Below are 57671 nucleotides of genomic sequence, written 5' to 3' on the forward strand. Positions count from 1 at the left end.
ACTCTGGTGAATTGTTTGCAACCTCACGAATTCTTTCAACGTATTCTTTTGCAGATTGAGAAATATTAATTTGATTCTTCCAATTATCACCAAAATAAAATTTAAGATCATTTTCAAGAGTTTCTTTCCTGAATAATGATTTAAAACCAATAGGTTTTATTACAGGATGTTCCTCATAAACCAATCTTTCAATTTCTTCTTCCATAGCCTCATAAACAAAATATAAATCACTAATCAATTTTCTATAAGATTTTTTTTCAACAACTCCTTTTAAAAAACAAGCCACAAAGCCAGTGTTTTCTGCCATAGTATGGGATTTTTTTGTCCCTTCTCTTAGTTGTCCTGCAAGAGCGACTGCCATATATTTTGCTTTAATTTTGTAAGTGTATTTAATCTACAAGGAAAATACATAAAACAGCTAATTTTTGTTACCAGCGGATGTTGTAGAGAATAACTTATAAAGTTCTTTACAAACCAAAAAAAGATTATCTTTCTGTTCTTTTTGCGGTAAATGAGTACCAGTCATCTCCCAGGCTCCGATAGTAGCTACTCTCCATCTCTCCGAGGGAACAATCATACCTCTCATTATTATGCCTAATAATTTTGGAACTCTGTTATTATTATCATTTTCAATTCTTAATTGTAAAAGTATTGCTCTGCATTCAATGAGAGGACTCCAACCAGGGAAATGAAACGCAAAATCAATAGTATCTTGCATAGATTCATTATTGGAATTATCCCAGGGACTAAAGTTTACGCTGGCATCTGGAAAATATTTCCGAAACAAAGTTGCAGTGGTAGCAATTTTATTAGCTATTTCAACATTACTTACATTTGAACTTGCATTCATAAATAGCTAAGTGTTTTTTAGAAAATGACATAATTTCCCTTAACTTGCTTAACAACTTCTTTTTCTTTTAATAAAGATGTTGAAATGCTGATCAATAAAGTATTCTCTATTCACATTTGAATAATAAATTTCTAGCTTTAAAAGAAAATAACTCATCGCAAATTACAATGCGAAGAACTCCAAGAAGTTATCTTTGTTATTAATTCAATGCTATGCCAAAATTTGAAAAATTAAATTTACCTAATGAAGGAGAGATAATAACTTTTAATCAAGGCAAGCCGAATGTTCCTAATAATCCAATTGTTCCATTTATTAGGGGTGATGGAACTGGAGTTGATATATGGCCAGCAACTCAACTTGTTCTTGATGCAGCCATTAAAAAAAGCTATGGAGATGAAAGAAAAATTAATTGGTTTAAAGTTTACGCAGGAGATGAAGCTTGTGAACTTTATGGAACCTATAACTATCTCCCACAAGATACAATTGAAGCAATCAGACACTTCGGTATAGCCATCAAAGGTCCTTTAACGACCCCCATCGGTGGAGGTATTAGATCTCTTAATGTTGCATTAAGACAAATCTTTGATTTATATAGCTGTGTTAGACCATGCAGATATTATTCAGGTACTCCAAGTCCTCACAAAAATCCTCAAAATTTAGACGTTATTGTTTACAGAGAAAATACTGAGGATATCTACATGGGAATTGAATGGGAAGCTGAGGATAATAATTGTCTTGAATTAATTAATCACTTAAATAACGTTGTAATACCAAATAGTAAAAATTTAAAAAATAGGTCAATTCCAAAGGGATCAGGAATTGGAATAAAGCCAGTCAGCAAATCAGGTAGCCAAAGGCATATTAGAAAGGCTATTGAGCATGCAAAAAGATTATCAGGAGATAAAAGGCATGTGACTCTTGTACATAAAGGTAATATCATGAAATATACCGAAGGTGCATTTAGAGATTGGGGATATGAATTAGCAGTAAATGAATTTAGAAAAGATTGCATTACAGAAAGAGAAAGCTGGATTTTAGATAATATTCAAAAAAATCCAGAAATTACAATTGAAAATAATGCGCGAAAAATAGAACCAGGTTTTGACAAGCTTACAAATAACAAAAAAGCATTTATCTGCGAAGAAATTAAAGAAGTTATTGGATCAATATCAAATTCTCATGGAGATGGGAAATGGAGAGAACTTATTCTTGTTGATGATCGGATAGCTGACAGTATATTTCAACAAATTCAAACTCGACCTCAAGAATATTCAATTCTTGCAACATTAAATCTTAATGGTGACTATGTTTCTGATGCAGCTGCTGCAATTGTTGGTGGCCTAGGCATGGCTCCTGGTGCAAATATTGGAGATAATGCAGCAATTTTCGAAGCAACCCATGGTACTGCGCCAAAACATGCAGGATTAAATAAAATTAATCCAGGCTCAGTAATTCTAAGTGGTGTAATGATGCTTGAATATTTTGGTTGGGATGAAGCAGCAAACTTAATTACTAAAGGTTTAAGTATGGCAATAGAGCAAAAAAAAGTTACCTATGATCTAGCACGTTTAATGGAACCCAAGGTAGAACCCTTATCCTGCAGAAGTTTTGCTGAAGAAATTATATCAAATTTCTAATTTTAAAAATTATTTTTATTTTCCAAAACTTTCCATATATTAACTAGTGAATCTTTAGTACCAATATTTCCAGGATGTGTAACGATAGGAAGCTTTTCATCATTTTTTAAATTGCAAGTCACTACAGAAATGCCTGTTAAAATCTGTCCCTCAAGATAAACATAATCTGCATTAAGTCCATCACTAAGAATAATATTTGTTGTTATTCCGCCTTTTGAAATCAAATATCCTATTTCATACTTCAAATTTGCGACTAATTCAGCAATAAATAAAGCAAGTGAATTATAAAAATTAAATTGTTCAGAATAATCTAAGAACATAAATTTTCTTGAAGTAAACAATACAGGAGTTTTTCCATTCTCAAAAGAAAATCTAATTTCTTTCAAAAATTTATTTTTAAACAATTTCTTTCGCTTCTGATTATTCTCTGATGAAGTAATTTTAAAGAATTCAAAAACATCTAATTCAATTGGCTTACAAGTACTTATCTCTAATAAATGTTCTAATTGTATTGTTGAAAGTTCCTCATAAGATCCAACAATTACCAGTCCTGGAAGAAAACTTTTTTCTTTATTTCTTATTCTTAAATTAGAAAAAAATGACTCACACTGAATAACGCTTTTTTTGTCAGAAATTGAACTTATAAAACTTGCTGCAGTTCGAAAAAGGAATTTTTTTTGTTTAGTTAATTTTTTAATTATTAAAGAAAATTTTTTCAGTTGAGAATAATTTTCTACATCTACAATTACATGTTTATTATTCTTCAAGTTCTTTAGTGTTTTAAGAACAATGTTATTTTCTTCATCATTTAGAATTTCGAGATCTGACAAAAAAAGATTTTGAATATCATCTAAATTTATTTGCGATTTACTCTTCTGAAATAACAGATTCTTGACATTACTGGTCTTATATCCAAAAATTTTATCTCTTGCAAAAATTGTTTGATTAATAGGGGTTTTATCAACAAAGTGTGCTCCATTAATTGTTAATCTTTTACCCTCTATAAAAGCTGGAATATGAAAAGTAGCATCAAAAGGACCTAAGCAACTATTTAGGGCACTTGGCTCTAAATAGTTATGTCCTCTAAGAGTAGAATCTCCTCTACTTATAAAAATAATTTCTTCTTCATAAGTTTGAGAAGCTATAACGGTCTTAATATTTTTGCAAATTTCTTCTATTCTTAATTTCGCATCATTTTCCGATAGTGACCTTGTATTAGCCAAAATAAAAAATAAATTAGATTTAGATTCAAAACCTTTAACTAAAGTTGAGCAGTCCCACTTCAGAAGTAATAAGCAATCATGCACAGTTTGAGAGCCTGTTGGATCATCATCTATAACAACAAATTTCATAAGTATTGCATAATTACTTAAGCGATTTTATTTGGATTGAAGCATCAAACCTTTGAATATTGTTTGAAGGAATCATAATTTTTCTAAATCCATCAACAAAAGAATTTCGAGGACTAGTCCAAGGTTCAAGACATATCATTCTTCTTGGGGGATCACTCCAAATAACGCCTAGGTCAAAAGGATATGGATGATTTAAAGTTACCTGTCTTTTAAAAAGATTATCTCGAAAAGCGCTCCTACCATTTGTATACATAAGCAAGTCAACTCCTAAATTAATATTGTTTAATTCATCCAAAGTATTACTTATGATATTTTTTTCTTGATTCTGACAATTAAGTGGATTATCAATAAACTCTAAATTTTTGAAATCTGAAACATTAAAATAAGGATGCAATCCAAAATTTATAGGCATAGCAATGTCTGTTTTGTTGTAAATCGTGATTTCAAATTCTAAACTGTTAATCTTTAAGGTAACGTTTATTCTTAGTTCGAAATCGAAAGGATAATATTTTTTGGTTTTTTTAGATTCATTTAAATATAAGCATAAAGATTTTTCATTTTCATTAAAGGAGTATTGCCATTGCAAATCCCTAGCAAAACCATGTTGCATTAAATGCAAATAATCTTTTCCAAATACTGAACTCGAGGTGCTGAGATTTCCACAAATTGGAAATAAGATTGGAATGCCTCCCCTAATACTTTTTGTCTTATCAATAAATCTTTTTTCATCGAAATAAAGTATATCTTTACCATCCGAAACCCAATTTGTAATAACACCTCCTCTTTCAGGACAAAATTTAATATAGTTTTTTTGATCTAATTGAAAGACAAAAATTCCTTGGTCTTTATTAATTAATTTAATATTCACAATTATTACTTAAAGAGAATCAACCCAATCCAAAATATGCTGATTAACTAATTCAGGTATTTCATCATGAGGACAATGTCCAGCGTCAAGAATGATTTCTTTTGTATTCTTAGGTGTAAATTTTTTATATAGATTTCTTTTTTTTGGAGTATTCATCCAAGGATCTTTGCCTCCCCAGAGCAGTAATAATGGTGAATCGAGTTTTGCAAATAACTTATCCAAAGGCAATCCCTGAGGACCTGAGGGGTTAAATACACTTCTAAAAACATTAAAAGCTCCGTAATCTAGCGAAGGCTTTCTTATCGACTCAACTAAAAAATCATCAACATTTTTCTTATCAACATAAACTTGATTAAGAGTTTTTTTAATATTCTTTGGGTTTCTCATATTCTCAAAAATCAAACGTTGAAGAACAACATTTTTCAAAAATATGCCGGCTACTGTTTCAATTGAAGTTTGCAAAATATTCTTCTTGATAGTTTTTTCTTCACTAAAATATCCTGCAGCATTGAGTAATATCACTCCTGCGTTTAGTTCATTTAATTCTGAACCGGCAGCTAATGCTGCATAACCACCTAATGAATTGCCAACAACAATTGTAGGTTTTTTTATTTTCTCTTTTATATAAGCGATAACTTGATCTTTCCATAAAGATCCTGAGTATTCAACATCTTGAGGCTTAGGACTTTTTCCAAAACCAAGTAGATCCATAGCATGAACTTCGTATTTGTTACTCAAAGTAGGGATATTGAATCTCCAATGATCCGTAGAAGCGCCGAAACCATGAATTAGTAGAATTGCACATTCTTTTAATGTTTGCTCAGGCTTAGCAGAAACAGTATGTATTGGGTAATTTAAAAAATTCCAGTCATAATTTACATCACTATCTATCAGAGCTGATTTTTCCATTTCATTGAAAATCTTATATTAATCGATTCTAATAAACTTATTTCCTAAAGAAGACCCACAGGATCAGCTGCAACATCATCTGAAATTTTATTTCCATCATTTGGGGGCTTATCTTTTAGAACAATTCTCAAGAGAACAGGTGCAAGAAATGTAGTTCCAATAACCATTAATAAAATTGCCGCTTCAAGAGAAGGAGTTAACAATTTAGCGCTTGTTCCTAGCCCTAAGAATATTAAACCAACCTCTCCTCTAGGCATCATACCTAAACCTACAACTAATCTATTAGTAGGTTTATTACTTGAAAAAACCCATCCGGCTGCAATTTTTCCAATAATTGCAACAACCAATAAAAATCCTGCGACTACAAGAGCTGATCTACTTGTTGGATCAAGTGGATTAATAACTGATAAATCCATTCCAGCTCCTACTAATACGAAGAAAATAGTTGCGAATAAAGATACTAAAGGTAAAACGGATTGTTGAATTGCATGATTGTTTTTAGAACTACTAAGAATCAATCCAGCGGCAAAAGCGCCTAAAGCTGCTTCTAATCCAATGGCTGTTGCGACAAAACAACACAACACAAGTATCACAAAAGAGGCTACCACTACTGCTCCAGGAGCTTTTAATCTATCTAATAGCCAATCAAATCCTGGTGCTGCTGTTCGACTTAATGCTATAGCAGCGATAACAAATACAACTGCTGCCGCAACTAATTTAACGATAGGAGCAATTTCTAAAGAACCGCCTGCAGCAAGAGCTACAACAACTGCAAGAATAACAATACCCAAAATATCGTCTAAAACTGCTGCACCAATAACAATCTGTCCTTCTCTAGTTTTCAAATATCCTAATTCACCGAAAACACTTGCTGTAATTCCTATACTTGTTGCTGTCATAGATGCTCCAGCAAAAACTGCTGGAATTAGATCTACTTGAAAAATAAACATTAGGCCGAAAGTTCCGAAAGCAAACGGTAAAATCACTCCAGCCATAGCAACAGTAAAAGCCTGCGCACCTACAGCTACCAATTCTTCTAACTCACTTTCTAATCCTGTTAAAAATAAAAGTGCATATAACCCAAGTGTTGCTACTGCTTGAAGGGATGGAAAACTTTCGAAATAAACATCTGGTACAGCTTCCGGGGGAATTGAAGCTAATGAGCTAATAACATTTACAAGTCCTTCATTTAGTTCAGTTCCTGCTGAGGGCGGTATTAATAAATGGAATCCTGATGCTCCTATTACAACACCTGCAAGAAGCTCACCTACAATAGTTGGTAAACTTAGTCTTACTAAGACTTCTGCTAATGCTCTTGCGGCTAAAAAGATCAATAAAAATCTTATAACTCCTATCAACGTTTCAGCAACTTCTAAATCATGTGCACTTAATTCAGCAACTAAAGAATACATATGAAATGTGAGAAAAATAAACTACCTAATTGGAAGATAGTTTATTGAGGGCCCACTTTAAGAAATATGTAAGAAAAAAGCAAAAATACTCAACAAGTGTGGATCTGAAGTTACAACAAAGAAATTTCCTAAAAAATGGCTATTGTCTGATATATGGCTAATCCAATGAATTCCAACGAACCCTTCGATCTACGTCTGCCTACTCCAGGCTGCTACTTAGATCCTGAGAAAGCTGGCATGGATTCTGATGCTGTTTTTCAAGGTATGACAGCTCATCTTTTCTATACACTTGGAAAATTAGCTACTTCTGCAAGTCCTCATGACTTGTATATGGCTTTAAGTTACGCAGTTAAAGATAGGCTAATGACAAGATATTTAGCCAGTCAAGAAGTCATAAGAAAAAAACCACAAAAAACAGTAGCTTACTTATCAGCAGAATTTTTAATAGGTCCTCAATTAAGTAATAACCTCCTTAATCTTGGCATAACTCAAGAGGCAGAAGATGCTTTAAAGAGATTTGGCATTGAATCATTGTCAACAATTCTTGAAGTAGAAGAAGAACCAGGACTAGGTAATGGTGGACTTGGCAGACTTGCTGCATGTTATATGGAGTCCTTAGCATCTCTACAAGTTCCAGCAGTAGGATATGGTATTAGATATGAATTTGGCATTTTCAATCAGTTAATTAGAGATGGCTGGCAAGTTGAAGTTACTGATAAATGGCTAAAAGGTGGATGGCCCTGGGAACTGCCACAACCTGATGAATCATGTTTTGTTGGATTTGGTGGCAGAACTGAAAGTTATAGAGATGATAAAGGAAACTACAGATCAAGATGGATACCTTCAGAACATGCTATTGGAGTTCCTCATGATGTTCCTGTGTTAGGTTACAGAGTAAATACATGTGACAGATTAAGATTATGGAGAGCTGATGCAACAGAGAGTTTTGACTTTTACGCCTTCAATATTGGTGATTACTATGGTGCAGTAGAAGAAAAAGTTGCGTCTGAAACTCTTTCAAAAGTTCTATATCCTAATGATGGAACTGATGAAGGTAGAAGATTAAGACTTAAACAACAACACTTTTTTGTAAGTTGTTCTCTTCAGGATATGTTGAGAAGCCTTGAAAAAAGATCAATCCCCATAACAGAATTTTCTAAACATTGGACAGTACAACTAAATGATACTCATCCTGCTATTGCAGTAGCTGAATTAATGAGACTACTTATTGACCAATATCAAATAGGTTGGGAAAAAGCTTGGAACATAACAACTTCTTCAGTAGCTTATACCAACCATACGTTACTTCCAGAAGCTTTAGAGAAATGGGATTTAGGTTTGTTTAATGATCTCCTTCCTCGTCATCTAGAAATTATTTATGAAATTAATTGGAGATTTCTTCAACAATTAAGACTGCGTTACCCTGGAGATGACAAAATCCTTCAAAAGCTTTCAATAATTGATGAAGAAGGCTCTAAATCAGTACGAATGGCTCACTTGGCTACAATTGGAGCACATCATATAAATGGGGTAGCAGCTCTTCACTCAGATCTTATAAAAAGACAACTCCTTCCTGAATTTGCAGAACTGTGGCCTGAAAAATTTACAAATGTTACCAATGGAGTTACTCCAAGAAGATGGGTTGCCCTCTCGAATCCATCCTTATCTAATCTTCTAGAGGAAGAAGTTGGTCCTGATTGGATAACAAATATGGAACTTCTGAAAAAATTAGAAGAAAAAAAAGATGATACAAATTTTTTACAAAAATTTGAAGAAACTAAATTAACTGGCAAACGAAAATTATCTAGTTTTATCCATTCCAAAACAGGTATACTTGTCGATCCATCAAGTTTATTTGATGTTCAAGTAAAAAGAATCCATCAATATAAAAGGCAACATTTAAATGCCCTACAAATTATTGCTCAATATTTAAGAATCAAAAATGGTACAAACAAATATGAAGTACCAAGAACAATAATATTTGGGGGTAAAGCTGCGCCGGGTTACTTTATGGCAAAACTAATGATTCGATTCATTAATGGTATTGCTGATGTTGTCAATTCTGATCCTGATATGGATGGTCTACTAAGAGTTGTTTTTTTACCTGACTATAATGTAAAACTTGGTGAAATAGTTTATCCAGCAACCGATCTTTCAGAACAAATTTCAACTGCCGGAAAAGAAGCATCTGGAACTGGAAATATGAAGTTTGCCATGAATGGAGCATTGACTATTGGAACCTTAGATGGAGCTAATGTGGAATTAAGAGATCTTGTGAAAAAAGAAAATTTCTTCCTTTTTGGAAAAACTGAAAGTGAAATTATGGATTTAAAAAATAATAATTACTCGCCCAAAACTTTTATTAATCAATGTCCAGAGCTAACAGAGGTTATACGTTTAATTGAAATTGGTCACTTTAGTAACGGGGATAAAGAATTATTTAAACCTTTATTAAATAGCTTGACTGGATATGACCCATTCTTTGTAATGGCTGACTTCGAAGATTACTTAAATAAACAAGATGAAGTAAGTAAATGCTGGAATAATAAAAAATCTTGGAATAAAATGGCATTATTAAATACAGCAAGATCAGGATATTTTTCATCAGATAGATCTATTAGAGAATATTGCCAATCAATTTGGAAAGTCTCACCAATGCCTGTAGAGATTACTTGCGATGTAGAAGAAATAACTAGTTAATATTTTTCTTATCTGGGAAATCTGGAGTTTGATGAAATAATCTGTTTAGAATTATCCTATCCACATTTAATGGGTCTGGTGCTAATTCATTTGCAATTTCTTTAAATTTTGCTTCAATATTGTTTGAAAGTTTTATATCAAAAATTCTTTCCATTAATGCTTCAATTGAATATAAATAAGCATTAACACTTTCAAGCTCATCTAAAGCATCAGTAATATCTTCAACAGATATATGTTTTCCTTCTAGAGTTATATCTTCACTGGATTGTCTTTCCGTTAGTTGTCTCTCCAATTCGTTAGTAACCTTACTACAAAGGGTTCTGAACGATTGAATTGATGCCCAATTTAATTCTTGTTGCTGCTTAAAGGTAGGAAATTGTCTAATCAGACGATCATGCTCTTTGTAAAATCTCTGACAATCTGGGCATTGACATGGTTCTTCAGCCAAAAGAAAACATAACTCTTTTTATATCATCTCACTATTTGGGCAAAATTGTAGGACCATCCAATAATTCGTCATTTTCATCAAGAGAATCTGGACTATCAGGCAAAGGTATCTCAATACTAGTAACCAAGTTGATGACATCTCTTAGTCTCATAGAATCAGCAAACCATCCCATTGCTTGTTCAGCATCTCCTCTTTTTTCAGCATCATTTGCTTGATCTTCATGAGCTTCTGCCAATAAAGCAAGCCAGCATAAACATCTTGCTTGAACTATTGAAAGATCTAAATCATTAGGTTGGGATTTAGAAATGCGTTCATGCTCTTGTTGAATTAAGAGTTTTAAACGCATATCGTGCAACTTAGCCATAAAAGATTTATTACTAACTATACGCTAGCTAGAGAGTAGCAAGTTTGCACACATACTACATATAGTTTTTTAATTTTACGGGACTGGCGGGAGTCGAACCCACGACCTACGGTTTAGGAAACCGTTGCTCTATCCTGCTGAGCTACAGCCCCAATAGATGATTTTTGGAGTATTAAGCACTATGCTAAATGAAAGCAGGAGAGGCAATCGCAAAAAAGTTTTATTTTGTTTCCAAAATAAAACTTTTTTGAGGAAAGTCCGGGCTCCCACATGGTCAGGCTTGCTGGGTAATTCCCAGTGCGGGTAACCGTGAGGATAGTGCCACAGAAACATACCGCCGAATACTTTATGTATGGCAAGGGTGCAAGGGTGCGGTAAGAGCGCACCAGCAACATTGAGAAGTGTTGGCTAGGTAAACCCCGGCTGGGAGCAAGGCTTAGTAGATTTATGACCATTACACAATCTACTTTTAAGAGCCGCTTGAGACTGTGAAGTAATTCCAGCCCTAGATAGATGATTGCCCATCTTAATTAAGATGAACAGAACCCGGCTTATGACCTGCTTTCTAATTGTTGTGATTTTTCAAATCATATGACTAATATAATTAACGAAAAAAGAATTAATCAAATAACTACTTTTTTAAAGTCTTTAAATATTAAATCAAAAAGATTTTCTGAGATAATTAGAACACAAAATGTTTCAGTAATTCAAGATTTTAATCAAGCATTTATCCATTCCTCAGAAGACAAAATAAGAAATTACGAAAAATTAGAATTCTTCGGAGATGCAGTACTCAGATTAGCTGCTTCTAATTTTATTGAAGAAAAATATCCTCAAATGAGTGTAGGGCAAAGATCAGAGCTAAGAGCACAAATTGTAAGTGATGAATGGTTAACTAAACTAGGTAGGGAAATTGGTATAGAGAAATTAATAATTAAAGGACCTAAAGCTCTTGGTGATGAAAATTCAAAAAATACTATTATTGGTGAAGCTACAGAAGCTTTAATAGGTGCCGTTTACAAGTGCTTTAATTCAATTCAGGAAGTAAATATTTGGTTAGATGATATTTGGGAGAAAGATTCGGAAATATTTTTAAAAGCTCCATATAAATATAAATCGAAGACAGTTTTACAGGAGTGGTGTCAAAGTAAAGGTTTTGATTTGCCAGTTTATAAAATAATTGAATTCTCAAAGAAAAATGGAGATCCTAAAAGGTTTGCTTGCGATATATTTATCGAAGGATTAAAAGAATCTTCTGCATTCGGGAAATCCCATAAACAAGCAGAAACAAATGCAGCCAGAATCTTGCTAGAAAAGTTTATAAATATAGGTAAAATCTAATTTTTATACTATTTCTAAGTTGGTTAGCTGAAAAGTAATGAGTTTATCCCAATTACCTCCTTCAAAAAGAACAGCTGCTCGTTTTTTTGTAACTCTCTGTACAAACCCTTTATATCCTCTGTATATAGAGTTAGTGTCTTTTACAACAACAAAAGAACCAGGAAGAATAGGTTTAGTCGATAATTCCATAAAACACTTAATCTAATACAATATATGATAATTAAAAATGAATGGTTGGTTGTTGGATTAATAACATCATGTCATGGAATTAATGGTCAATTAAAGGTTAAATCTCTCAGTGATTTTGAAGAAAGATTTTTGGAACCGGGAATTAGATGGTTGCAAAAAGAAAATGAACATCCTTCAGAAATTGAACTTACATCTGGTTTCAAACAGCCTGGGAAAGAAACCTTTATCATTAAACTTCAAGGAATAAACACTAGAAATCATGCAGAGCAACTAAAAGAATTTAAAATTCTCGTAAAAACAAATAATCTTCCTAAATTAAAAAAGGACGAATTCCACTTGTTGGAACTTATAAATTTACAAGTAAAGACTTTAGAAAATGATGAATTAAAAATAATTGGAAAAGTTATTAATTTAGAAAATGAAAAAAATAATTTACTTGTTATTAAACTATTGAAAAATCAAAAGAAAGTTTTAATACCATTTGTTAAAGAAATAGTCCCGCTGGTAGATATAAAAAATAATTTTCTGATCATCAATCCTCCAAAGGGACTTTTAGAACTATAAATTTAAAAAGATAAAAATTTGTGAGAAACTAATCATTCCACAGTTACACTTTTAGCTAAATTTCTTGGTTGATCAACGTCAAGTCCTCTATGAGCTGCTATATGGTAACTCAATAATTGTAAAGGCACTATGTTAAATAAAGGTGAAACCCATTCGTTAGAGGAAGGAACTTTCATTAAATAGTCAAAGATTTCAGTCCCATTACATTCAGGAGCGATCCCAATCAAATATGAATCTCTAGCTTTTGCTTCTTGAGCATTACTTATAACTTTATCAAAAACTTCATCCGGGGAGGCAATAGAAATCACAGGTACTTTTTTATCTAACAAAGCTATTGGACCATGTTTCATTTCACCAGCTGGATATCCAGCTGCATGAATATAACTAATTTCTTTGAGTTTTAATGCTCCTTCAAGAGCAATAGGATAATTTATACCTCTTCCTAAAAAGATAACATCTTTAATATTAAAAAAATCATGCGCTAGCTTTTCTGAAGATTTATTATGTTGTTCTAAAAGATCTTCTATTAATGGGGGCAGTTTTATAAGTTCTGTTATTAATTTACCTATTTCTTCTGAGCTTTGACTACCTTTAATTTGCGCAAATTTTATAGCTAATCCATAAAAAGAAAGTAATTGTGCAAAAAAAGTTTTTGTTGCTGCAACTCCCACTTCAATTCCTGCACAAATGTCAATTATGTTTGAAACCTGCCTTCCTATCGAGCTCTCTTTTCTATTTGTTATCGCAATAAGATTAGGTTTAAATTTTTTATCTTCTATAGAAGACCTTCTTTTAATTTCCATATCGATAGCTGCAATTGTATCAGCAGTTTCTCCAGATTGAGTAACTCCAATAGTTAATGTATTAGGCAGGAGTGGAGGTGGTGAATATCGAAATTCGCTTGCATAAAAAACATTTGTAGGAATACCTGAAAATTGCTCTAATAAAAAGCTACCCACCATTGCAGCATGTTTACTTGTACCACAAGCAATAATTTCAATTTTTTCAATTGATTCAAAAAACTTTGTATCAAATGGATAATTAATTTGATATTGGTCCTCTTCTAAATCATGAATTACATAATTTTCCAACCAGTTTTTTGCAGTACCTGGCTGATCATATATCTCTTTTAACATATAGTGTTTAAAATTCATCTTATCCATTATTTGATCTGAGACTTTTAGCGAAACTGGATTTCGATATTGTCTCTCGTTGTTTATGTCATATATTTCTATTCCAAGAGGAGTTAATAAAGCTATTTCTTCATCCTCCATAGGCAAAATAATGTTTGTAAAATTTGCAATAGCTGGAGTATCACTAGCACAAATAAATTCTCCCTCGCCCAAGCCAATAATCAAAGGGGCCTGTCTTCTTGCAACTACCAGAGAGGTTGGAGCCCCAGCCCATAAAACGGCCAAGGCATAAGATCCTTCCAAATCAGATATTACATTTCTCACAGCCACTAATAATGTTGAACCATTATTATCAAGATTCAGTTTACTTAATGTCTTTAATTCTCTTTCAATAAGATGGGGTATTACTTCCGTATCTGTATCAGAATTAAAAATAATACCCTCTTTCTGTAATTTATTTTTTAAATCTTGGAAATTTTCAATAATGCCATTTTGAACAACAGCTATAGTTCCTGAACCATCCATATGAGGATGGGCATTTTTAACCACAGGTTTTCCATGAGTTGCCCATCGAGTATGACCTATACCCACAGTTCCTGGAATATTCTCGCCGTTAAGATTATTTTTTAAGTTCTTAAGTTTTCCCTCTGCTTTGTTACAAATAATAGAATTTGTTTCAGAATTAATAATTGCTATACCTGCAGAATCATACCCTCTATATTCAAGTTTTTCTAAACCATTAATTAATAATGGTAAAGCTTTTTTATACCCAGTTACAGCAACTATTCCACACATAAGGTTACTTTTTTTCAATTATATTGAAAAAAAAAGCGTAATTATTAAAAAATGGACTCTCTTAAAACTGCACTATAAAATTAGTAAGCTAAACCCATACTTCTAGAAGTTTCATCTCCTAAATAAACACGAATACTTAAGAAATCTGTTGGACAGGCTGTTTCGCATCTTTTGCAGCCTACGCAATCTTCTGTCCTAGGAGATGAAGCAATTTGGCCAGCTTTGCAGCCATCCCAAGGAACCATCTCTAAAACATCGAGGGGGCAAGCCCTGACACATTGGGTGCATCCAATGCAAGTGTCGTAAATTTTAACTGCGTGTGACATGTAAAAATTGTCTTTTGAACCTCGTTATATAATACTATTGTCTTACAAAGAAATTAAAAAAATTAAGATATGCTTCACTCTTGTTAACTCTAGGGCATAAAATCATATAGATAATTAGTAAATTTCATAAACTATGTCACAAGAAATCCTCGAAAAAGTCTGTTCTATTGTTTCAGAGCAATTAAGCGTTGAAGCAGGAGAAGTGAAATCAGATTCAAATTTCCAAAATGATTTAGGTGCAGATTCTCTAGATACCGTTGAATTAGTGATGGCTCTAGAAGAAGCATTTGATATTGAAATACCTGATGAAGCAGCTGAAGGAATTGCAACAGTTGGCGATGCTGTAAAATTCATCGAAGAAAAAAAAGGTTAATAGAAGGATGCCAAATTTCCATCGAGTAGTTATTACTGGAATCGGAGCAGTAACTCCAATTGGTAATAACATTGATGAATATTTAGTCGGTCTTCAAACTGGGACTAATGGGGTCTCAGGTATTACTCTCTTTGATCCTGACCAACATCCCTGCAAATTCGCTGCAGAAGTTAAAAATCTTCAATCTGAAAAGTTTATTGAAGCAAAAGAATCCAAAAGATGGGATCGTTTTTCACAGTTTGGAGTTATTGCAGCAAAGCAAGCATTTAATGATTCTGGACTTGAAATTACTGAAGCTAATGCATCAAGAATTGGAGTGATTATTGGTTCTGGTGTTGGAGGCTTACTAACTATGGAAAGTCAAGCTCAAATATTGAGTCATAAAGGACCAAAAAGAGTAAGTCCATTTACAGTCCCAATGATGATTCCAAATATGGCAACTGGATTAGCTGCTATTGCTTTGGGTGCAAAGGGACCAAGTTCCTCTGTTTCAACTGCCTGCGCTGCTGGTTCAAATGCAATTGGTGATTCTTTTAGATTACTCCAACTTGGAAAGGCAGATGCAATGATCTGTGGAGGAGCAGAAGCAAGTATTACGCCTCTTGGAGTAGCTGGTTTTGCCAGCGCCAAAGCTCTTTCCTTTAGAAATGACAGTCCTCAAACTGCTAGCAGACCTTTTGATGCAGAAAGAGATGGATTTGTTATTGGAGAAGGATCTGGAATTCTTGTTTTAGAAACTTTAGAAAATGCACAAAAAAGGGATGCAAGAATCTATGCAGAAATCATTGGATATGGAACGACATGCGATGCTCACCATATTACTGCTCCATCACCAGGCGGAGTTGGAGGAGCAGAAGCTATCAAACTAGCAATTGAGGACAGTTCTATCAGCCTTGACAAAATTGATTACATAAATGCTCATGGAACAAGTACATCAGCTAATGACAAAAATGAAACTTCTGCAATTAAATCTATTTTTAGAGACAGATCTTACCTTATTCCTGTAAGCTCTACTAAGTCGATGACTGGTCATCTCCTGGGAGGTTCTGGAGGTATAGAAGCTGTAGCTTGTATACTTTCTTTGACACATAATTTTATCCCTCCTACAATTAACTACGTCAATCCAGATCCTGATTGTGATCTTGATTATGTACCAAATAACGCAAGAGATGCCCAATTGGGAGTTGCTCTTTCTAATTCTTTCGGCTTTGGTGGTCACAACGTTTGCCTTGCTTTCAGCAAAATGAATTGATGACAACCAATTCTGTATTTCCAAATTATCTTATTTTAAAACAATGGTTGCTGCATCTGTTTCATTAGAATCACTCTGTGTAAATAGTATAAGAATGCTTGCTGTAGATGCAGTAAATAAATCTAATAGTGGACATCCTGGTTTACCAATGGGTTGCGCTCCTATGGGTTATGCACTATGGCAAAATGTACTTAACCACAATCCCAATAATCCAAAATGGTTTAATAGAGATCGTTTTGTATTATCAGCTGGTCATGGATGCATGTTGTTATATTCACTGCTACATCTGACAGGATATAAATCAGTCTCCATAGAGGATATTAAAGAATTTAGACAATGGGGGTCTAAAACTCCTGGACATCCAGAAACATTCGAAACTGAAGGAGTTGAAGTTACAGCTGGGCCTCTAGGAGCAGGAATCTCTAATGCAGTTGGCTTAGCGATAGCTGAAACTCACTTAGCAGCTAAATTCAATAAGCCTGATTGTAATATCGTTGATCATTATACTTACGTCATAATGGGCGATGGCTGTAACCAAGAGGGTATCGCATCAGAAGCTTGCTCATTAGCTGGCCATCTTAAGCTAGGAAAATTAATTGCACTCTATGATGACAATCAAATTACAATTGATGGTCGTACTGATGTTTCTTTCACTGAAGATGTTTTAAAAAGATATGAAGCTTATGGATGGCATGTCCAACATGTGAAAGATGGTAATCATGATGTTAAAGGAATAACCGAAGCTATCGAAAAAGCAAAATCAATTACAGATAAACCCTCAATAATAAAAATTTCTACAACTATAGGTTATGGTTCTCCTAATAAATCAGATACTGCTGGAATTCATGGAGCTGCAGTTGGAGAGGAAGAAGCTTCTCTAACCAGAGAGTATTTAAATTGGGAATATCCTCCATTTGAAATACCAGATGCAGTATATGAACAGTTTAGAAAATCAATTAATAAAGGTGAAGATTTAGAGAAAAAATGGGATTCTAAATTTGAAGAATATCAGAAAAAATATCCTTCGGAAGGAGCTGAGTTAAGAAGAATGTTAAACGGGCAATTACCTGAGAATTGGGACTCAGATCTTCCCTCTTATTCCCCTGATGATAAAGGTTTAGCTACCAGAAAGCATTCACAAATTTGTTTGGGTGCCCTAGGTCCTAACCTACCTGAATTAATTGGTGGATCAGCAGATTTAACTCACTCCAACTATACAGATATCAAAGGAGAAACTGGTTCGTTCCAATCTTATAGCCCTGAAAAAAGATATTTACATTTTGGCGTACGAGAACATGCTATGGCAGCTGTACTTAATGGAATTGCTTATCATAATAGTGGTCTAATACCTTATGGTGGCACCTTCCTTGTTTTCGCCGACTATATGAGAGGTTCAATGAGACTTTCAGCACTTAGCGAATTAGGAGTTATCTATGTATTAACCCATGATTCAATTGGTGTAGGCGAAGATGGTCCAACACATCAACCTATTGAAACCATCCCTTCTCTGCGTGCCATGCCTAACATGCTAGTTTTCAGACCAGGAGATGGGAATGAGACGAGTGGAGCTTATAAGCTTGCTATTCAAAATCGAAAAAGACCTTCTGCCCTTTGTTTAAGTAGGCAAGGTATGCCTAATCAAGAAAACACTTCAATTGAAAAAGTTGCATTAGGAGGATATGTGGTTTCTGATTGCGAAGGTACACCAGATTTAATATTTATTGGAACTGGAAGTGAACTTAACCTTTGTATTGAAGCAAGTAAGGAGATTTCAAACTTAGGTAAAAAAACTAGAGTTGTCTCTATGCCTTGCGTAGAACTTTTCGAAGAACAAGAAGAATCTTACAAAGAAAGTGTTTTACCTTGTAGTGTAACTAAGAGAGTTGTTGTAGAGGCTGCCCATTCATTTGGTTGGCATAAATATACAGGTTTTGAAGGGATCTGTATTACTATGGATAGGTTTGGTGCATCAGCACCTGGTGGCGATTGTATGAAAAATTTTGGATTTACAGTCGAAAACGTCGTTAATAAAACGAAAGAAATTCTATAATCATCATTGATAATTAAACTGAAGAATTACATTCTTCAAGTTTATCTTTTAGCTGATCAAGAGATTCATCAGAAATTTTTGAATTCATCGGGCAATGTTTAGGTCCACACATTGAACAAAATTCAGCTTTTTTAAAGATTTCATCAGGTAGTGTCTCATCGTGGTATTGCTTTGCTCTTTCTGGATCTAATGAAAGTTCGAATTGTTTATTCCAATCAAAGTTATACCTTGCATGACTAAGTTCGTCATCTCTATCACGAGCTCCAGCTCGATGTCTTGCTATATCAGCAGCATGAGCAGCGATCTTATAAGCAATTAATCCTTCGCGTACATCTTCTGCATTTGGTAGACCTAGATGTTCTTTTGGAGTTACATAACATAACATAGAAGTCCCATACCACCCTGCCATCGCCGCTCCAATAGCACTTGATATATGGTCATAACCAGGAGATATATCTGTTACTAGTGGACCAAGTACATAAAAAGGGGCTTCTGAACATTCTTCCATTTGCTTTCTCACATTAAACTCAATTTGGTCCATAGGTACATGACCAGGACCCTCAACCATTACTTGAACATTATGTTCCCATGCTCTTCGAGTAAGCTCGCCTAAGGTCTTCAATTCCGCTAGCTGAGCATCATCAGAAGCATCGTGTAAACATCCAGGTCTTAGAGAATCTCCTAGAGAAAAAGTACAATCATATTTCTTGAAAATCTCACAGATATCATCAAACCTTGTATAGAGAGGATTTTGTTTGAAATGATGTAACATCCATTGAGCTAAAATACCACCCCCTCTACTTACAATTCCAGTGATTCTTCCTTTGACTTTTGGCAAATGCTCTATTAATAATCCAGCATGAATAGTTTGATAATCTACGCCCTGCTGGCAATGCTTTTCAATAATATGAAGAAAATCGTCTTCAGTTAGTCTATCTATTGAGCCATGTACACTTTCTAAAGCCTGATATACAGGAACAGTTCCTATGGGAACAGGAGATGCGTTAATAATTGCTTGCCGCACTTCATCTAAATTTACTCCTCCTGTAGAAAGATCCATAACCGTATCAGCCCCATATTTAACGGCTAGTTTGAGTTTCTCTACTTCTTCATTGATATCACTTGCATTAGGAGAAGCACCAATATTTGCGTTAACTTTGCATCTAGAAGCAATACCTATAGACATGGGTTCAAGATTCAAATGATTAATATTAGCTGGAATGATTAATCTTCCTCTTGCTACTTCTTCCATTATTAAAGAAGGAGGTAGATTCTCATTTTTAGCAACAAAATCCATTTCTTCAGTGATATATCCGTTTCTCGCAAAGTTGATCTGAGTTACATTGTCTTTGCCTAGGCGAGGCTTAATCCAGGAACTTCTCATAATTTATAAATTCTTAAAAGTTTTATCACTAAAGTTTGATCAAAGTTCCACTTCCCTGCATCAGGATTAATGATTCAGGTTCAAAGGGTATGATCTCAGCTAAGTTAAATTTCTTAGCACCCCTAGTATTAATCTTATTAATAGCTCTTTTCTAAAAAATAGTCATCACATATTGCGTAAAATAAATAAAATAATTTTATTTGATTTTTTGATAAGACTTTATCTTTTTTAAAATATTTTCCCTATCCAATCTTCTTCTTAATTCTTTCTCCAAAAGAATTGAAATTCCCATTAAACCAATAGGCAAATAAAAAATTTTCCTAGAATTGTCTCTTAATATCAAGCCAGTAGCAGACATTAGGATCATGAAAGGTGCTACCAAAGACAAAATAATTCTTTTATTAATTTTCATTTATCAACTGTATTAATTATTTCATTGTTTAATTTTACTATGGATTCTGTTATCACTTTAATTCCAACAGCAATAGCTCTTTCATCTGGATCAAATTTGGAACTATGTAGTGGAGCGCATCCACTTGAGCTAGAAACACCAAGCCTAAACATTGAACCAGGGATCTCATTCAAGAACTCAGCGAAATCTTCAGCACCTAACGATGGTTTTTGTAATTCGATAACATTTTCTTGACCCAAAACATGAATTCCGGAATCTCTAAGGACTCTATTAATTTCATAATTATTATTAACTGGTGGAGTGATTTCTCTGAATAATACTTTTGCTTCAGCTCCGCAACTTTTAGCTAAAGAAGAGATATTTTCATTGAGCCAATTACCAATATTCTTAAATAATTTAAGGTTAGTACATCTAACCGTACCAATTAAATTAACTTTTTCTGCAAGAACGTTAAATGCATTGCCACCATTTATTTTGCCAAAAGTTATTACTACAGGATCCAAAGGATCTAACTTCCTTGTTATTGATTCTTGAATTCCTGAAATCACTTTAGATGCCACCCAAATAGCATCAACTCCTTCATGAGGTCGAGCTCCATGGCCTGATTTCCCTTTAATCTCTACCTTGAGTTCTCCAGCGGCTGCAGTTAAACTACCCTCTTTAATCCCAATAGTGCCTACAGATAAATTTGGGTAGACATGAACCCCTAAAATATGGGTTAAACCATCAGTAGCACCGTCCTTAATCATCCATCTAGCTCCACTCGCAATTTCCTCAGCTGGCTGAAAAATTATCCTAGTGCCTAAATTAAGTTTTAAATCCTTAATAATTTTTGCTACCCCCAATCCAATTGATATATGCAAATCGTGACCACACGCATGCATCACACCATCTACTTTTGAAGAAAAACTTAATTTAGTTTCCTCAAATATTGGCAAAGCATCCATATCCACTCTTAAACCTATAATGCCCTTATCTAATGGCCCAAAATCGGCTATAACTCCAGTCCTGCCTATAGATTCTCTGACATTCCAACCAATATTTCTTAAATAACCACTTATCAAAATCGAAGTTTGATTTTCTAGTCCACTTAATTCTGGATGTGCATGGATATGTCTTCTTAAATTAATTAATTCATCATTAAACGAATCAATTTTTTTTAAAAACTGATCTCTATTCATTACTTATTTTAAATCGATAAAGTTCATTAAATCTTTAATTGGTTTTGGAGGCCATCTTCTTATTTTTTTTAACCATTCCTCATCACTATACCTAGGATCTAATTCAGTTACTGCTATCCAATTACTTTCTGCTTTTCCAGATTCACCCTTGTACCAATTCAAGGCTGTTAAAGCTGCCCTAGCATCTGCAAATGTTGGATAACGTCTAATTAATTTTTTTAATTCTTTTTCAGATTCATCAATATTTCCCAACTGGAAATCTGCTAAAGCCATACTTGACCTTGCCATAGCAAATCCAGGATTATATGTAGCAGCTTTTGAAAATAAATCTCTTGCTTTGTCCCATTGTGATGTAGAACCTTCAACATTAGCCAAATTATACAATGCAGAGAAATTCTCACTATCCTGCGAAATAACAAACATATAATCTTTTTTCGCTTCCGACCATAGGCCCAATGCTTCCTCTGCTATACCTCTATTAATGTAAGGATCTATTTCATAAGGATTTAAAATTATTGCTTTATTTTGATCATCTATTGATCCTTCTACATCTCCTATCACAAGTCTTATATTTCCTCTATTACTAAAAGCTGCTGCATCATCAGGATAAGAATCGAGATATTGATTCCATTCTTGTAAAGCGAGATTAAATTTTCCGCCTGAACTTAAATCTAATGCATTTTTAAACAAATCCTCTCTCAAAGATAATGAGAAGCATGGTGCAATATAAAAAATATTGACAAAAACAAAAATTAATAAAAAACAAACCTTAACTTTTTTAAAAGTTATCATTTTTTGAATCAATGTATTTTTTCCCTAAAGCAGTAAGCAATCTCCCTCTAGGAGTTCTTGTAAGAAAACCAATTTGGATTAGATATGGCTCAACTACAAATTCTAACATTGAAGAATCATCACCCAACCCAGATGCTATTGAGTCTAGGCCAGTTGGAATATTATTGTTTTGGTTTAGAAAAGATAAATATTGTCTATCTAAAGAATCCAATCCTTTTGCATCAATTTGGTAAGAATTTAAAGCCTTGTTTATTAAATTCACTGAGATAACATTACTTTTTTTAACAACTTGAGCATAATCTCTGACTCGTCTTAATAATCTCAAAGCAATTCTTGGAGTCCCTCGAGATATCTTTGCTAATTTATAGGATGCCTCATCATTTAACTTAAGGTTTATTAATCGGGAAAAATTAAAAATTATTTTTTTTAATTCTTCATATGTATAAAATTCAATTTTTTGAGATATACCAAATCTATCTCTTAGAGGGGCACTAATTGAGGCTAATTTAGTTGTCGCACCAATCAGAGTGAACCTGGGAAGATTAATTGTTCTGCAACGTGCTCCTCTATTAGCTCCCATAGTTAAATCTAGTCTAAAATCCTCCATTGCAGAATATAACAACTCTTCAGTTAATCTATTTAAGCGATGTATTTCATCGATAAATAAAACTTCACCTTCTTTTAATCCAAGGAGTAAACCTACAATATCTCTAGGTCTTTCAATCGCGGGGGCAGTAGCTATCCTACATTTTGTATTCATTTCATGGGCTATCAAAAAAGCTAGGGTAGTCTTACCTAAACCCGGCTGTCCATATAAAAGAGTATGCTCCAAAGGTTCTTTTCTATAAATTGAAGCATCTATAGCTATTCTTAAAGAAGATTTAAGATTTTCTTGGCCAATAAATTCTTTTAAAGTAGCAGGCCTAGCTAAGTTCAGATTATTTTTTCTTTTTTCTTCTGGAATGATTTTTGAATCAACTAGCCTAAGCTCTTTTTTACGAAGAGAAAAATCATTATCACCTATATTGGAAGAAATTATTGCCATAATGAAAGGTTAATTGCAATTGTTCTGAGTAGAAAGATTTTTTTACAACTAAAATGGCAAAAAATTCAAACAAAGTTAAAAAAAATACTAATAAAAAAAATAATTTTAAACGTCTAGCTGAGAATAAATATGCAAAATTTCAATATGCAATATCTGAGACAATGGAAGCTGGAATTGAACTTTTAGGTACTGAAGTAAAGTCCATTAGAAACGGAAAAGCAAATTTAAGAGATGGGTACTGTTCATTCAGAGATGGTGAGATCTTATTATTAAATGTTCACATTTCACCACACAAAAATGTGGGGTCTTTCTTTAATCATGATCCATTAAGAAATAGAAAGTTACTACTACATAAAAAAGAAATAATAAAACTAAAATCCAATACTGAAAAAAAAGGAATGACTATTGTTCCATTATCTCTTTATCTAAAAGGCTCATGGATAAAACTAACTATTGGGGTAGGGAAAGGGAAAAAATTGCATGACAAACGACAAGATGAAAAACAAAAAAGTATAAAAAAAGAAATCAACTCTGCACTAAAAAGATAAAATCTTATTAAGACTTATTGAAACTATCAATCTAGACTTACTGAACTTGGAGGGGGTGAAGGATCTGGATCTGCAATTAACATATGCTGTAGGACAGTTTCAGGTCTCTCACTATCTCTCCAGCGAATTTTGTAAGCAGGCATTTTTGTACCTCTACTTGTAGTTTGCTCTACTGGTTCAATAACCCATCCTCTTCTAGATCGGCCTTGAGGATTTCTTTTTACTACTGCATCCGCATGTTTGAAACGGAAACCAACACGTTCACCACTCATTTAAAAAATTTCGTATTGGATTAATTTATTTATTTTACTTCATTCAAGGGTAATTTTTCATTTTTATTGGAAGTTATTTCTGGTTTTAACAATGGGAAAGGGATTACATCTCTAATTGATGGACTATTAGTAATTAACATAATAAGTCTATCAATTCCTATGCCTAATCCTCCAGTAGGAGGCATGCCAATCTCTAAAGCATTCAAAAAATCTTCATCTATACAATGAGCCTCATGATCTCCTTGATCTCTAAGAGATTGCTGTAATTGCATTCTTTCTCTTTGATCAACTGGATCTATTAACTCACTAAACGCATTTGCAAGCTCTCGACCAACAATGAATAATTCAAATCTCTGAACCATTTCGTTATTAGCATCATGAGGTCTAGCTAAAGGGGAAATTTCAACAGGATAATCCATAACAAAAGTAGGTTCTATAAGTTCTGACTCTACTTTTTGCTCGAATACCTCATTTAAAAGTCTTCCCATACTATTCACTTTGCTAGAAAATTCAACATTGATACTTTTAGTGGCTTGTTTTGCTTCTTGAAAGTCTCCATTGAAAGAATCAAAATCAAGCCCTGTATATTTTTTGACAATATCTTTCATAGATATTCTTAACCAAGGTTTAGCAAAATTAATTTCATTATTTTGATACTTTATAATTAGAGACCCACATGCATCAGTTACGATATCTTTGATCAGTTCTTCTGTTAAATTCATCATATCGACATAGTTAGAAAAAGCTTGATAAATTTCAACTGAGGTAAATTCTGGATTATGCTTTGTACTTATCCCCTCATTACGAAAGATTCTTCCCAATTCATAAACTTTCTCAAATCCTCCAACAACCATTCTTTTTAAATGTAATTCTGTAGCTATTCTTAGATACAACGGAATATCTAATGTATTGTGATGAGTAATAAATGGTCTTGCTTCAGCACCACCAGCTTCAGATTGCAGAATTGGAGTTTCTATCTCTAAAAAATTTCTATTATCTAGCCATTTTCTTATAAAACTTATACATTTTGCTCTTGTTTTAAATACATTTTTAGATTGAGGATTCACTATTAGATCTAAATAACGTTGTCGATATCTTTTTTCAATATCAGTCAATCCATGCCATTTATCCGGTAAAGGCTGCAATGATTTGGATAACATTTGCCATTTTTCAACTTTAATTGAAAGCTCACCTTTATTAGTTTTTTTTATAGTGCCGTAGATGCCTATCCAATCACCAATATCTACTATTTCCTTAATATCTTCAAAAGAAAGTAATTTTTGGTTTTCTAAATTGCAATTAATAATCCTTTTATCTAGATAAAGCTGAATCTCACCTTCTTGATCACTTATTTTGAAAAAGGCAATTTTACCCATTACCCTTTTTGCCATAACTCTCCCGGCAATAGAGACACTGAAATCTTCTTCTTGACCATTTTCTAAATAATCAAATTTTTGAATAAGAAAATTTGTAGTATGTGAAACACTAAAACTCTCTGCGTAAGAAGTAAATCCTTTGCTAACTAGTAGGTTAGTTTTTTGTAGGCGTGCTTCTCTTATTTCAGACAAAATTTACCTTAATATGTTTGTTTTATTTAATAAAATTATCAGACTATAGCTCAACTTGCCAAAGATGTTGCTGTTTCACCAACTCTTTGAGATGCATAACCAATCCCTCTTACAGTTAATATTAATTCTGGATTTCTTGGATCTGGTTCCAATTTACCCCTTAGTCTAGCTACATATACATCAACAACTCTTAAATCTGCAGCTCTACGAGGGGGATAACCCCATAGCTGTTCTAAAATTTCTGCTCGCGGCACAACTTTACCAGGCTCGTCGAATAATAATTCTAGGAGGCTAAATTCAGTATAAGTCAGGCTAATTCTTTCCCCTGCTCTAGAAACTTGTCTGCGATTAGTATCAACGACTAAACTGCCAAATTTCATAACTCCTTTACCAGATGGAACCTCTTTAGTTTCTGTAACCGATACATTAGGACCCATTCTTCTCAAAATAGTAGCTATCCTAGCCTCTAACTCTTTTGGACTAAATGGTTTAGATAAGTAATCATCAGCCCCTAAATCTAAACCGGCAACTCTCTCTGAAATAGCCTCTAGTGCAGTTAAAAATATTATTGGTACTACTGATTCAGCTCTAATTCTTCTGCAAACAGCAAATCCATCCATTTTTGGAAGCATAACATCAAGAACTATTAGGTCTGGGGAATCCCTGTGAAAAGACTCAATAGCTTCTTCACCGTTAGTGGCTGAATGAACTTGATATCCTGCTAGTTGAAGCCTTGTAACTAATACCTTCAAAACTGCTGGTTCATCATCAACAACTAAAATTCTTGCTTTTGACATAGTTAAAAAAGATTTCTAGATATTTCAAAGCAAAGAATTCTTGCAATGAATATATATTCTAACAATTAAAAATATAACATTAAGAACCCTCAAAGATATATTCCGAATATATTTAAGAATTTTAAGATGTAAATTTTTTTGAGCACTTTATACTAGTTTGCAAAATTTATTACTGTAATTTTCTCCTTGTAATTTTAAACATTCTGAAAAGTTGGGAGCAAATAAAAGGAGCAAAAAAACCTGTAAGAAAAACTTCAGCTAAGATATTATGAAAACTGGGGAGAAAAAGTAGGAAATTACTATCTGAAAAATTTTTAAACAAAATTTGTAAAAAATAAAGACTGCCACATAAAAAACTTCCAAAAGAACAAATTAGACCATACCTAAAATGTCCCAATAAAATATCACTATGTAATTTAATTCTCCCAAATAAAATTCCACATAAAATTAAACCTGGTATTTGAGTAAAATTACTATCTAAAGTTACAGAATCTAAAATTAGACCTAAAAATAAACCAAATATTAGTCCATTTATTGATCCATGAATCATTGACCAAGGCAATAACCAAAATAACGGCCAATATGGTTGAACACCTAAAAATCCAAGCCAATTAGGGTGCCACAAAAAAATAATTGGGATAAAAATAAAGCATATTATTGATAATTTTTTTTTGAAAAATTTATTCATTAAATATTTACTTTTAAAATTTGCACCCAATCAATTAATTGCGGTTTTGCAAAAAGTGATATTTTTGCCGTTTTTTTTGATTTAAGTGTCTTATCTATAGATTCAACAATACCAATAGGAATATTTGGAGGTAATAAACTGCTAGCAGGAGAAGATGAAACGAAATCTCCGACTTTTAGATCAGCATCTTTCGAATAAAGTATTAAGCTAGGATAATCATCTCCTAAACCGACCAGTAAACCATTAATTTGAATTCTATCAACCCAAACGCCTAACTTACTTTCTGGAGATGTTATTAAAGTTACCGAGGAAGTAAATAAAGAAGTATTTTTTACTCTTCCTAATAATCCACCCGGACCAATAACAGTACTGCCAATTTCCACTCCATCTTTTGAACCTTTATTTAATATTATTTGTCTCCACCAACTTCCTGTTTTTCTCGAAATAACTGCCGCTGAAATATTTTCATTATTAGATGATTGTTGAAGAGATAATAGTTCCCGCAGTCTTAAATTATCCTTTTTAAGTAAATTTAACGTTATTAAAGATTCTTGGTCTATGCTCTTAAGAATAATTTCTTTTTGAAATTGACCCGGCCAAAAAGGCTTTGAAATAAAATAATAAATATCCTTATAAAAAGATCCCTTTGATATCCTTACAAAAACTAAAAATACAAAAATTCCAAATAAAACCCAACTTTTCTTTTTATGCCACCAACGACTAGTAGAAATTCGTCGGATATCTAACATAATATTAATCTCTTATGGCGTTCCTTATATAGTCTGGAGTATCAACAACTCTTTTCAGTTTTTTAAAATCATCCAAAACCTCTCCGCAACCATTTACTACACAAAGTAGGGGGTTTTCTGCTATGTGAGTAAAAATTCCCGTTTCATCGCTCAATAAATCATTAATACCTCTTACTAAAGCTCCACCTCCTGCAAGCATAATCCCCCTGTCAACAATATCTGCAGCAAGTTCAGGGGGGGTTCGCTCTAAAGTTCTTTTTACAGCTTCCACTATTTTGCCAAGTGTATCAGCCATGGCTTCTCTGATTTCTCCTGATGTCAAAGTAACTGACCTAGGTAGACCAGATAAAAGATGTAGACCTCTAACCTCTAAAGTAGTTTTATCAAAATCATCATCTGGAAATGCAGATCCAATTTTAATTTTAATATCTTCTGCAGTTCGTTCTCCAACAACTAAATTGTGAACTTTTTTAAGATATAGCGCAATTGATTCATTGATTTCGTCGCCAGCTATTCGAACAGATTCACTTAATACAGTTCCACCCAAACTTAATACTGCAACCTCAGTAGTACCACCACCAATATCAACAATCATAGTTCCAATTGGCTCAGTTACTGGTAATGATGCTCCTATTGCTGCTGCAACAGGTTCATCAATTAAATGAACTTCTCTAGCTCCTGCTAATCCAGCTTCTCTTACTGCTCTTCGCTCAACACTGGTCACTCCACTTGGAATACCTATAACTATTCTTGGGGCTACTATACCCTTGCCTTCATTACATTTTTGAATAAATGTTTTTATCATTTGTTCTGCCGCATCAAAATCTGCGATAACCCCATCTCGTAGTGGCCTTACAGCTCTAATATTGCCAGGTGTTCTTCCAAGCATTAACTTTGCTTCTTTACCAACAGCCAATGGAATCCCTTCTTCTAAATCCATAGCTACCACAGAAGGCTCTTGTAAAACAACACCCTTACCTGACACATGTATAAGAGTATTGGCCGTTCCCAAATCTATGCCAATGTCTCTAGAAAATTTAAATCTGTTAAAAATCACAATAAGAATTCTTTTTTATAAATAATATATCTATTTTTTGTTAAGCTCTCACAATTCCATCGTTTAGTTATGAATAGCACGCAAAACTTTGAGCACAAACTTGAAATATGAGTAGTATTAAAAAAAAAAAAAATTATGGAAATTAACACAATTAACCTAGTGGGTAGGGCTGGCAGAGAACCAGATGTCAGATATTTTGAATCAGGAAGTATAGTAGCGAATTTCACACTTGCTGTTAACCGAAGAAGCAGAGACGAAGAGCCCGACTGGTTTAATTTAGAAATATGGGGCAAACAAGCCCAAATAGCAGCAGATTACGTTAAGAAAGGATCTTTAATTGGAATCACAGGAAGCTTTAAAATTGATAGTTGGAAAGATAAAAATACTGGAGAAGATAGATACAAACCAGTTGTTAGGGTAGATAGATTAAACTTACTAAGCTCCCGAAAAGAATCTGAGAATAACCAATATTCTAATAACAATAATTCTAGTGAAATTCCTTTTTAAGCTCTATTTCTTTGTATAAATCTAATAAGTAATTTTATAAAAAAATACAAGAAAATTAAAATTAAAATTGGCTTCACAACATATTTGATTTGGTTTAAATAAGTTTCAATAATTGAATAATTTTCACCAAATAAATAGCCTGCATAAGTTAGAAGTGCTACCCAAATAAAGCTACCAAACGTAGTCCAAATCAAAAATTTTCTTAATGGCATAAGTTCAATGCCAGCAGGAACTGAAATTAAAGTTCTTATACCTGGAACTAATCGGCCCCAAAAAACTAAAGATACCCCGTATTTCTCAAACCACCTTTTACTTTTAGTTAAATCATTAGAAGAAATTCCTAAGTATTTTCCTTTTTTATCTAGAAAATTGGAAAGTCTTTTCTCATTTACTAATCTACCTAAGTAATACCAAGGCAATGCACCTAGGATTGTTCCAAATAAACCCCAGAAAACTAAAATATAGAAATTTAATTTTTGTTGATAAACGAAAAAGCCTCCTAAGGGCATTATTATTTCTGATGGGATTGGAGGAATTATATTTTCTAAAAACATAGCCAAACAAATAGTAAGGTATGCAATTGCTGAATTCTTTTCAACCGCCAAACTTATATAGTCAGGAATTGAAGTAAGAAAATTTAGAAAAATTAAACTCAAATTTAATATCTATAAAGTTCTGGTTTATAAGGTCCCTCAACTGAGACATTAATATAATCAGCCTGTTCTTTGGTTAATTTTGTTAATTTCGCACCAATTTTATCCAAATGTAATCTAGCTACCATTTCATCTAAATGTTTTGGTAAAACATAAACTTCTTTAGAATATTGCTCTGACTTATTGAAAAGTTCAATTTGAGCTAATACTTGATTAGTAAAAGAATTACTCATAACAAAACTTGGATGTCCAGTCGCACAGCCTAAGTTGACTAATCTACCTTCAGCTAAAAGAATAATTTTGTTTCCACTAGGTAAAGTTATGTGATCAACCTGCGGCTTAATATTTTCCCATGAATAATTTTTTAATGAAGCTACGTCAATCTCATTATCGAAATGACCAATATTACACACAATGGCCTCATTCTTCATCTTGACAAGATTTTCATGAGTTATTACCTGATAGTTACCAGTAGCAGTAACAAATATATCTATATCTTCAACAACGTCGTCTAACGTAACGACGCTGAAACCTTCCATTGCTGCTTGTAGAGCGCAAATGGGATCTACTTCAGCAACTTTTACAATTGCACCAAGTCCTCTTAATGACTGTGCTGAGCCTTTACCTACATCCCCAAAACCCATTACTAAAGCAACTTTACCGGCAATCATCACATCTGTCGCGCGCTTAATACTATCAACTAAGGATTCTCTGCAACCATATAAATTATCAAATTTACTTTTAGTTACTGAATCATTAACGTTAATAGCTGGGAAGGGTAAAGCACTTTGCTTTTGTAGTTGATAAAGTCTTGCTACTCCAGTAGTAGTTTCTTCAGTAACACCAATAATATTACTCTTAATTCTTGAGTAGAATCTACTATCAGTTTGAAGCTTAGACTTAATAGAATTGAATAAAGCAATTTCTTCTTCATTACTAGGTTTATCTAAAACAGACAAATCTTTTTCTGCCTTACTACCAAGTATCAATAATCCAGTTGCGTCGCCTCCATCATCAAGAATCATATTTGGAGATTCTGAACCCCAATCAAGAATATAGTGGGTGTATTGCCAATATTCATCAAGAGTCTCACCTTTTTTTGCGTATACTGAGATTCCTTGATCTGCAATAGCTGCAGCTGCATGATCTTGGGTTGAAAAAATATTACAAGAAGCCCATTTCACTTCTGCACCAAGATCGACAAGAGTTTCTATTAATACTGCTGTCTGTATTGTCATATGAAGACTTCCAGCTATTTTTGCACCTTTTAGTGGCTTTTCAGATTGATATTTATCTCTAAGTGCCATTAATCCAGGCATTTCCGTTTCGGCAATTTTAATTTCTTTACAACCAAAATCTGATAACGATATATCAGAAATTACGTAATTTGGTGTGGAGGTTTTAACTGAATTTGCGATAACCATATCTAGTAAATACTTTCTCTATTAAACTATATATGATTATTGTTTAATTTTGTGTTTATTGAGAACTTAAAAGAGACTTTAAATTTAGGGGGAAAACTCTCACAACAATTAAATCCAGGATCGATTGTTTTATTGCAGGGTCCAATTGGGGCTGGGAAAACTTCATTTATTCAAGGGATTGCTAAAGGCTTATCAATCTCTGAGGACATTACAAGCCCTACATTTGCTTTATCGCATCACTATAACTCCGGCAAGATTCCACTAATTCACCTTGATTTATACAGGTTAGAAAATGTTTCTTCAGCAAAAGAAGTTTTTTTTTTAGAAGAAGAAGAGGCAATACAAAGACAGGCTATTTTAGTTATTGAATGGCCAGAATTAATAGAACCAGTTATTGATAATTTCTGGAAAATAGAAATTAGTTACGCAAAAAATCATGGAAGATACTACGAAATAAGAGATCCCAAAAATTTATTAACCTTCTCATAATATGGCTGTTGCTCGATGGCACCTTCACCAAGACAAGTTAATAATCCACAAACACCTGCGAACTTAATGCAATCTTCTATCTCTATTTGATTTGAAGGATAGCCAGAAGAAATTAATTTTGAAATTAAGCCAGCGAGAAATGCATCGCCTGCACCAGTAGTATCTACAATTTTTTGTGAAGTAGGAGTTTCGGTGATTCCCTGCAATCCATTGATGTACCATGCAACAGGATTTTTTCCATCAGTTATTATTACATCTGGTCTATTAGACAATTGTTGAGATATTAGCAAGGGATTTTCATCCTCAAAAAACAAAGTTGCTTCTTCCTTAGCAAGTTTTAAAACATTTGCATGATTTAAAAATTTCTTAATTAAATTAACTCTTGCGGCTTTACTAATTTCTGATGAAAAACTTGAATGATCCCAAAAGACCTCTCTCCAATTCAAATCAATAACTATTTTGACTTCAAATTTTTTAGCCTGTTCAAGAAGAAAAAAAATAGTCTCTGCTGATATTGGAGATGATAATAAGATCGTTCCTGTAACCAAATATTTTGATTCTAAAAAAGATTTCTCCAAATTTAAAATTTCTTTTTCGATTAATTTCTTACTAAGAACTTCGTCTGCAAAGCATGAATGAGAACTTTCCTCAAAGCCTGAAAAAAAACGATCTCCAAATTGATCTCTATCAACATTAACAACGCGAGTAGATGAATCATTATCTAATTGCAAGAAATCTAAATTAATGTCCAATTCATTAAATTGCGCAATAAATTTTTTTCCATAATCATCACTACCCAAACTTCCTATAAATATTGAATCTATTTTTAATTTTCTTAATGCACAAGCAACATTAGCCGGCGCTCCTCCCAAAAAATCTGTAAATCCTTGATTTGACTTATTTCTGATTCTGTCTATTAAAGCCTCTCCAATACATATGACCTTTTTCTTTTTCATAAAATGAAAGCTTTTTCTTAACTAAGAATAATTTATTAAAAACGAATAATTTTTTTTTGAATTAAAGTTTAATTAAAAGCATATTTCATAGTGACTTTAAATAAATCTGAAACTTGGAATTGGAAAAACTGGGAAATTTCTTGGTCTTTATCAAAAGAATCTACTTCTGAAAAAAATATTAACATTTTATTAGTTCATGGATTTGGGGCATCAAAAAACCACTGGAGACATAATCAAGATTTTCTTGGTAAATTTTCTAACTGCTTCGCAATTGACTTATTAGGATTTGGAAAAAGCAGTCAGCCTAGTGCTTTATTAAATTACGAACCTGATAGAGAAAATTCAATTAAATATTCATTTGACTTATGGGGTAATCAAATATCAACATTTTGTTCAGAGGTAATAAAATCTCCTGTTTACTTAGTAGGAAATTCAATTGGTGGTGTTATTGCATTGAAAGCTGCTGAAATGCTCAAAGATAATTGCAAAGGTGTCATTTTGATTGATTGTGCACAAAGAACTATGGATGATAAACGTTTAAAAAAAAGTGATATCTTAATGAATCTACTGAGACCCGTCCTTAAAACGATAGTCAGACAAAGAGTAATTAGTAATACACTCTTTACAAGAGCTGCTAATCCAAAAGTCATAAAAGAAATACTGAGAAAAGCTTACCCCTCAGGAAAAAATATCGATGAAGAATTAATTGAAATATTGTATCAACCATCTAAAAGGAAAAACTCTAGAGAAGCATTTCGTGGCTTTATTAACTTATTTGATGACTATCTTGCCACAGACCTTTTAGATAAAGTTGATAAACCAATACAATTAATTTGGGGAGAGAAAGATCCCTGGGAATCTCTAAGTGAAGCAAAAGAATGGGAAGAAAAATTTAAGAATATTAAAAGATTAGATATTATTAAGGGTGCTGGCCATTGTCCTCATGATGAAGAACCTCTTGAAACAAATAAGTTAATAATTGAATTTATTCAGGAAACAAAATAAGCTTCTACATTAACACTTAGTCTCCTTAAGCCTCTTAATCCATCTCGTTCTAGGTTTCTTACTCGATCTCTACTTATTCCTAGGACTCTTCCTATACCCGTGAGAGACATTGGCTCATCTCCATCCATGCCATATCTCATTCTTAAAACTCTACATTGTAGATCTGGTAATTGATGCAAAAGAGAATGAAGATCACCTCTCATACAATCCATCTCTATTTGTTCATCTGGTAAATCCTCCCCACCTGCAAGCAAATCTAATAAAACAGTGTCTTCGCCATCGCCAACTTTTGTTTCAAGGCTAACTGGCTGTCCAGCTTTGCACATCAAATCTTTAACATCTGCCTCAGGAAGCTCTACATATTTTGCAAGTTCACTAACTGTTGGAGTTCTAGACATTTCTTGACTTAACTCTCTTTGACCTTTTTTCAACTTATTCAACATTTCAGTTATATGAATTGGAAGTCTTATTGCCCTACTTTTTTCGGCTATTGCTCTAGTGATACCTTGTCTTATCCACCAGTATGCATATGTTGAAAACTTATAACCCCTAGCTGGATCAAATTTTTCCACTCCTCTTACCAGTCCTATCGTTCCTTCTTGAATTAAATCTAATAATTCCATATTTCTTTTAGTATATTTTTTAGCGACACTCACTACCAATCTTAAATTTGCTGCAACCATTCTTTCTTTAGCCCTCTGTCCAGCTCTCAATCTTTTTTTTATAATAGAAGTGGATAAATTTAATTTATTTGATAATTCCTCAATACTAGGCTTATTACCAGTTAATTCATAAATTTCTAATTCCGCTCTTTCAACCTGCATATATTCTTGGACCTGCCTACCAAGAGTAATTTCCTGCTCATGAGATAATAGTGGAACTCTACCTATATCCCTCAAATATGATCTGACTAAGTCGACATCATTACTTGCTTTTAAACTTGATATTGTTGCCAATTTATTCTCAACTAATGCTTCAGAAGACATGAAAGTTAAATATTGTTTTGTAAACAATACCATTAAGAATTGTAAAGTTAAACAAAAAAATCCACAAATTTACAAAAATGAGAATAAATACCTAGTCGATTTTAAATTAACGAAGAGCTTAATAACCATTTTGCGGTAGTTAAATATATAAATACACCTGCAATATCAGTGACGGTTGTAATGAAAGGAGAGGACATTAAGGCTGGATCCAACCTCATCTTGTCAAACAACAATGGAAGAATAGCGCCTGTTGTAGCAGCTAAAGTTGTTATGGATATTAAACTTATTCCTACTGCAGAGGCTATTAAAGGGCCTTCTCCTTGCCACCAAGCGAAAGGGAATACTACCAGCATCATCAAAATACCTAAAAGAGCGCCTGTTATTGCCTCCCTAACAACTGCCTTAATTGCGCCAAGAGACTTCAATTTTTGAGTACTTAAACCTCTAATTACAACTGTTGAACTTTGAGCCCCAACATTTCCCCCAGTACCTATCAGCAGAGGAATAAATGCAGCTAGTAAAACTATTTCTTTTAATATTTGATCATTCATTGCTATAACTTTTGTAGTCAAACCATTTGCCAAAACCAAAATTAACAACCACAAAATTCTTCGTCGGGCTATGGTAAATAAACTACTTTGAAAATAATCATCTTCATCTCCAGGTTGAACTGCCCCTGCTGCATAGATATCTCTTGTTGCTTCTTGCTCTATTACATCAATTAAATCATCAACAGTTACTATCCCAACAAGTCTTTTTTCTTTATCAACAACTGGAAGAGCTAAAAAATCATATCTTTGTATTGCTCTTGCGACCTCTTCTTGATTTGTATTCGTAGAAATATTAACTACTTCTTTAGTCATAACATCTCCAATTGGCTTAGATGGATCAGCAGTCACAAGGTCTCTCAAAGAAAGAATACCCGTTAAATGTCTTTCTTTGTCCGTAACATATAAACTATAAATTGTTTCTGTATATGGAGCTCTTTTCCTGACTAAAGAAAGAGCCTGAGCTGCCGTTTGCATCTCTTTAAGGTCTATGAATTCAGTTGTCATTAATCTTCCAGCAGTTTCAGGCTCATATCCAAGTAATTCAGCTGTAACTTTCCTTTCACCAGGACTTAGAGCAGACAAAAATTTTCGTACAACTTTTGCAGGTAATTCGTCAAATAGTTGAACCCTATCATCAGGAGACATTTTCTCAACGATTTCTAAAACTTCTCCTGAACGAAGTCTGTCTAATAAAGTTTGCTGAACTATTGGATCTAAATATTCATAAACTTCAATAGCCTCATTTTTCTTTAACAATCGAAATGCTAATGCTTGCAATATTAATGGAAGGCTTCCAATAGCATCTGCAATATCAACAGGTTGGGAAGGTTCTAAAAGTAACTTTGCCTCATCATAATTTCCTGCGACAAGCAATTCTTCAAGTTGAATAGTAATATTTTCTCTAGTACTCAAATCTGAAGATAAAGATGTAACCGTTTCAAGATTATTTTCATTCATAAGATATATTCCATATTCAAAGTAACAACACTATTATATGAAATCTAAGTAATTTTTCTACTGATCCAAAACCCGAAATACATTGTGAATAGATTTATAATAATTATAAAATTAAAGAAAATTATAAATTTTATCCAATCACCTTGATTCAAAATTTTGTACAAAAAATATATAAATCCGCTAAAGGATGTAAAGCACGAAAAAAAACCGCTTAATATAATTTTTTCTTTAGATGAACTTAATCTTTTTGCAAAAATAAATCCAAAAAACAATGATCCAATTATTGAAACAAGAAAATTATTATTTAAAAATACTCTTAAAAAAGTAGCTACGTAACAAGCTAAAAGAATATAAATGTATTTTTTTTTCCTCATTTAATAATTTGCATCAAATAATAACCCAAATAAAAGCAAAGAAAGGAAAGTATTATTACCTCGGTATAGTGAAAAAATAAAAGCATGAATTTCCTCTTTTGAAATAGAACAAATAGTTGATATACAAAAGAAGAGAATGTACTAAAACATCCCAAAAATCCTAAATAGAATAACAATAATATTTTGTTATTAATAAAGTCTAACGCTACTAAGATTCCTAAAATAAAAGATGATATGAAATTTACTATTGAAGTATTTTGAATATTAAATCCTATATTAATTTTTAAATTATTTTGTATAAAAATCCTAAGTATTAATCCAAAAGTGCTCCCACATAAAACAATACTAATTGATTCAATATCCAAAATTTACATTTTTATCCAGCCTTTGGTAATTTTATTAGGATCATCTAATAATTTATTAGAAGCTAATTCCACCCTAACCCAAATTTCATTTTCGTTGACTTTCCAATTACGTAAAACTGATAAACTTAAACCCATATCAAGGACTAGTAATTCTTTAGAATTAATTTCAGGAAAAGAATAAAGAGAAGTGTTGGAACTTAATATAATTTCTTTTGTATTATGCAACTTATTATGATTTATACTTTTTTGAATTCCACCAGCAGGTAATGTAATTGGAGCAATTAATGCAAAAGTAATTAAGCAAAAATTCTTAAGAAGATTATTAATCATATATCTAAAGTTGCCATATCTAAATTACTACTATGCGTTTCAATAAATTCTCTTCTTGGTGCAACTTTATCTCCCATTAATATATTAAATATTCTGTCAGCTTCAAGAGCATCTTCAATTTCAACCCTTTTCATCATCCTAGTTTGAGGATTCATAGTTGTATCCCACAATTGTTTTGGCATCATCTCACCTAATCCCTTAAATCTTTGGATATTGTAATTTGCATTTTCTCCAAAACCTGCAATTGTATCCTTTAATTGATTCTCGTTATAACAGTATTTATGATTCTTACCTCTTTCAACCTTGTAGAGAGGAGGACAAGCAATATATATATGACCTCTTTCAACAAGTTCTCTTTGATATCTATAAAAGAATGTCAATAATAAAGTTCTTATATGAGCACCGTCAACATCAGCATCAGTCATAATTACGACTCTGTGATATCTCAAAGAGGTCACATCGAATTCCTCTCCTTTTATTCCTAATCCTAGAGCTGTTATTAATGACTGAATTTCTGTATTTTTGTATATTTTTGAATCGTCAGTTTTTTCGATATTAAGAATTTTACCCCTGAGAGGCAAAATAGCCTGAAAATTTCTATCTCTTCCTTGTTTTGCTGAACCTCCAGCAGAATCTCCCTCAACGATATAAATTTCTGTTTCTGATGGATCTCTAGAACTACAATCAGCTAATTTACCTGGCAAAGTTGAGCTTTCAAGAACACTTTTTCTTCTAACTAATTCTCTAGCCCTTCTTGCAGCTTCTGCTGCATTGAATGATTGAATTGCTTTCTCAAGAACCAAGTCTAAAATTCCAGGATTGAATTCCATAAATTTTGTAAGAGCATCCCCAATAAGAGAGTCAACAATTCCTCTTACTTCAGTATTACCTAATTTAGTTTTTGTTTGTCCTTCAAATTCGGGATCTGGAACTTTAACTGATAAAACTACAGTTAAGCCCTCTCTGATATTTTCGCCAGCTAAATTTTTTTCAATGTCTTTTCTTTTGCCTCTCTTTTTTGCAAGATTATTAAATGTTCTCGTCAAAACTGTTTTTAATCCTTCAATATGAGTACCGCCATCAATAGTTCTAATATTATTTGCAAAACCTAAAATATTATCTGAATATACATCTGAACACCATTGCAAAGCTGCTTCTACATAAACGTTTTCTTTTTGTGAGTCAACATAAATTATCTCAGGATGAATAGACTCCTTTTCTGCATTCATGTATTGAACATATTCTTTAATACCTCCTTGATATAAGTAAATTTCTTCTTTGAAAGAACCATCTGACAATTCATTTCTCTCATCTCTAAAAACAATTTTTACACCGCCATTAAGATAAGCTAGTTCTCTTAATCTAGATGAAAGAAGAGCATATTCGAATTCGATTCCTCCAGAAAAAATCGTTTTATCAGGTTTAAAACAAATAGTGGTTCCTTTTTTAAAAGGTTTTGTAGACTGCCTTTTACTTTGCAATACACTCTGCGATACACCTTTTTCAAATCTTTGATTAAACTCATTACCATCTCTATAAACAGTCACATTAACCCATTCGCTTAAAGCATTAACTACAGATATTCCTACTCCATGCAAGCCGCCTGAAACTTTATAACCACCACTTCCGAATTTACCTCCAGCATGAAGAACAGTCAGTACAGTCTCTAAAGCACTTTTCCCCGTCCTTGGATGAATATCTGTAGGAATACCTCGTCCATTATCAGAGATTAAAGCTGATCCGTCTGATTGAAGAACTATTTCTATGTGATCACAATGTCCTGCAAGTGCTTCATCAACTGAATTATCAACGACCTCATATACTAAATGATGCAAACCTCTAGGACCTGTAGAACCTATATACATACCTGGGCGTTTACGAACTGGCTCTAATCCTTCTAAGACCTGAATCTGTTCCGCACCATATTCATTTGAGATTTTATTAGATCTTTTGTCCTCACTCATTTAATATAAAAAAAAAACATTTATCTTTTCAAATGTTATTTAAAAAGATCTTTTATTAAACTTACCACTGCAATAAGAGAAAGGCTCGAAGTCTATGAAAAATTTAATCACTTATATTATATAGCTAATAAATTTTTCTTCAGAAATTCATATGTCTTCTTATACACCTCATGTAATAGTTTTAATTGGAGCCACAGCAAGTGGAAAAACAGAATTAGCTATTGAAATTGCAGAGTATTTTAAAACTCATATACATAATATCGATTCAAGACAAATTTATAAGTCTATGGATATTGGAACAGCCAAACCATCTGCCAATCAACAAAAAAAAATCAAGCATTTTTTAATAGATATAGAAGAGCCTATTAATCCAATTAATGTAAAACAATTTCAAGAAATTGCTCAAAAATCAATAACAAGAGAAATTCAGCAAAATAATTTACCTTTTCTTGTTGGAGGAAGTGGTTTGTATATGAACTCAATAACTAAAGGTTTTTTTGTGCCAGATATCCCGCCGCAAAATCATTTAAGAAGACAATTGGAAAAACTTGGTGAGAAAGAATGTTGGGAGCTTTTAAAAAGTTGTGATCCAATATCAGCAAAAAAAATCAATTTTGCTGATCAAATTAGAACAATAAGAGCTTTGGAAGTCTTTTACGTAACCGGTCAACCTTTATCATCTCAGAAAGTTCAAAAACCACCTGAATGGAGAATACTAGAGCTTGGATTAAATAGAGATGATTTAAAAGAAAGAATTTCACGAAGAACAAAAAATATGTTTTTATCTGGAATTATTGAAGAAACGAAACATCTTATTTCTCGATATGGATCTGATTTACCAATATTAGAAACCATTGGTTACTGTGAAGCTAAGAATGTTTTAAATAATAATTTACCTATTGAAAAGGCGATTGAATTAACCACTATAAAAACGAACCAATTCGCTAAAAGACAAAAAACATGGTTTCGTAATAAAAATAATCCTATTTGGCTGAATAACAAAAACCTACTAAAAGATGCAATAATTAAAATAGAATCTTTTTTAGGCTAAATTTATGAAAAATAGATTTTTGTTTATCATCCAATCAATTTAAAAACTAAACTGAATGCCACCACGTCCACGCTTTGACCGTCGCGCTCCTGTTAGGGAGCTCCCAAATATTAATGAAAGAATAAAATACCCTCAATTGAGAGTCGTTGATTCAGATGGAAAACAATTAGGTGTTATAGATAGATTGGAAGCATTAGAAATAGCCTCAAAAAGAGAACTTGATTTAGTTTTGGTAAGTGAAAAAGCAAATCCTCCTGTTTGTAGAGTCATGGATTATGGAAAATATAAATTTGAACAAGAAAAGAAAGCAAAAGAAGCAAGAAAAAAATCTCATCAAACAGAAGTTAAAGAAGTAAAAATGAGGTACAAAATTGATAAACATGATTATGACGTACGAATAGGTCAAGCAACTAAATTTTTAAAAGCGGGAGATAAAGTAAAATGCACTGTAATGTTTAGGGGCAGAGAAATTCAACACTCAAATTTAGCTGAAACACTCCTTTTAAAAATGGCAAATGATTTAGAAGAACAATCAGAAGTACAACAAAAACCAAAACGAGAAGGAAGAAATATGATTATGTTTTTAAGCCCAAGAAAAACTCCTCTTATTAAAAAAGATGAAGGTTGAGCAATTATTATCTAAAAGCTATGACGAATGTTAAAGTGTCACTATGAGTAAAAATTAATTTGCAAGGATTTTTCTAAAGTGAGATTCCATATTCAACAAGAAAGTGATATTCCAGCGTCAACACAACTCTATAATCAAATATGCTTTGCTATAGCGGCAAGACATTATCCTCCTGGGCATAGGCTGCCAAGCACTAGGCAACTTGCAATGCAGACTGGACTTCATAGAAATACTATAAGCAAAGTTTACAGACAACTTGAAATGGATGGGGTTGTTGAAGCCATGGCTGGATCAGGTATTTATGTAAGAGATAATCTTACTAAAAGAAACTTTAAAAAATCGGTCTACTCAAAACACAAAATAGATAAACAACCAAATCAAGAAGTAAAGCAGACTATTGATAAATTCATTAATCTTGGCTGCACCTTACAAGAAGCAAGAGAAATATTAACCAATGAAATTGATTGGCGTATTAAATGCGGTGCAAAAATTATTGTAAGTACTCCTAGAGAGGATATAGGAGCGTCTATGTTAATTGCAGAAGACCTCTCCCCAAAAATTAATGTACCAGTAGAAGTTGTTCCTATGGAAGAATTAGAAAAAGTGTTGAGTAATTCAAATAATGGTACTGTTGTCACAAGCCGATATTTTTTACAGCCTCTAGAAAAAGTTGCGAAACAACATGGATTACGAGCCATTGCAGTTGACTTGAGTGACTTTCAAAAGGAATTAAATATTATCAAAGAATTAAATACTGGAAGTTGTGTAGGTATTGTTAGTATTAGTCCTGGTTTATTGCGAGCAGCAGAAGTTATTATACACAGCATACGAGGCGGTGAATTAATTATTATGACGGCAATCTCAGATAATAATAGTAGACTACTTTCACTATTAAAAGCCTCAAACCACATAGTGTGTGATGGGCCTAGTTTATCAGTTGTGGAAAACACATTATTAAAAAATAGGTCTCAGCTCATGAGATTACCGCAAATAATATGTGCTAAAAATTATTTAAGTATCGAAACAATAAATCATTTAAAAAAAGAAATAGGTGTTATTAATTAGGCCATGATGCTAAGAACTTTTAAGTCTGATATAGAAATTATCAAAGAGAGAGATCCTGCTGCTAGAGGAATATTAGAGATTTTTCTTTGCTACCCAGGGTTTCAATCAATAGTTATTCATAGGTTTACTCATAAATTGTGGCACTTAAAAATTCCTCTAATTCCTCGCTTGTTAAGTCATCTCAATCGGTTAGTAACAGGTATTGAAATCCATCCTGGGGCAAAAATTGGTAAACGGGTTTTCATAGATCATGGGATGGGAGTTGTAATTGGGGAAACGGCTGAAATAGGAAATAATTGTCTGCTTTATCAGGGAGTAACATTAGGAGGTACTGGTAAAAGTCATGGGAAAAGGCACCCAACCTTAATGGAAAATGTTGTAGTTGGAGCTGGTGCTAAAGTTCTTGGATCGATCACAGTAGGATCCAATACACGTATTGGTGCTGGTTCAGTAGTTGTACGTAATGTGGGAGGGAACAGTACTGTCGTTGGAGTTCCTGGAAGAGTAGTGCATCAGAGTGGGGTCAAAGTTAATCCATTAGCTCACTCTGCCTTACCAGATACAGAAGCTAATGTGATAAAAAATTTAATGGATAGAATAGACTTACTAGAAAATGAAATTCTGAAATTACAAAAAACTTTGCAGTGTATAGCTAACTCAGAATCTATTGATATTTCTAAACTCGGCGAAGCTCAAAATCTTAAAGACAAAGAAATTATAGACTTTCTTGGAGATGATTAAATAGTGATTTAATTGTTATCCTCTTTGTCAGTTTTAGGTTGAAACATAAACATTGAATAAATGACATTTCGTCTCATATTAGTCATCATTTCTAGAAACATATCATATCCTTCATTTTTGTACTCGATTAAAGGGTCTTTTTGTCCATAACCTCTCAATCCAACTGATTCTCTCAAGGAATCCATGGATTGAAGGTGTTCTCTCCATAAATTATCAATTTGCTGCAAAATAAAAAATCTTTCAGCTTCTCTCATTAATCCTGGACGAATCTTTTCTATTTGTGATTCCTTTAAATCATAAGCTATTCGCAATTGCTCCTGAAGGTAGTTTTTTAATTCTTCTATTGATAGTAACTTGATATCATCAACTTTAAGGTCATCTAATAAATATATAAATTCTTTAACTTTAGCAATTAATTGATCAATATTCCATTCTTCTGGAGGTAGATCAGGATTAATATAGGCCTCTACAATTTCATACATTGTTCTTTCTCCATAACCTATAACTTGCCTCTTTAAGTCAATTCCTTGCAAGACTCTTAGTCTTTCGCTATAAACTGCTTTTCTTTGATTATTCATTACCTCATCATATTCAAAAACTTGTTTTCTAATATCATAATAATATGTTTCTACTTTCTTTTGAGCACTCTCTAAAGACCTAGTAAGCATTCCTGATTCGATAGGCATATCTTCATCAACCCTAAATGCATTCATTAGATTTGCTACCCTATCACCTCCAAAAATCCTTAACAAATTATCTTCTAAAGATAAAAAGAATCTTGTACTTCCAGAATCACCTTGTCTTCCTGCTCTTCCTCTCAGTTGATTATCCACTCTTCTTGATTCATGTCTCTCAGTACCTATGACATGTAAACCTCCTGCCTCTCTTACTTTTTGTTCTTCATGAATCAAAACTTTTTCATATTCGGCTTTTACACGTGCTAAAGATTCTCTCAAAAGCTTGATCATGTTATCTTCGGTTGGTGCTTTTTCTGAAGCCGTAGCTATTCTGTCATCTAACTCCAAAACAGAAAGTTGTCTTTCACCCCAATTCTTAATAAGTTCATTGGATAAAAGAGAGAGATTCTTTTCAACTTCTTCATCCAGTTTGCAAGGAAAAAGATTTGTTGAAGATTCTGGCATGTTCTTTTTAAAATTTGAGCCCGCTTTTGAAGAGAAACCACCCTTAGATTTTGAAATTCTTTGTTTAGGGATAGGTGGCTTATGCTCATCATCTGGCTTTACTAACAAAGGAATGAGAATCTCTTTTAATTTAAGTCTCGCCATATAGTCACTGTTACCGCCGAGAATGATATCTGTTCCCCTTCCAGCCATATTAGTAGCAATAGTAACAGCACCTGCTCTTCCAGCCTGAGCTACAATTTCCGCCTCGCGTTCAACATTCTCTGGCTTAGCGTTTAACAAGTTATGGGGAATTTTTTCTTCAGCTAGAAGTGAACTTAACAACTCACTTTTTTCAACACTTGTTGTACCAACTAAAACAGGTCTACTATCTCTATGAATTTGTGCAGTTTCTTTTGCAACAGCTTTCCATTTACCTATCTCTGTCTTAAATACTTGATCAGTCCAATCTTGTCTCTTTCTTATTTGATTTGTTGGTATAACTGTTGACTCTAATTTATAAGTTTTTTCAAATTCAACCTCTTCTGTTTTTGCAGTTCCCGTCATACCTGCTAGACCAGGATATAACAGGAAAAAATTCTGATAAGTAATGGATGCTAATGTTTGAGTCTCAGGCTGAATTTTAAGACTCTCTTTCGCTTCTATTGCCTGATGCTGTCCATCACTCCATCGCCTTCCAGGCATGACTCTCCCTGTAAATTCGTCAACTATTACAGCCTCATCATTTTTAATAATATAATTTACATCTCGAATAAATAATTCTTTGGCTTTTAAAGCATTGGTTATATAGTGCGCCCAAGGATCTTTGGGATTATATAAATCACTAACTCCCAAATACTCTTCACATTTAGCGAAACCCTGATCAGTTAATATACAACTTCTCTGCTTTTCATCAACTTCATAATCCCCTTCTGGATCAATACCATCTTTACTTAATTCTTTTGCTTTAACTAGTGCCAGAGCTAATTCTGAAGCTTTTTGATATTTTTCTTGGGGTCTTTCAACTTGGCCAGAAATGATTAGAGGTGTTCTAGCCTCATCAATTAATATTGAATCGACCTCGTCAATCACACAGTAATTAAATTTTCTTTGCACTACCTCATTAATATCGGTGGACATATTATCTCTTAAATAATCAAATCCTAATTCTGAATTCGTGGCATAAGTTATATCGCAGTCGTAATTTTTCTTTCGATCAATAGGGCTCATATCTTGTTGAATCAACCCAACGGATAAACCTAAAAAACGATGAACTTGGCCCATCCACTCAGCATCTCTTCTAGCTAAATAATCATTTACGGTAACTACATGAACCCCTTTTCCGGTTAAAGCATTTAAATAACAAGGTAATGTTGCTACAAGAGTTTTTCCTTCTCCAGTTTTCATCTCCGCAATTTGACACTCATGTAAAACCATCCCGCCTATTAACTGAACGTCAAAATGTCTCATATCAAGAACCCGTTTACTTGCTTCTCTAACAATCGCGAAGGCTTTTGGAAGAAATTCTTCCAATAATTCTTTTTGTTTTTTAATATCTAATTCTGATGAGATCTTTGATTTAAGAATATGAGTTTCTTTTCTCAACTCATCATCAGTTAATTTAGAAATTTCTTCTTCTAAAAAATTTATCTCTTCCACTATTGGTTGATAGCGCTTTAACTTTCGTGTATTCGGATCTCCCAACAAAAGTTTTAGCATGAGTAACCGTCCTTGAAAAATTCATCTTATTACAAACATTATAAATTAGTGCGTTACAACAGAATGAAGAAAAATTATATCTCTTTATTTTCTAGAAAGTATCGACTAGGGTATTTAAATTAAAATGACGAAAACAAACTAGTTATACTCAATGTTTATACAACTTTTTAAAAAATGAAGGCAATATCTCTAATAAACCATTCCAAAGGGGCTGTGGGATTAAGGTTTTTTGGATTAGGCCCTCATCTTAAGCCCACTAATGGATTATATAAGCTACAAAAATTACTTGATAGCAATGCTTTCTGGGCAAAAAGTAGAACAATTAATGATCTCAAAAAATGTCTTGCCAACAGTGACGTTATAATAAGTCTTTGGGTTGGCAACGAAATAGTTGGTTTTGGTAGAGCTTTAACAGATGGTATTTACCGAGGCGTTCTTTGGGATATAGTTATCGATCAAAATCATCAGGGAAAAGGTTTTGGCACATTAATTATAAAAAATCTTTTATCGTCTAAAAAGATTAAAAATACAAAGAAATTATATTTAATGACGACTAATAAAAAGTTATTCTATTCTCAATTTGATTTTAAAGAAGTTACTTCTCAGAAATTATTAATTCGTGAAATATAAACCACTTCTTCTATCAAACAATCAAGATACAAATTTACTATAAAGCCATCTTATAAAAGGACCTACAATAGGAACTGGTCCAAAAGTTGGTCCACAAAAATCGAAATAATCTCTATGCTCTTTTATTAATCCATTTTCGCCAAATAACAAACGTGTAGTTCCGGGATAAATAAATTCTTTACCCATAATTTTTAAACCCATTGTCCATTCAACAAATCCACAATTTCCACTTATCGAGATTGCATGAGTTTCTAAAAAAACATCATCACATCTTTTAACAAGCTTTTCTTGAGCTTTGATATAAGAATCTAATCCCTCTGTTTCCTGCGTTGGATCTACAAAAATAACATTCTCATTATAAAATTCTGCCCATTTTTGTTTTGTTGGTGCATCTGCTCCATAAGGTTTAGTAAATAATCCCCTTAAATCATCTATAGAAATTACTCTGGCCATTACACAACTATTGTTATTGATATTCTAAAAGATATAAACATTAAAAGCGGATGAAGAGATTCGAACTCTCGACATTCTCCTTGGCAAGGAGATGCTCTACCACTGAGCTACATCCGCATAACATTGTTATTTTATCTCAAAGAAGGGATCAATGATAGAAATAATTAATTTTTTCAACTAATTTAAATTTTTAATTAAGGATCCCATCTCAATTGCTTGTAAAGCATAATTCCAACCAAGATTATTCTTAATCCCTGCTCTCTCTAAAGCCTGCTGCATAGTATCAGTAGTTAAAACTCCAAAGATAATTGGAACATTATTCTCATTTGAAACTTGTGAAATACCTTTACTAGCCTCTGATATAACTACATCATAGTGAGAGGTTTCACCACGAATAACCGCCCCAAGAGCAATTACAACGTCATAACTCTTTTTTTTCATAAGAGTTTTAGCTGCGATTGGTAATTCGAATGAACCTGGTACCCAAACTATATCTACTTGATGACTTAATTCAGAAGTATCTAAACCATGTCTTTTTAGACAATCAAGGCAACCAGATAAAATCTTATTTGTAATTAAATCATTAAATCTTGCTATTACAATTCCTACTTTTAAAGTAGATGCATTAGTAAAAGACCCCTCAAAAATAGCCATTAAATTTTACTTAGATATATTAATAGACTCTCACGAAAAGGTATTCAGTTCAAATTAAGTTGGCAATAACTCCCTCAATCAATACTAAGTGGAACCAAACTCCTCCAATAATTTCAACTTTCTTGATCTCTGGATTACGTCTATCAGATGGATCAGACTGTGTCATATAGAAATATGGTACTCCCACTACTGCTATTAAAGATGCAAATAAAAGAGCATTTATAAAGAAAAAGTTTACTGCCTGCATGATTCGGTCTTGAGTTTTTTTTGATTATAAATACTATAATCTCACGAAAGTGATTTTTTTTGGAGAAAATTTACATACTTTTAGCTACTTTAAAATGCAAAAAAAAAATTTTTACCTAATATCAATTTAGGAATTAAAAAAGTATGCAAGAAGATACGATAATTCAAAAGAATTTATTTGCGACTAATAATGAAAATAATGAGCAAAAAGAAATAACAAAAATTCCTGACGATTTATCTTGGGAAGATTTAAAAAAAGAATCGCAAAAGAGACCTAGACAAAGAAAAAATGCAACTAATTTAATAAATAAATTCAAGACCGATTTAATTTCAAATAACAAAAATGTTTGCATTAATGAAGAATCTTATAGTTATAAAACAGTTTCAAAACTGAAATTAACTCCTGTAATGAAGCATTATGTAACTCTAAAAGAGGAAAATAAAGATAGGTTATTACTCTATAGATTGGGAGATTTCTTTGAATGTTTTTTTGAGGACGCTGTATTAATATCTAACCTTTTAGAAATAACACTAACCAGTAAAGATGCTGGCAAAGAAATTGGTAAGATCCCTATGGCAGGGGTTCCTTACCATGCAATGGAGAGATACTGTGCTGATTTAATTAAAAAGAATTATTCAGTGGTTATTTGCGACCAATTAGAAAAAAGTTCTGGTAATTATGGGACTCCAATTAAAAGAGGAATAACACGAATCATTACTCCTGGAACTGTAATTGAAGAAGGCATGTTGATAGCAAAGAAAAATAATTGGATTACTGCTATTTACTTATCAGAAGAAAATTCAAATGAATCTTATGAATGGGGCATATCAAAAGCTGATGTAAGCACAGGAGAATTAATCACTATGGAAGGTCAGTCTCTGTCAAAACTATTTGATGAAATTATTAAATTAGATTCTTCAGAAATCATTGTAGGAAGCAATGAAGTAAGAAACTTATTAATTAAAGGAAATAATCACATTACATACACCGTTTCACAAGAGACTACTTTCAGCATTAATGAAGCAAATTATCTAATAAAAGAATATTTCCAAATTTTAAGCCTAGAAGGAATAGGACTTAAAAATTTAAACAATGCGACTAGATCACTTGGAGGTTTATTAAATTATTTAGAAAAAATTAATCCTTCAAATTTAGATAAGGATTCTTCAGTAAAAATCTCATTAGACTTTCCACAAATTCAATTTTGTCACAACAAACTAATTATTGATTATCAAACTCAAAAAAATTTAGAAATAAAAAATACACAACGAGAAAACAATTATGTAGGTTCGCTACTATGGAGTATTGATAGAACATATACCTGCATGGGTGCCAGGTGTTTAAGAAGATGGATAGATGCACCACTATTAAACGTTAATGAAATTTATAAAAGACAAAATATAATTTCAAACTTTATTGAATCAAAACAAGTACGTATAGATACCCAAAATTTACTTAGAGCAATGGGTGATTTAGAAAGACTTGCAGGAAGAGCTTGTGCAGGTCATGCAAGTCCTAGAGACTTAATTGCAATCGCGGAAGGTTTAAAAAAATTGCCCAGACTGAAATCTATCATTGAATTATTTAAATATGATCTCCCAGATTGGACTGATGAATTAAAAAATATTAATGAAGAACTCTTAGAATTAGCTGATACTATAAGTTTTCAACTAATAGAAAATCCTCCTCTTAATATAAGTGAAGGAGGTATGATCCACGATGGTGTTGACAATATATTAGATGGTTTACGCAATTTAATGGATGATTACTCTGAGTGGCTAAATAAAGAGGAATTAAAAGAGAGGCAAATTAGCAAAATTTCAAACCTAAAAATTCAATTTCATAAAAATTTTGGCTACTACATATCTATAAATAAGTCAAAAGTTAATTTAGCTCCACATCATTGGATCAAAAGGCAAACACTTACAAATGAAGAAAGGTATATCACCACGGAAATTAAAAGCAAAGAAAATAAGATTTTCCAAATAAAAAGTCGAGCGTCATCAAGGGAATATGAAATTTTTTGCGAATTAAGAAATATTGTTGCTGAACAAACAAAACAAATAAGATCAATTGCAAAATCAATAGCATCTCTTGATGCATTGCTTGGATTATCAATTACTTCATTAGAAAACAATTTTACAAAACCTTCGTTAACACCAATAAATGATTCACTGACAAAAAATAGTACAAAAATTATTGCAGGAAGAAACCCAATAGTTGAGCAACTATTAAATGATAAAAAGTTTATAGCGAATGATATTTATTTTGATGATAATCAGAAACTAATTATATTAACCGGTCCCAATGCAAGCGGCAAAAGTTGCTTTATCAGACAAATTGGTTTAATACAAATCCTTGCACAAATTGGTAGCTTTGTTCCTGCTAATAATGCTGAAATCAAAATTTCAGATAGGATTTTTACAAGAATTGGGGCGGTTGATGATCAATCATCTGGACAATCAACATTTATGGTAGAAATGTCAGAAACTGCATCAATTCTAAATCAGGCAACTTCTAGCTCACTAGTTTTACTTGATGAGATAGGTAGAGGGACATCTACTTTTGATGGCCTTTCAATAGCTTGGTCGGTAAGTGAATATCTTGCCAAAAAAATTAAATGTAACACTATTTTTGCTACGCACTATCATGAACTTAATTATTTAAAAAATTCAAATAAGAATATAGAAAATTTTCAAGTTTTAGTAGAGCAAAATAACGATAAGCTAATTTTTAGTCACAAGATTGCAAAAGGAGGCTCAAACAAAAGCTACGGTATAGAAGCAGCTAAATTAGCGGGGGTTCCAAGAGAAGTTATAGAAAAAGCAAAATCGGTTCTAAATTCTTTAGAAGAAAATAATAAATTGATTAATAATATTGATTAAATTATTGGCATTTTTACAAGATAAATACTTTTTAAATAGATTCCCTCAACAAAGCGTTAACAGCAGCTGCTGCCATAGCAGCACCTCCTCTAGTTGAATTCAAAACAATTCTAGGAAGATCGGTTGAAAGCAATTTGTTTTTGCTTTTTTCTACTCCTATAAATCCAACTGGCATTCCAATAATTAAACTAGGTAAATCTTTCGCATTCTCTAAAATATCAATTAAATACGTTAAAGCTGTTGGCGAACTACCAATTACTACAATGGGTGATTTCATTCCAGAATTTTTAACAGATAACTCCTTCCAACCCTCACTTAAGCCATATGCGGTTTTAGTTAATTTGGTGTGATTATTTTGTCCACACCACATTCTAGCCGTTAACACTTCATTCCTAGTGGTATTTTCTGCCATGTTTTTTATAGCTGCTGCTGCCATATCTGTATCAGTTAAAATCGGAGCACCATTTTTAAGTGCTTGAAGCCCCTTTTCGCATGCACCTTCACTAAACTCTATAAGATGTTGAACAGAAAAATCTCCTGAAGTATGTACTAATCTCTCTAAAACTTTTTTTTCCAAATAATTTAGATCATTCACTCCTAAATGAGATCTTATGAATCTAATACTTTCCAAAAAAATTGGATGATCTATTACCATTGAATTTAATTTATGTTAGAAGTAATCATAGTAAAGATATGATTTTTATTGAGCGATTATGCCAATACAAATATTATGGGGTAATGATCTAAATGCTCAAAATACATTTATCCAGAAATTAATTGATAAAGAAGTATCCAAAGAATGGAAAGAAATAAACGTAACTAATTTAAATGGTGATGATGATGAGCAAGTAATTAAAGCTTTTGATGAAATTCTTACACCTCCTTTTGGAGATGGATACAGAATAGTTACTTTGAAAAATAATCCAATTTTTACTACAAAAAGTGAGGATCTAAGAACTAAATTTGAAAAAATTCATGACAATATTCCGACAAATACTTATTTCATTTTACAAAATATTAAAAAACCAGACTCAAGACTAAAGAGTACTAAATTTTTACAAAAACTTATCAAAAATAATTTAGCCAAAGAAAAATCATTTTGTTTACCAGAAATTTGGGACTATGAAGGACAAAAAAGATATTTAGAAGATTCAGCAAATGCTATGAATATTAAAATTGATAAAAATGCAGCTGAATTAATTATTGATTCAGTTGGAAATGATAGCTTTAAATTAATAAATGAATTAGCTAAAGCCAAAACATACCTTTCTGCCATAACAACTGATTCGAATTCACAACTTTTTCTAAAAAGTATTGATGTAAAAAAAATATTTAGCGATCATCAATCCAACATTTTCAAAATTATTGATCTTCTCTTACAAAAAAATATTAATGAAAGCCTAATTGAAATAAATTATTCCTTACAGAAAGGAGAACCTGCTTTAAGACTAAATGCAGGTTTAATTAGTCAAATAAGAATTCATACCATTATAAAATTAGCAGTTAATTCAGGAAACGATAATGCAGAAAAGATTTGTAATCTTGCAGGCATTTCTAATCCAAAAAGAATTTTTTTCATTCGAAAAAAAGTAAAAAATATATCGCAAGAATATTTAATTAATTTGATGAGTAACTTATTAGATATTGAATCATTACTAAAACAAGGTAATAATCCTATAAATGTTTTTACCGAGAATTTAATTAATTTAAGTTAACCAAATTATAAGTTTAAGAATTTACATTATTATTTAAATATGGCTTTACTAGTAAAAAAATTTGGCGGTACTTCTGTCGGTGATATTAAAAAAATTAAAAATATTGCTAGTAGCATTTTACAAAGTAAAGAGGCAGGAAATGAAATTGTCGTAGTTGTTTCTGCAATGGGCCAAACTACAGATGATTTAAATTGTTTAGCGGAATCAATAAGTAAAAATCCCAATCGAAGAGAATTGGATATGCTTCTCTCAACTGGAGAGCAAGTAACCATAGCTCTTCTCTCAATGGCATTAAACGAATACGGAATTCCTGCCATTTCAATGACCGGTAGCCAAGTAGGAATTATTACTGAATCAATACATGGGAAAGCAAGAATTCTGGATATTAAAACTGAAAGAATCCAAAATTATATAAATCAGGGTTTTGTAGTTGTTGTGGCTGGATTTCAAGGTACAACATTAAGCCATACTGGATCAATGGAAATTACGACTTTAGGTAGAGGGGGTTCAGATACCTCAGCAGTAGCTTTATCAACCGCCTTAGGCGCAGAGACTTGCGAAATTTACACAGATGTTCCAGGGGTTCTTACTACTGATCCAAGAATAGTTCCTAAGGCAAAACTCTTAGATGAAATTAGTTGTGAGGAAATGCTTGAACTTGCAAGCGTGGGTGCTTCAGTTCTGCATCCAAGAGCTGTAGAAATTGCACGAAATTATGGAATTAAATTGTGCGTCAAATCAAGCCAAAGCGACTCAAGTGGAACTCTCTTAGAAAGCCAAATCCAACCTCTCCCCTTAAAAAGAGGAATATTAGAATTAACAAAAACAGTAAATAGTCTTGAAGTATTAGAAAATCAAGCAGTATTCAGTCTCTCAAATATTCCTGATAGGCCTGGGATTGCAGCACAAATATTTGAAAAACTATCAGAAGCAAGTATTAATGTAGATTTAATAATACAAGCGACAAATGATGGAAATAATAACGATATTACATTTACTGTAAGTGAATTGGAAGTTAAAAAAACTGAAGAACAATGTGAACTGATAACAAGTCAATTAGGCGGCGAATACAATCTAAAAACAAACATGACTAAATTGAGTATTCAGGGAGCAGGCATTATGGGAAGACCAAGTGTTTCAGCTGATTTATTTGATACTTTATCTCAAGCGAATATAAATGTAAGATTAATAGCTACTAGTGAAATCAAAGTCAGCTGCGTAATTGAAATTAATAATATTCCAAAAGCTATTAGATTTGTTGCCGAGAAATTTAAGTTATCCGATACACAAATATTTGTTAATCCAATCATCGAAAAACAAGAACTACCTGAAGTAAGAGGAATTGCATTAGATAAAAACCAAGTTCAAGTAAGTTTTCGAAAACTGCCTGATCGTCCAGGTGTGGCAGCATCGATATGCTTAGCATTAGCTGAAAATAATTTACTTTTCGATACTATCGTGCAATCTGAAAGAATTTCCTCTTCAAAAAATAAGGATATTAGTTTTACCATGAATAAACAAGATAGAGAAAAAGCTAACTTAGTTTTTGATGCCTTAACAAAGAAATTACCAGGTTCATACATTGAAGATGGCCCTGCGATATCGAAAGTAAGCACTGTGGGAGCAGGAATGGCATTTAAGGTTGGAACGGCTGGAAAAATATTTAGAGCCCTGGCTGAACAAAATATCAATATTGAAATGATTGCGACTAGTGAAATTAGAACTTCATGTATTGTCTTAGAAAAAGACTCTGACAAAGCAGTTAATGCTATTCATGATCATTTCGAATTAGATAAATAAGTTTTTTTAGTTATTTCTTGCCAATTTTTGTCTTAATTTTTTGATTCTATCCCTCAAATTTGCTGCTTCTTCAAAATTCAACTCTTTTGCAGCATCTTTCATTTTAATTTCTAACTTGTCTATTAAGCCAGGCAATTCTTCAAGCAAACATTGATTATCGCTGGCATTGAGAATTACGTCCGTTTTGTTATTAACTATATTTATTAAATCTTTAGATAAACCACCAGCATCTAATTTTCTGGAAAGTTCTAGAAAAGATAATATTGAATTTTCTATTTTTTTACCTGCAGGTTTTGGAGTAATACCATTGAGCTGGTTATATTGTTTTTGAATATTTCTTCTTCTTTCAGTTTCCGATATTGCTCTTTTCATTGACTTAGTGAAGTTATCTGCATAAAGCAAGGCAACTCCTTCAACATGTCTTGCAGCTCTTCCAATTGTTTGAATCAATGATCGTTCTGCCCTCAGAAAACCTTCTTTATCAGCATCTAAAATAGCAACTAACGATACTTCCGGAAGATCTAGTCCCTCTCTTAATAAATTAACTCCTACCAAAACATCGTATTCACCCATTCTGAGGTCTTGAATAATTTCAATTCTTTCAATTGAGTGAATTTCAGAATGCAAATATCGAACTCTCACTTTATTTTCAGATAAAAAATCTGTTAGATCCTCAGCCATTCTTTTAGTAAGCGTAGTAACTAGTACTCTTTGATTCTTTTCAGATCTAATTCTTATTTCAGATAAGAGATCTTCTATTTGGCCCTCACTAGGTCTTACATCAATTTCGGGGTCTAATACGCCAGTTGGTCTTATAACTTGCTCGATAAATTGACCATCACATTGATCTAATTCCCATTGTCCAGGAGTTGCACTTATAAATAATGTCTGCTTTGATTTTTCCCAAAACTCCTCACATTTTAAAGGTCTATTATCTGCAGCACTTGGCAATCTAAAACCATGATCTATTAAAACTTTTTTTCTAGATTGATCACCGTTGTACATTGCATGTAGTTGAGGACATGTAACATGACTTTCATCGACTACCAACAACCAATCTTTTGGAAAATAGTCTATTAGACATTCTGGCGGTGAACCTTCCTCCCTTCCTGATAAATGACGAGCATAATTCTCAACCCCATTACAGTAGCCAACCTCTTTTAGCATTTCTAAGTCATATTTTGTGCGTTGTTCTAAACGTTGAGCCTCCAATAATTTTCCTTCGTATGTGAACTTGTCGAGTTGAGTTTTTAATTCACTTCTAATTGCACTGATTGCACTTTCAAGTCTTTCTTTTGGAGTAACAAAATGCTTTGCTGGGTAAACGCTAACTTGTTCTAAACTTTCAAGTATCTCTCCAGTAATAGGATCCACAAATCTAATAGCCTCAACTTCATCACCAAATAATTCAATTCTTATCAATCTATCTTCATAAGCAGGACCAATTTCTAGAACATCACCTTTTATTCTGAATCTACCTCTAGTAATTTCAATATCATTTCTAGTATATTGATTTTCAACGAGCGACCTTAAAGAAGAACGTAGATTTATACATTTTCCAACTTCAAATTTAACTGCAGCTTTTAAATATTCACTTGGAATACCAAGACCATATATACAACTTATGGATGCTACAACAATTACATCTTTTCTCTCAAATAATGAGCGTGTTGCAGAATGCCTAAGCATATCTATTTCTTCATTAATTGAAGCTGTTTTAGCTATATATGTATCACTTACAGGAACATAAGCTTCAGGTTGATAATAATCGTAGTAAGAAATAAAGTACTCAACAGCATTTTTTGGAAAGAACTGCCTTAATTCATTACATAGTTGTGCAGCCAATGTTTTGTTATGAGCCAATACAAGAGCTGGTCTTCCTGTTTGTTGAATTACATTTGCAATAGTAAAAGTTTTGCCGGTTCCAGTAGCTCCTAAAAGAGTCTGAAACTCTTTCCCACTATTAACTCCTCTAACTAATTTTTTGATAGCTTCAGGTTGATCTCCGTTTGGTTCATAAGGAGCTTGAAGCGTATAGTTGTTCATCAAGCTAATAGCTGTAAAGTATTAATATACTAGGAAATTTTTTCTCCAATTATTGAATTTTTCAAAGATTCTTTTAAGCCCCTAACAACCGCAATCATTGATATTAAATCATCTAATTTATTGACTTCAGATCCAACTCCAACTGCTGAGGCTCCGCAAGATATTGCTAGTGGACAAGTTACTTGGCTTAATCCAGAAGCACTCATAATTGGTATCTTGACAGATTGTTTCTTAAATTCCTGATTAATAGCATAGGTAGCTGCAAGAGTTGGAACTGACTTTTCAAAAAAGCCTTGAATTCCAGGCGAATAAGGACTAGAACTGGTTCCACCTTCTGTTTGAATAATATCAACACCTTCTTCAGCTAGCTTTATAGCAAGATCAACTTGTTTATCAATAGGCATAGTATGAGGAACAGTTACTGATAGGGGAACATTAGGTAATAAATCCCTTGTCTCTTTAGTTATATTTAAGACTTTTTCAGCTGAAAAATTAATACCTTTTTCATAAAAAGTATCGTAATTTCCTATCTCAATTAATGAAGCTCCTGCTTTTACAGAATCTATAAAAAATCGTGGAACTACTGAACTCACACATACGGGTACTGAAGAATTCTTAAGTGCTAAATCAACGAGTTCAGGCTTACAAGCAATATCGACAAAATCTGCACCTCCTAGTGAAGAAGCCTCAACAATTTTTTTCACAGATTGAATATCGAAATTATTCAATCCTGAAATAACTTTGAGTAAAGATTTACTTCTCAACTCTTCTTTAATTGTTTGTGGCAAAAGATTAATCAGACTCATTTACTTAATGAATTTATTACCCGATTGTGACATTGTTTTAGTAAAACGGTGCATTTTTTAAAAAATATTATCTGAGCAACACAAAATGTCTGATAAAAATTTAACTCAGAAAAATTGGTCATCATGGCATCATTTGCTTCATAAGGAGATTCTTAGCAAAAAAACATTCATTCCCAAAGGATCGAATATTTTAATCAGTGTTTCCGGTGGACAAGACTCAATGACATTATTAACACTAATTGATGACCTAAAAAAACTTCATAATTGGTCAATTAGTGTTTGGCATGGAGATCATCAATGGCACGAAAAATCCTCAATATATGCTCTTGAATTAAAAAATTATTGCGAGAGGAAAAATATTTCATTCTATTTCGATAAAGCAAATAAAGAAAATATTTTTTCAGAAGAAAAAGCACGAGAATGGAGATATAAAAAATTATGTGAAAGAGCTAAAATTTTATTAAACAAGAAACAGCAAAAAAATATATATTTA

At 32.7% G+C, this 57671-nt stretch carries 58 protein-coding genes, 2 tRNA genes and 1 other RNA gene (2 of these 61 running past the window's edge); 21 read left to right on the forward strand and 40 right to left on the reverse strand.

The window, feature by feature from the left end; genetic code table 11:
- A protein-coding gene (locus EU96_RS05960; RefSeq protein WP_032526321.1) for a heme oxygenase (biliverdin-producing) crosses the window boundary here: on the reverse strand, positions 1 to 361 show its 5' portion. 350 nt of this gene lie to the left of the window's left edge; the window shows 361 of its 711 coding nt (coding positions 1-361); it begins with the start codon at positions 359 to 361; its stop codon lies beyond the left edge, outside the window.
- 57 nt (positions 362 to 418) lie between these two features.
- A complete protein-coding gene (locus EU96_RS05955) occupies positions 419 to 850 on the reverse strand; it encodes a hypothetical protein (RefSeq protein WP_032526323.1) in 432 nt (143 codons plus the stop codon).
- Positions 851 to 1062: 212 nt separating this feature from the next.
- Here EU96_RS05955 and EU96_RS05950 point away from each other — a divergent pair, with 212 nt between their 5' ends.
- On the forward strand, positions 1063 to 2487 hold the full coding sequence (locus EU96_RS05950; RefSeq protein WP_032526324.1) for an NADP-dependent isocitrate dehydrogenase: 1425 nt from the start codon (positions 1063 to 1065) through the stop codon (positions 2485 to 2487).
- A 2-nt stretch (positions 2488 to 2489) separates the two neighbouring features.
- Here the strand turns inward: EU96_RS05950 and EU96_RS05945 are convergent, their stop codons facing one another.
- The 4 genes from EU96_RS05945 to EU96_RS05930 are packed head-to-tail and all read right to left on the reverse strand — an operon-like array spanning position 2490 to position 7028.
- Positions 2490 to 3839, reverse strand: coding sequence for a four-carbon acid sugar kinase family protein (locus EU96_RS05945; protein ID WP_032526325.1), 1350 nt, complete (start codon positions 3837 to 3839; stop codon positions 2490 to 2492).
- A 13-nt stretch (positions 3840 to 3852) separates the two neighbouring features.
- Positions 3853 to 4707 (reverse strand): aldose epimerase family protein, encoded by an 855-nt coding sequence (locus EU96_RS05940; RefSeq protein WP_032526327.1) that lies wholly within the window; start codon positions 4705 to 4707, stop codon positions 3853 to 3855.
- A 9-nt stretch (positions 4708 to 4716) separates the two neighbouring features.
- Entirely contained in the window at positions 4717 to 5616 is a 900-nt protein-coding gene (locus EU96_RS05935) for an alpha/beta fold hydrolase (RefSeq protein ID WP_032526328.1), read from the reverse strand.
- A 44-nt stretch (positions 5617 to 5660) separates the two neighbouring features.
- Positions 5661 to 7028, reverse strand: a complete 1368-nt coding sequence (locus EU96_RS05930; protein WP_032526329.1) for a cation:proton antiporter — start codon at positions 7026 to 7028, stop codon at positions 5661 to 5663.
- A 153-nt stretch (positions 7029 to 7181) separates the two neighbouring features.
- Here EU96_RS05930 and EU96_RS05925 point away from each other — a divergent pair, with 153 nt between their 5' ends.
- Entirely contained in the window at positions 7182 to 9728 is a 2547-nt protein-coding gene (locus EU96_RS05925) for a glycogen/starch/alpha-glucan phosphorylase (RefSeq protein ID WP_080735240.1), read from the forward strand.
- Here the strand turns inward: EU96_RS05925 and EU96_RS0109060 are convergent.
- The 3 genes from EU96_RS0109060 to EU96_RS05915 form a co-directional block, all read right to left on the reverse strand.
- The gene (locus EU96_RS0109060) at positions 9721 to 10176 is read right to left on the reverse strand and encodes a hypothetical protein (protein ID WP_032526331.1); all 456 of its coding nucleotides are present in this window, start codon (positions 10174 to 10176) and stop codon (positions 9721 to 9723) included. The two genes, EU96_RS05925 and EU96_RS0109060, sit on opposite strands and share 8 nt — an antisense overlap.
- A gap of 31 nt (positions 10177 to 10207) precedes the next feature.
- The gene (locus tag EU96_RS05920) at positions 10208 to 10540 is read right to left on the reverse strand and encodes a hypothetical protein (protein WP_011377237.1); all 333 of its coding nucleotides are present in this window, start codon (positions 10538 to 10540) and stop codon (positions 10208 to 10210) included.
- A gap of 78 nt (positions 10541 to 10618) precedes the next feature.
- Positions 10619 to 10692, reverse strand: a tRNA-Arg gene (locus tag EU96_RS05915).
- Positions 10693 to 10730: 38 nt separating this feature from the next.
- Here EU96_RS05915 and rnpB point away from each other — a divergent pair.
- Together rnpB and EU96_RS05910 are read left to right on the forward strand one after the other, a co-directional pair.
- An RNA gene (rnpB, locus tag EU96_RS09640) (RNase P RNA component class A) lies at positions 10731 to 11110 on the forward strand.
- 21 nt (positions 11111 to 11131) lie between these two features.
- Entirely contained in the window at positions 11132 to 11881 is a 750-nt protein-coding gene (locus EU96_RS05910) for a ribonuclease III family protein (RefSeq protein ID WP_032526333.1), read from the forward strand.
- A 3-nt stretch (positions 11882 to 11884) separates the two neighbouring features.
- Here the strand turns inward: EU96_RS05910 and EU96_RS05905 are convergent, their stop codons facing one another.
- The gene (locus EU96_RS05905) at positions 11885 to 12070 is read right to left on the reverse strand and encodes an NAD(P)H dehydrogenase subunit NdhS (protein WP_011863707.1); all 186 of its coding nucleotides are present in this window, start codon (positions 12068 to 12070) and stop codon (positions 11885 to 11887) included.
- A 24-nt stretch (positions 12071 to 12094) separates the two neighbouring features.
- On the opposite strand from EU96_RS05905, the gene rimM reads away from it, so the two are divergent.
- Entirely contained in the window at positions 12095 to 12634 is a 540-nt protein-coding gene (rimM, locus tag EU96_RS05900; RefSeq protein WP_032526335.1) for a ribosome maturation factor RimM, read from the forward strand.
- A 32-nt stretch (positions 12635 to 12666) separates the two neighbouring features.
- Here the strand turns inward: rimM and glmS are convergent, their stop codons facing one another.
- A complete protein-coding gene (glmS, locus tag EU96_RS05895; protein ID WP_032526336.1) occupies positions 12667 to 14562 on the reverse strand; it encodes a glutamine--fructose-6-phosphate transaminase (isomerizing) in 1896 nt (631 codons plus the stop codon).
- 80 nt (positions 14563 to 14642) lie between these two features.
- A complete protein-coding gene (psaC, locus tag EU96_RS0109065) occupies positions 14643 to 14888 on the reverse strand; it encodes a photosystem I iron-sulfur center protein PsaC (protein WP_007099573.1) in 246 nt (81 codons plus the stop codon).
- Positions 14889 to 15021: 133 nt separating this feature from the next.
- Here psaC and acpP point away from each other — a divergent pair, with 133 nt between their 5' ends.
- From acpP to tkt, 3 genes are read left to right on the forward strand one after another with little or no spacing between them, the layout of a single operon-like run.
- Positions 15022 to 15261, forward strand: coding sequence for an acyl carrier protein (acpP, locus tag EU96_RS05890; protein ID WP_002808065.1), 240 nt, complete (start codon positions 15022 to 15024; stop codon positions 15259 to 15261).
- 7 nt (positions 15262 to 15268) lie between these two features.
- Positions 15269 to 16513, forward strand: coding sequence for a beta-ketoacyl-ACP synthase II (gene fabF / locus EU96_RS05885; RefSeq protein ID WP_032526337.1), 1245 nt, complete (start codon positions 15269 to 15271; stop codon positions 16511 to 16513).
- A 43-nt stretch (positions 16514 to 16556) separates the two neighbouring features.
- Positions 16557 to 18563: a transketolase gene (tkt, locus tag EU96_RS05880; RefSeq protein WP_032526338.1), complete on the forward strand. Its 2007-nt coding sequence runs from the start codon at positions 16557 to 16559 to the stop codon at positions 18561 to 18563.
- A 13-nt stretch (positions 18564 to 18576) separates the two neighbouring features.
- Here tkt and thiC read toward each other — a convergent pair whose 3' ends face one another.
- The 5 genes from thiC to ruvB form a co-directional block, all read right to left on the reverse strand.
- Positions 18577 to 19947: a phosphomethylpyrimidine synthase ThiC gene (gene thiC, locus EU96_RS05875; protein WP_032526339.1), complete on the reverse strand. Its 1371-nt coding sequence runs from the start codon at positions 19945 to 19947 to the stop codon at positions 18577 to 18579.
- A 196-nt stretch (positions 19948 to 20143) separates the two neighbouring features.
- The gene (locus EU96_RS05870) at positions 20144 to 20359 is read right to left on the reverse strand and encodes a DUF3188 domain-containing protein (RefSeq protein WP_032526340.1); all 216 of its coding nucleotides are present in this window, start codon (positions 20357 to 20359) and stop codon (positions 20144 to 20146) included.
- The gene (locus EU96_RS05865; protein WP_032526341.1) at positions 20356 to 21540 is read right to left on the reverse strand and encodes an amidohydrolase; all 1185 of its coding nucleotides are present in this window, start codon (positions 21538 to 21540) and stop codon (positions 20356 to 20358) included. The genes EU96_RS05870 and EU96_RS05865 overlap by 4 nt, the downstream gene beginning before the upstream one ends.
- A gap of 3 nt (positions 21541 to 21543) precedes the next feature.
- Entirely contained in the window at positions 21544 to 22332 is a 789-nt protein-coding gene (locus tag EU96_RS05860) for a tetratricopeptide repeat protein (RefSeq protein ID WP_032526464.1), read from the reverse strand.
- Positions 22319 to 23377: a Holliday junction branch migration DNA helicase RuvB gene (gene ruvB / locus EU96_RS05855; RefSeq protein ID WP_032526343.1), complete on the reverse strand. Its 1059-nt coding sequence runs from the start codon at positions 23375 to 23377 to the stop codon at positions 22319 to 22321. Before ruvB ends, EU96_RS05860 begins: the two co-directional genes overlap by 14 nt.
- A gap of 53 nt (positions 23378 to 23430) precedes the next feature.
- On the opposite strand from ruvB, the gene smpB reads away from it, so the two are divergent.
- Positions 23431 to 23925 carry an SsrA-binding protein SmpB gene (gene smpB / locus EU96_RS05850; RefSeq protein ID WP_032526344.1) on the forward strand — a complete coding sequence of 165 codons (495 nt, stop codon included), beginning with the start codon at positions 23431 to 23433 and terminating at the stop codon, positions 23923 to 23925.
- A 26-nt stretch (positions 23926 to 23951) separates the two neighbouring features.
- Here the strand turns inward: smpB and EU96_RS05845 are convergent, their stop codons facing one another.
- The 6 genes from EU96_RS05845 to EU96_RS05820 form a co-directional block, all read right to left on the reverse strand.
- Positions 23952 to 24197, reverse strand: a complete 246-nt coding sequence (locus tag EU96_RS05845) for a hypothetical protein (protein ID WP_002805793.1) — start codon at positions 24195 to 24197, stop codon at positions 23952 to 23954.
- A gap of 29 nt (positions 24198 to 24226) precedes the next feature.
- Positions 24227 to 25765: a lysine--tRNA ligase gene (lysS, locus tag EU96_RS05840; protein WP_032526345.1), complete on the reverse strand. Its 1539-nt coding sequence runs from the start codon at positions 25763 to 25765 to the stop codon at positions 24227 to 24229.
- 50 nt (positions 25766 to 25815) lie between these two features.
- Positions 25816 to 26562: a response regulator transcription factor RpaB gene (rpaB, locus tag EU96_RS05835; protein ID WP_032526346.1), complete on the reverse strand. Its 747-nt coding sequence runs from the start codon at positions 26560 to 26562 to the stop codon at positions 25816 to 25818.
- Between the two features lie 169 nt (positions 26563 to 26731).
- The gene (locus EU96_RS05830; protein ID WP_032526465.1) at positions 26732 to 27250 is read right to left on the reverse strand and encodes a hypothetical protein; all 519 of its coding nucleotides are present in this window, start codon (positions 27248 to 27250) and stop codon (positions 26732 to 26734) included.
- A complete protein-coding gene (gene mreC, locus EU96_RS05825; protein WP_032526347.1) occupies positions 27250 to 27999 on the reverse strand; it encodes a rod shape-determining protein MreC in 750 nt (249 codons plus the stop codon). Before mreC ends, EU96_RS05830 begins: the two co-directional genes overlap by 1 nt.
- Positions 28000 to 28003: 4 nt before the next feature.
- Positions 28004 to 29056, reverse strand: coding sequence for a rod shape-determining protein (locus EU96_RS05820; protein WP_032526349.1), 1053 nt, complete (start codon positions 29054 to 29056; stop codon positions 28004 to 28006).
- Positions 29057 to 29191: 135 nt separating this feature from the next.
- Here EU96_RS05820 and EU96_RS05815 point away from each other — a divergent pair, with 135 nt between their 5' ends.
- Positions 29192 to 29563 carry a single-stranded DNA-binding protein gene (locus EU96_RS05815; RefSeq protein WP_032526350.1) on the forward strand — a complete coding sequence of 124 codons (372 nt, stop codon included), beginning with the start codon at positions 29192 to 29194 and terminating at the stop codon, positions 29561 to 29563.
- Here EU96_RS05815 and EU96_RS05810 read toward each other — a convergent pair.
- Together EU96_RS05810 and ahcY are read right to left on the reverse strand one after the other, a co-directional pair.
- Positions 29560 to 30219: a DedA family protein gene (locus tag EU96_RS05810; protein ID WP_032526351.1), complete on the reverse strand. Its 660-nt coding sequence runs from the start codon at positions 30217 to 30219 to the stop codon at positions 29560 to 29562. The genes EU96_RS05815 and EU96_RS05810 overlap by 4 nt on opposite strands.
- Positions 30220 to 30221: 2 nt before the next feature.
- Positions 30222 to 31640 carry an adenosylhomocysteinase gene (ahcY, locus tag EU96_RS05805; protein ID WP_032526353.1) on the reverse strand — a complete coding sequence of 473 codons (1419 nt, stop codon included), beginning with the start codon at positions 31638 to 31640 and terminating at the stop codon, positions 30222 to 30224.
- Positions 31641 to 31691: 51 nt separating this feature from the next.
- Here ahcY and tsaE point away from each other — a divergent pair, with 51 nt between their 5' ends.
- Positions 31692 to 32129 carry a tRNA (adenosine(37)-N6)-threonylcarbamoyltransferase complex ATPase subunit type 1 TsaE gene (tsaE, locus tag EU96_RS05800; RefSeq protein ID WP_032526355.1) on the forward strand — a complete coding sequence of 146 codons (438 nt, stop codon included), beginning with the start codon at positions 31692 to 31694 and terminating at the stop codon, positions 32127 to 32129.
- Here tsaE and EU96_RS05795 read toward each other — a convergent pair.
- Positions 32087 to 33085, reverse strand: coding sequence for a carbohydrate kinase family protein (locus EU96_RS05795; RefSeq protein ID WP_032526356.1), 999 nt, complete (start codon positions 33083 to 33085; stop codon positions 32087 to 32089). The two genes, tsaE and EU96_RS05795, sit on opposite strands and share 43 nt — an antisense overlap.
- A 90-nt stretch (positions 33086 to 33175) precedes the next feature.
- Between EU96_RS05795 and EU96_RS05790 the strand changes: the two genes are divergently transcribed.
- Positions 33176 to 34090, forward strand: coding sequence for an alpha/beta fold hydrolase (locus tag EU96_RS05790; RefSeq protein ID WP_032526357.1), 915 nt, complete (start codon positions 33176 to 33178; stop codon positions 34088 to 34090).
- Here EU96_RS05790 and EU96_RS05785 read toward each other — a convergent pair.
- The 6 genes from EU96_RS05785 to gyrB all read right to left on the reverse strand — a co-directional run bounded on the left by EU96_RS05785 (position 34075) and on the right by gyrB (position 39617).
- Entirely contained in the window at positions 34075 to 35076 is a 1002-nt protein-coding gene (locus tag EU96_RS05785) for an RpoD/SigA family RNA polymerase sigma factor (RefSeq protein WP_032526359.1), read from the reverse strand. The genes EU96_RS05790 and EU96_RS05785 overlap by 16 nt on opposite strands.
- Positions 35077 to 35177: 101 nt before the next feature.
- Entirely contained in the window at positions 35178 to 36584 is a 1407-nt protein-coding gene (mgtE, locus tag EU96_RS05780; protein ID WP_032526360.1) for a magnesium transporter, read from the reverse strand.
- A gap of 44 nt (positions 36585 to 36628) precedes the next feature.
- A complete protein-coding gene (locus EU96_RS10525) occupies positions 36629 to 36958 on the reverse strand; it encodes a CrcB family protein (RefSeq protein WP_032526361.1) in 330 nt (109 codons plus the stop codon).
- Positions 36955 to 37323: a CrcB family protein gene (locus EU96_RS0109075; RefSeq protein ID WP_032526363.1), complete on the reverse strand. Its 369-nt coding sequence runs from the start codon at positions 37321 to 37323 to the stop codon at positions 36955 to 36957. Before EU96_RS0109075 ends, EU96_RS10525 begins: the two co-directional genes overlap by 4 nt.
- Before the next feature lie 3 nt (positions 37324 to 37326).
- Complete coding sequence (locus EU96_RS05775; RefSeq protein ID WP_032526364.1) at positions 37327 to 37653, reverse strand: hypothetical protein; 327 nt, start codon at positions 37651 to 37653, stop codon at positions 37327 to 37329.
- Positions 37650 to 39617 (reverse strand): DNA topoisomerase (ATP-hydrolyzing) subunit B, encoded by a 1968-nt coding sequence (gene gyrB, locus EU96_RS05770; protein ID WP_032526366.1) that lies wholly within the window; start codon positions 39615 to 39617, stop codon positions 37650 to 37652. The genes EU96_RS05775 and gyrB overlap by 4 nt, the downstream gene beginning before the upstream one ends.
- Positions 39618 to 39768: 151 nt before the next feature.
- Between gyrB and miaA the strand changes: the two genes are divergently transcribed.
- The 4 genes from miaA to cysE all read left to right on the forward strand — a co-directional run bounded on the left by miaA (position 39769) and on the right by cysE (position 43102).
- Positions 39769 to 40668 (forward strand): tRNA (adenosine(37)-N6)-dimethylallyltransferase MiaA, encoded by a 900-nt coding sequence (gene miaA / locus EU96_RS05765; protein WP_032526367.1) that lies wholly within the window; start codon positions 39769 to 39771, stop codon positions 40666 to 40668.
- 55 nt (positions 40669 to 40723) lie between these two features.
- Positions 40724 to 41296, forward strand: coding sequence for a translation initiation factor IF-3 (gene infC, locus EU96_RS05760; RefSeq protein WP_032526369.1), 573 nt, complete (start codon positions 40724 to 40726; stop codon positions 41294 to 41296).
- A 78-nt stretch (positions 41297 to 41374) separates the two neighbouring features.
- Positions 41375 to 42361, forward strand: a complete 987-nt coding sequence (locus tag EU96_RS05755) for a GntR family transcriptional regulator (RefSeq protein ID WP_032526370.1) — start codon at positions 41375 to 41377, stop codon at positions 42359 to 42361.
- Between the two features lie 6 nt (positions 42362 to 42367).
- The gene (cysE, locus tag EU96_RS05750; protein WP_032526371.1) at positions 42368 to 43102 is read left to right on the forward strand and encodes a serine O-acetyltransferase; all 735 of its coding nucleotides are present in this window, start codon (positions 42368 to 42370) and stop codon (positions 43100 to 43102) included.
- Between the two features lie 8 nt (positions 43103 to 43110).
- On the opposite strand, the gene secA is transcribed toward cysE, so the two are convergent.
- Positions 43111 to 45942, reverse strand: a complete 2832-nt coding sequence (secA, locus tag EU96_RS05745) for a preprotein translocase subunit SecA (protein ID WP_193741309.1) — start codon at positions 45940 to 45942, stop codon at positions 43111 to 43113.
- Positions 45943 to 46116: 174 nt separating this feature from the next.
- On the opposite strand from secA, the gene EU96_RS05740 reads away from it, so the two are divergent.
- Positions 46117 to 46572, forward strand: a complete 456-nt coding sequence (locus EU96_RS05740; protein ID WP_032526373.1) for a GNAT family N-acetyltransferase — start codon at positions 46117 to 46119, stop codon at positions 46570 to 46572.
- 21 nt (positions 46573 to 46593) lie between these two features.
- Here EU96_RS05740 and EU96_RS05735 read toward each other — a convergent pair whose 3' ends face one another.
- From EU96_RS05735 to psbZ, 4 genes are all read right to left on the reverse strand, one after another.
- Positions 46594 to 47025 carry a nuclear transport factor 2 family protein gene (locus EU96_RS05735; protein ID WP_032526374.1) on the reverse strand — a complete coding sequence of 144 codons (432 nt, stop codon included), beginning with the start codon at positions 47023 to 47025 and terminating at the stop codon, positions 46594 to 46596.
- A 45-nt stretch (positions 47026 to 47070) separates the two neighbouring features.
- Positions 47071 to 47142 (reverse strand) — tRNA-Gly (locus tag EU96_RS05730).
- Between the two features lie 60 nt (positions 47143 to 47202).
- Positions 47203 to 47679, reverse strand: coding sequence for a 6,7-dimethyl-8-ribityllumazine synthase (gene ribH / locus EU96_RS05725; protein WP_032526375.1), 477 nt, complete (start codon positions 47677 to 47679; stop codon positions 47203 to 47205).
- Positions 47680 to 47728: 49 nt separating this feature from the next.
- Positions 47729 to 47926, reverse strand: a complete 198-nt coding sequence (gene psbZ, locus EU96_RS05720; RefSeq protein WP_025931033.1) for a photosystem II reaction center protein PsbZ — start codon at positions 47924 to 47926, stop codon at positions 47729 to 47731.
- 143 nt (positions 47927 to 48069) lie between these two features.
- Here psbZ and mutS point away from each other — a divergent pair, with 143 nt between their 5' ends.
- On the forward strand, positions 48070 to 50811 hold the full coding sequence (gene mutS / locus EU96_RS05715; RefSeq protein WP_032526377.1) for a DNA mismatch repair protein MutS: 2742 nt from the start codon (positions 48070 to 48072) through the stop codon (positions 50809 to 50811).
- A 31-nt stretch (positions 50812 to 50842) separates the two neighbouring features.
- Here mutS and EU96_RS05710 read toward each other — a convergent pair whose 3' ends face one another.
- Positions 50843 to 51466, reverse strand: a complete 624-nt coding sequence (locus EU96_RS05710) for a precorrin-8X methylmutase (protein ID WP_032526379.1) — start codon at positions 51464 to 51466, stop codon at positions 50843 to 50845.
- A gap of 58 nt (positions 51467 to 51524) precedes the next feature.
- Here EU96_RS05710 and holA point away from each other — a divergent pair, with 58 nt between their 5' ends.
- Together holA and EU96_RS05700 are read left to right on the forward strand one after the other, a co-directional pair.
- Entirely contained in the window at positions 51525 to 52526 is a 1002-nt protein-coding gene (gene holA / locus EU96_RS05705; RefSeq protein ID WP_032526380.1) for a DNA polymerase III subunit delta, read from the forward strand.
- 39 nt (positions 52527 to 52565) lie between these two features.
- Positions 52566 to 54326, forward strand: a complete 1761-nt coding sequence (locus EU96_RS05700; protein WP_032526381.1) for an aspartate kinase — start codon at positions 52566 to 52568, stop codon at positions 54324 to 54326.
- Positions 54327 to 54332: 6 nt separating this feature from the next.
- Here EU96_RS05700 and uvrB read toward each other — a convergent pair whose 3' ends face one another.
- A complete protein-coding gene (gene uvrB / locus EU96_RS05695; RefSeq protein ID WP_032526382.1) occupies positions 54333 to 56372 on the reverse strand; it encodes an excinuclease ABC subunit UvrB in 2040 nt (679 codons plus the stop codon).
- A 29-nt stretch (positions 56373 to 56401) separates the two neighbouring features.
- A complete protein-coding gene (locus EU96_RS05690) occupies positions 56402 to 57178 on the reverse strand; it encodes a DUF561 domain-containing protein (RefSeq protein WP_032526383.1) in 777 nt (258 codons plus the stop codon).
- An 85-nt stretch (positions 57179 to 57263) separates the two neighbouring features.
- Here EU96_RS05690 and tilS point away from each other — a divergent pair, with 85 nt between their 5' ends.
- Positions 57264 to 57671: the start of a tRNA lysidine(34) synthetase TilS gene (tilS, locus tag EU96_RS05685; RefSeq protein ID WP_032526385.1), read on the forward strand. Its footprint extends 600 nt past the window's final position; 408 of the gene's 1008 nt are visible here — the first part of the coding sequence; it begins with the start codon at positions 57264 to 57266; its stop codon lies off the right edge, out of view.

This window comes from Prochlorococcus marinus str. MIT 9302 (assembly GCF_000759975.1).
Taxonomy (GTDB): domain Bacteria; phylum Cyanobacteriota; class Cyanobacteriia; order PCC-6307; family Cyanobiaceae; genus Prochlorococcus_A; species Prochlorococcus_A marinus_M.

Excerpts from the sequence above, each read along its gene's own strand:
- ahcY (WP_032526353.1), bottom strand. The coding sequence starts at position 31,640 with ATGGTTATCGCAAATTCAGTTAAAACCTCCACACCAAATTACGTAATT.
- psaC (WP_007099573.1), bottom strand. The coding sequence starts at position 14,888 with ATGTCACACGCAGTTAAAATTTACGACACTTGCATTGGATGCACCCAA.
- smpB (WP_032526344.1), top strand. The coding sequence starts at position 23,431 with ATGGCAAAAAATTCAAACAAAGTTAAAAAAAATACTAATAAAAAAAAT.
- gyrB (WP_032526366.1), bottom strand. The coding sequence starts at position 39,617 with ATGAGTGAGGACAAAAGATCTAATAAAATCTCAAATGAATATGGTGCG.
- EU96_RS05740 (WP_032526373.1), top strand. The coding sequence starts at position 46,117 with ATGAAGGCAATATCTCTAATAAACCATTCCAAAGGGGCTGTGGGATTA.
- EU96_RS05845 (WP_002805793.1), bottom strand. The coding sequence starts at position 24,197 with ATGAGTGGTGAACGTGTTGGTTTCCGTTTCAAACATGCGGATGCAGTA.
- ruvB (WP_032526343.1), bottom strand. The coding sequence starts at position 23,377 with ATGGCAATAATTTCTTCCAATATAGGTGATAATGATTTTTCTCTTCGT.
- acpP (WP_002808065.1), top strand. The coding sequence starts at position 15,022 with ATGTCACAAGAAATCCTCGAAAAAGTCTGTTCTATTGTTTCAGAGCAA.
- infC (WP_032526369.1), top strand. The coding sequence starts at position 40,724 with ATGCCACCACGTCCACGCTTTGACCGTCGCGCTCCTGTTAGGGAGCTC.
- mutS (WP_032526377.1), top strand. The coding sequence starts at position 48,070 with ATGCAAGAAGATACGATAATTCAAAAGAATTTATTTGCGACTAATAAT.
- EU96_RS05860 (WP_032526464.1), bottom strand. The coding sequence starts at position 22,332 with ATGATAACTTTTAAAAAAGTTAAGGTTTGTTTTTTATTAATTTTTGTT.
- EU96_RS05955 (WP_032526323.1), bottom strand. The coding sequence starts at position 850 with ATGAATGCAAGTTCAAATGTAAGTAATGTTGAAATAGCTAATAAAATT.
- holA (WP_032526380.1), top strand. The coding sequence starts at position 51,525 with ATGCCAATACAAATATTATGGGGTAATGATCTAAATGCTCAAAATACA.
- EU96_RS05925 (WP_080735240.1), top strand. The coding sequence starts at position 7,182 with ATGGCTAATCCAATGAATTCCAACGAACCCTTCGATCTACGTCTGCCT.
- EU96_RS05935 (WP_032526328.1), bottom strand. The coding sequence starts at position 5,616 with ATGGAAAAATCAGCTCTGATAGATAGTGATGTAAATTATGACTGGAAT.
- mreC (WP_032526347.1), bottom strand. The coding sequence starts at position 27,999 with ATGTTAGATATCCGACGAATTTCTACTAGTCGTTGGTGGCATAAAAAG.
- EU96_RS05950 (WP_032526324.1), top strand. The coding sequence starts at position 1,063 with ATGCCAAAATTTGAAAAATTAAATTTACCTAATGAAGGAGAGATAATA.
- tkt (WP_032526338.1), top strand. The coding sequence starts at position 16,557 with ATGGTTGCTGCATCTGTTTCATTAGAATCACTCTGTGTAAATAGTATA.
- EU96_RS05785 (WP_032526359.1), bottom strand. The coding sequence starts at position 35,076 with ATGTCTTCTGAAGCATTAGTTGAGAATAAATTGGCAACAATATCAAGT.
- EU96_RS05905 (WP_011863707.1), bottom strand. The coding sequence starts at position 12,070 with ATGGAATTATCGACTAAACCTATTCTTCCTGGTTCTTTTGTTGTTGTA.
- EU96_RS05930 (WP_032526329.1), bottom strand. The coding sequence starts at position 7,028 with ATGTATTCTTTAGTTGCTGAATTAAGTGCACATGATTTAGAAGTTGCT.
- EU96_RS05870 (WP_032526340.1), bottom strand. The coding sequence starts at position 20,359 with ATGAAAATTAATAAAAGAATTATTTTGTCTTTGGTAGCACCTTTCATG.
- thiC (WP_032526339.1), bottom strand. The coding sequence starts at position 19,947 with ATGAGAAGTTCCTGGATTAAGCCTCGCCTAGGCAAAGACAATGTAACT.
- EU96_RS05690 (WP_032526383.1), bottom strand. The coding sequence starts at position 57,178 with ATGAGTCTGATTAATCTTTTGCCACAAACAATTAAAGAAGAGTTGAGA.
- rimM (WP_032526335.1), top strand. The coding sequence starts at position 12,095 with ATGATAATTAAAAATGAATGGTTGGTTGTTGGATTAATAACATCATGT.
- ribH (WP_032526375.1), bottom strand. The coding sequence starts at position 47,679 with ATGGCTATTTTTGAGGGGTCTTTTACTAATGCATCTACTTTAAAAGTA.
- EU96_RS05700 (WP_032526381.1), top strand. The coding sequence starts at position 52,566 with ATGGCTTTACTAGTAAAAAAATTTGGCGGTACTTCTGTCGGTGATATT.
- psbZ (WP_025931033.1), bottom strand. The coding sequence starts at position 47,926 with ATGCAGGCAGTAAACTTTTTCTTTATAAATGCTCTTTTATTTGCATCT.
- EU96_RS05920 (WP_011377237.1), bottom strand. The coding sequence starts at position 10,540 with ATGGCTAAGTTGCACGATATGCGTTTAAAACTCTTAATTCAACAAGAG.
- secA (WP_193741309.1), bottom strand. The coding sequence starts at position 45,942 with ATGCTAAAACTTTTGTTGGGAGATCCGAATACACGAAAGTTAAAGCGC.
- EU96_RS05775 (WP_032526364.1), bottom strand. The coding sequence starts at position 37,653 with ATGATTAATAATCTTCTTAAGAATTTTTGCTTAATTACTTTTGCATTA.
- EU96_RS05830 (WP_032526465.1), bottom strand. The coding sequence starts at position 27,250 with ATGAATAAATTTTTCAAAAAAAAATTATCAATAATATGCTTTATTTTT.
- EU96_RS05735 (WP_032526374.1), bottom strand. The coding sequence starts at position 47,025 with ATGGCCAGAGTAATTTCTATAGATGATTTAAGGGGATTATTTACTAAA.
- EU96_RS10525 (WP_032526361.1), bottom strand. The coding sequence starts at position 36,958 with ATGAGGAAAAAAAAATACATTTATATTCTTTTAGCTTGTTACGTAGCT.
- mgtE (WP_032526360.1), bottom strand. The coding sequence starts at position 36,584 with ATGAATGAAAATAATCTTGAAACGGTTACATCTTTATCTTCAGATTTG.
- EU96_RS05945 (WP_032526325.1), bottom strand. The coding sequence starts at position 3,839 with ATGAAATTTGTTGTTATAGATGATGATCCAACAGGCTCTCAAACTGTG.
- glmS (WP_032526336.1), bottom strand. The coding sequence starts at position 14,562 with ATGTGTGGAATAGTTGCTGTAACTGGGTATAAAAAAGCTTTACCATTA.
- EU96_RS05910 (WP_032526333.1), top strand. The coding sequence starts at position 11,132 with ATGACTAATATAATTAACGAAAAAAGAATTAATCAAATAACTACTTTT.
- uvrB (WP_032526382.1), bottom strand. The coding sequence starts at position 56,372 with ATGAACAACTATACGCTTCAAGCTCCTTATGAACCAAACGGAGATCAA.
- EU96_RS05795 (WP_032526356.1), bottom strand. The coding sequence starts at position 33,085 with ATGAAAAAGAAAAAGGTCATATGTATTGGAGAGGCTTTAATAGACAGA.
- fabF (WP_032526337.1), top strand. The coding sequence starts at position 15,269 with ATGCCAAATTTCCATCGAGTAGTTATTACTGGAATCGGAGCAGTAACT.
- EU96_RS05710 (WP_032526379.1), bottom strand. The coding sequence starts at position 51,466 with ATGGTAATAGATCATCCAATTTTTTTGGAAAGTATTAGATTCATAAGA.
- miaA (WP_032526367.1), top strand. The coding sequence starts at position 39,769 with ATGTCTTCTTATACACCTCATGTAATAGTTTTAATTGGAGCCACAGCA.
- rpaB (WP_032526346.1), bottom strand. The coding sequence starts at position 26,562 with ATGTCAAAAGCAAGAATTTTAGTTGTTGATGATGAACCAGCAGTTTTG.
- cysE (WP_032526371.1), top strand. The coding sequence starts at position 42,368 with ATGCTAAGAACTTTTAAGTCTGATATAGAAATTATCAAAGAGAGAGAT.
- EU96_RS05865 (WP_032526341.1), bottom strand. The coding sequence starts at position 21,540 with ATGAATAGAGATCAGTTTTTAAAAAAAATTGATTCGTTTAATGATGAA.
- EU96_RS05815 (WP_032526350.1), top strand. The coding sequence starts at position 29,192 with ATGGAAATTAACACAATTAACCTAGTGGGTAGGGCTGGCAGAGAACCA.